Origin of the sequence: uncultured Gimesia sp. (assembly GCF_963972345.1) — a bacterium.
In the GTDB taxonomy this organism is placed as follows: Bacteria; Planctomycetota; Planctomycetia; order Planctomycetales; family Planctomycetaceae; genus Gimesia.
Genome location: NZ_CAXAVM010000024.1, coordinates 1 through 51,137 on the forward strand (window position 1 = coordinate 1; position 51,137 = coordinate 51,137).

The 51,137-nt window shown below is 51.4% G+C and carries 38 protein-coding genes; 16 read left to right on the forward strand and 22 right to left on the reverse strand.

Features of this window, described 5'->3' with window-relative positions:
- The coding region (locus tag AACZ40_RS06200) for a response regulator (RefSeq protein ID WP_339673629.1) at nucleotides 1–825 on the forward strand (825 nt) is incomplete at its 5' end.
- Nucleotides 826–940: 115 nt separating this feature from the next.
- Here AACZ40_RS06200 and AACZ40_RS06205 read toward each other — a convergent pair.
- The 3 genes from AACZ40_RS06205 to AACZ40_RS06215 form a co-directional block, all read right to left on the reverse strand.
- A complete protein-coding gene (locus tag AACZ40_RS06205; protein WP_291170890.1) occupies nucleotides 941–2,260 on the reverse strand; it encodes an FMN-binding protein in 1,320 nt (439 codons plus the stop codon).
- A 103-nt stretch (nucleotides 2,261–2,363) separates the two neighbouring features.
- Complete coding sequence (locus tag AACZ40_RS06210) at nucleotides 2,364–4,661, reverse strand: FAD-dependent oxidoreductase (protein ID WP_291170891.1); 2,298 nt, start codon at nucleotides 4,659–4,661, stop codon at nucleotides 2,364–2,366.
- A 162-nt stretch (nucleotides 4,662–4,823) separates the two neighbouring features.
- Complete coding sequence (locus AACZ40_RS06215; RefSeq protein WP_291170892.1) at nucleotides 4,824–5,708, reverse strand: hypothetical protein; 885 nt, start codon at nucleotides 5,706–5,708, stop codon at nucleotides 4,824–4,826.
- 265 nt (nucleotides 5,709–5,973) lie between these two features.
- On the opposite strand from AACZ40_RS06215, the gene AACZ40_RS06220 reads away from it, so the two are divergent.
- Entirely contained in the window at nucleotides 5,974–6,594 is a 621-nt protein-coding gene (locus AACZ40_RS06220) for an ECF-type sigma factor (protein WP_291170893.1), read from the forward strand.
- Nucleotides 6,591–9,143, forward strand: coding sequence for a bifunctional serine/threonine-protein kinase/formylglycine-generating enzyme family protein (locus AACZ40_RS06225; protein WP_339673633.1), 2,553 nt, complete (start codon nucleotides 6,591–6,593; stop codon nucleotides 9,141–9,143). Before AACZ40_RS06220 ends, AACZ40_RS06225 begins: the two co-directional genes overlap by 4 nt.
- A gap of 535 nt (nucleotides 9,144–9,678) precedes the next feature.
- Here the strand turns inward: AACZ40_RS06225 and AACZ40_RS06230 are convergent.
- Together AACZ40_RS06230 and AACZ40_RS06235 are read right to left on the reverse strand one after the other, a co-directional pair.
- Nucleotides 9,679–11,376, reverse strand: coding sequence for a glycerol-3-phosphate dehydrogenase/oxidase (locus AACZ40_RS06230; RefSeq protein WP_291170895.1), 1,698 nt, complete (start codon nucleotides 11,374–11,376; stop codon nucleotides 9,679–9,681).
- Nucleotides 11,377–11,395: 19 nt separating this feature from the next.
- A complete protein-coding gene (locus tag AACZ40_RS06235) occupies nucleotides 11,396–11,857 on the reverse strand; it encodes an N-acetyltransferase (protein WP_291170896.1) in 462 nt (153 codons plus the stop codon).
- 198 nt (nucleotides 11,858–12,055) lie between these two features.
- Between AACZ40_RS06235 and AACZ40_RS06240 the strand changes: the two genes are divergently transcribed.
- From AACZ40_RS06240 to AACZ40_RS06265, 6 genes are all read left to right on the forward strand, one after another.
- On the forward strand, nucleotides 12,056–13,213 hold the full coding sequence (locus tag AACZ40_RS06240) for a XylR family transcriptional regulator (RefSeq protein ID WP_291170897.1): 1,158 nt from the start codon (nucleotides 12,056–12,058) through the stop codon (nucleotides 13,211–13,213).
- Between the two features lie 182 nt (nucleotides 13,214–13,395).
- Complete coding sequence (locus AACZ40_RS06245) at nucleotides 13,396–13,959, forward strand: DJ-1/PfpI family protein (RefSeq protein ID WP_291170898.1); 564 nt, start codon at nucleotides 13,396–13,398, stop codon at nucleotides 13,957–13,959.
- A 39-nt stretch (nucleotides 13,960–13,998) separates the two neighbouring features.
- The gene (locus AACZ40_RS06250) at nucleotides 13,999–15,327 is read left to right on the forward strand and encodes a Gfo/Idh/MocA family oxidoreductase (RefSeq protein WP_291170900.1); all 1,329 of its coding nucleotides are present in this window, start codon (nucleotides 13,999–14,001) and stop codon (nucleotides 15,325–15,327) included.
- Nucleotides 15,328–15,387: 60 nt separating this feature from the next.
- Entirely contained in the window at nucleotides 15,388–16,146 is a 759-nt protein-coding gene (locus AACZ40_RS06255) for a phytanoyl-CoA dioxygenase family protein (protein ID WP_339673636.1), read from the forward strand.
- Between the two features lie 39 nt (nucleotides 16,147–16,185).
- Nucleotides 16,186–17,127, forward strand: a complete 942-nt coding sequence (locus AACZ40_RS06260) for a sugar phosphate isomerase/epimerase (RefSeq protein WP_291170904.1) — start codon at nucleotides 16,186–16,188, stop codon at nucleotides 17,125–17,127.
- A gap of 37 nt (nucleotides 17,128–17,164) precedes the next feature.
- Nucleotides 17,165–18,961 carry an arylsulfatase gene (locus AACZ40_RS06265; protein ID WP_291170906.1) on the forward strand — a complete coding sequence of 599 codons (1,797 nt, stop codon included), beginning with the start codon at nucleotides 17,165–17,167 and terminating at the stop codon, nucleotides 18,959–18,961.
- Between the two features lie 26 nt (nucleotides 18,962–18,987).
- Here the strand turns inward: AACZ40_RS06265 and AACZ40_RS06270 are convergent, their stop codons facing one another.
- From AACZ40_RS06270 to AACZ40_RS06285, 4 genes are all read right to left on the reverse strand, one after another.
- Nucleotides 18,988–19,248, reverse strand: a complete 261-nt coding sequence (locus AACZ40_RS06270; protein WP_291170908.1) for a hypothetical protein — start codon at nucleotides 19,246–19,248, stop codon at nucleotides 18,988–18,990.
- 331 nt (nucleotides 19,249–19,579) lie between these two features.
- Complete coding sequence (locus tag AACZ40_RS06275) at nucleotides 19,580–20,257, reverse strand: hypothetical protein (RefSeq protein ID WP_291170909.1); 678 nt, start codon at nucleotides 20,255–20,257, stop codon at nucleotides 19,580–19,582.
- A gap of 63 nt (nucleotides 20,258–20,320) precedes the next feature.
- Nucleotides 20,321–21,118 (reverse strand): TPM domain-containing protein, encoded by a 798-nt coding sequence (locus AACZ40_RS06280; RefSeq protein WP_291170910.1) that lies wholly within the window; start codon nucleotides 21,116–21,118, stop codon nucleotides 20,321–20,323.
- 53 nt (nucleotides 21,119–21,171) lie between these two features.
- Complete coding sequence (locus AACZ40_RS06285) at nucleotides 21,172–25,131, reverse strand: PQQ-binding-like beta-propeller repeat protein (protein WP_291170911.1); 3,960 nt, start codon at nucleotides 25,129–25,131, stop codon at nucleotides 21,172–21,174.
- Nucleotides 25,132–25,472: 341 nt separating this feature from the next.
- Between AACZ40_RS06285 and AACZ40_RS06290 the strand changes: the two genes are divergently transcribed.
- Together AACZ40_RS06290 and AACZ40_RS06295 are read left to right on the forward strand one after the other, a co-directional pair.
- Nucleotides 25,473–26,798: a hypothetical protein gene (locus AACZ40_RS06290; protein ID WP_291170912.1), complete on the forward strand. Its 1,326-nt coding sequence runs from the start codon at nucleotides 25,473–25,475 to the stop codon at nucleotides 26,796–26,798.
- A gap of 18 nt (nucleotides 26,799–26,816) precedes the next feature.
- Complete coding sequence (locus AACZ40_RS06295; protein ID WP_291170913.1) at nucleotides 26,817–27,698, forward strand: uracil-DNA glycosylase; 882 nt, start codon at nucleotides 26,817–26,819, stop codon at nucleotides 27,696–27,698.
- Nucleotides 27,699–27,713: 15 nt separating this feature from the next.
- On the opposite strand, the gene AACZ40_RS06300 is transcribed toward AACZ40_RS06295, so the two are convergent.
- From AACZ40_RS06300 to AACZ40_RS06310, 3 genes are all read right to left on the reverse strand, one after another.
- On the reverse strand, nucleotides 27,714–28,244 hold the full coding sequence (locus tag AACZ40_RS06300; RefSeq protein ID WP_291170914.1) for a CBS domain-containing protein: 531 nt from the start codon (nucleotides 28,242–28,244) through the stop codon (nucleotides 27,714–27,716).
- A 380-nt stretch (nucleotides 28,245–28,624) separates the two neighbouring features.
- Nucleotides 28,625–29,704, reverse strand: coding sequence for a hypothetical protein (locus AACZ40_RS06305; protein ID WP_339673643.1), 1,080 nt, complete (start codon nucleotides 29,702–29,704; stop codon nucleotides 28,625–28,627).
- Between the two features lie 19 nt (nucleotides 29,705–29,723).
- Nucleotides 29,724–30,356, reverse strand: a complete 633-nt coding sequence (locus tag AACZ40_RS06310) for a TlpA disulfide reductase family protein (RefSeq protein ID WP_291170916.1) — start codon at nucleotides 30,354–30,356, stop codon at nucleotides 29,724–29,726.
- Nucleotides 30,357–30,431: 75 nt separating this feature from the next.
- On the opposite strand from AACZ40_RS06310, the gene AACZ40_RS06315 reads away from it, so the two are divergent.
- On the forward strand, nucleotides 30,432–31,748 hold the full coding sequence (locus AACZ40_RS06315; RefSeq protein ID WP_291170917.1) for a c-type cytochrome: 1,317 nt from the start codon (nucleotides 30,432–30,434) through the stop codon (nucleotides 31,746–31,748).
- Between the two features lie 13 nt (nucleotides 31,749–31,761).
- On the opposite strand, the gene cls is transcribed toward AACZ40_RS06315, so the two are convergent.
- Nucleotides 31,762–33,192, reverse strand: coding sequence for a cardiolipin synthase (gene cls, locus AACZ40_RS06320; RefSeq protein WP_291170918.1), 1,431 nt, complete (start codon nucleotides 33,190–33,192; stop codon nucleotides 31,762–31,764).
- Nucleotides 33,193–33,520: 328 nt separating this feature from the next.
- Between cls and AACZ40_RS06325 the strand changes: the two genes are divergently transcribed.
- Both AACZ40_RS06325 and AACZ40_RS06330 read left to right on the forward strand, forming a co-directional pair.
- The gene (locus AACZ40_RS06325) at nucleotides 33,521–34,840 is read left to right on the forward strand and encodes a hypothetical protein (RefSeq protein ID WP_339673647.1); all 1,320 of its coding nucleotides are present in this window, start codon (nucleotides 33,521–33,523) and stop codon (nucleotides 34,838–34,840) included.
- 77 nt (nucleotides 34,841–34,917) lie between these two features.
- Nucleotides 34,918–39,603, forward strand: a complete 4,686-nt coding sequence (locus tag AACZ40_RS06330) for an MG2 domain-containing protein (protein ID WP_339673649.1) — start codon at nucleotides 34,918–34,920, stop codon at nucleotides 39,601–39,603.
- Nucleotides 39,604–39,616: 13 nt separating this feature from the next.
- Here the strand turns inward: AACZ40_RS06330 and AACZ40_RS06335 are convergent, their stop codons facing one another.
- From AACZ40_RS06335 to AACZ40_RS06350, 4 genes are all read right to left on the reverse strand, one after another.
- Nucleotides 39,617–41,509 (reverse strand): glycosyltransferase family 39 protein, encoded by a 1,893-nt coding sequence (locus tag AACZ40_RS06335; RefSeq protein ID WP_291170920.1) that lies wholly within the window; start codon nucleotides 41,507–41,509, stop codon nucleotides 39,617–39,619.
- A 254-nt stretch (nucleotides 41,510–41,763) separates the two neighbouring features.
- Entirely contained in the window at nucleotides 41,764–42,150 is a 387-nt protein-coding gene (locus AACZ40_RS06340) for a hypothetical protein (protein ID WP_291170922.1), read from the reverse strand.
- Between the two features lie 127 nt (nucleotides 42,151–42,277).
- A complete protein-coding gene (gene mutS, locus AACZ40_RS06345) occupies nucleotides 42,278–44,878 on the reverse strand; it encodes a DNA mismatch repair protein MutS (protein ID WP_291170923.1) in 2,601 nt (866 codons plus the stop codon).
- Nucleotides 44,879–44,922: 44 nt separating this feature from the next.
- Complete coding sequence (locus tag AACZ40_RS06350; protein ID WP_291170925.1) at nucleotides 44,923–45,939, reverse strand: ribose-phosphate pyrophosphokinase; 1,017 nt, start codon at nucleotides 45,937–45,939, stop codon at nucleotides 44,923–44,925.
- A gap of 264 nt (nucleotides 45,940–46,203) precedes the next feature.
- Between AACZ40_RS06350 and serC the strand changes: the two genes are divergently transcribed.
- Nucleotides 46,204–47,289: a 3-phosphoserine/phosphohydroxythreonine transaminase gene (serC, locus tag AACZ40_RS06355; protein WP_291170927.1), complete on the forward strand. Its 1,086-nt coding sequence runs from the start codon at nucleotides 46,204–46,206 to the stop codon at nucleotides 47,287–47,289.
- Nucleotides 47,286–48,044 (forward strand): 5'-methylthioadenosine nucleosidase, encoded by a 759-nt coding sequence (locus AACZ40_RS06360; RefSeq protein WP_291170929.1) that lies wholly within the window; start codon nucleotides 47,286–47,288, stop codon nucleotides 48,042–48,044. Before serC ends, AACZ40_RS06360 begins: the two co-directional genes overlap by 4 nt.
- A gap of 22 nt (nucleotides 48,045–48,066) precedes the next feature.
- Here the strand turns inward: AACZ40_RS06360 and AACZ40_RS06365 are convergent, their stop codons facing one another.
- From AACZ40_RS06365 to AACZ40_RS06385, 5 genes are all read right to left on the reverse strand, one after another.
- Nucleotides 48,067–48,969 (reverse strand): DUF1559 domain-containing protein, encoded by a 903-nt coding sequence (locus AACZ40_RS06365; protein ID WP_291170931.1) that lies wholly within the window; start codon nucleotides 48,967–48,969, stop codon nucleotides 48,067–48,069.
- Nucleotides 48,970–49,039: 70 nt separating this feature from the next.
- Nucleotides 49,040–49,789 carry a DUF1559 domain-containing protein gene (locus AACZ40_RS06370; RefSeq protein WP_291170933.1) on the reverse strand — a complete coding sequence of 250 codons (750 nt, stop codon included), beginning with the start codon at nucleotides 49,787–49,789 and terminating at the stop codon, nucleotides 49,040–49,042.
- On the reverse strand, nucleotides 49,789–50,103 hold the full coding sequence (locus AACZ40_RS06375; protein ID WP_291170934.1) for a hypothetical protein: 315 nt from the start codon (nucleotides 50,101–50,103) through the stop codon (nucleotides 49,789–49,791). The genes AACZ40_RS06370 and AACZ40_RS06375 overlap by 1 nt, the downstream gene beginning before the upstream one ends.
- Before the next feature lie 45 nt (nucleotides 50,104–50,148).
- The gene (locus AACZ40_RS06380) at nucleotides 50,149–50,919 is read right to left on the reverse strand and encodes a DUF1559 domain-containing protein (RefSeq protein ID WP_291170936.1); all 771 of its coding nucleotides are present in this window, start codon (nucleotides 50,917–50,919) and stop codon (nucleotides 50,149–50,151) included.
- A partial coding sequence (locus AACZ40_RS06385) for an H-X9-DG-CTERM domain-containing protein (RefSeq protein ID WP_339673654.1) occupies nucleotides 50,909–51,137 on the reverse strand: 229 nt, incomplete at its 5' end. The genes AACZ40_RS06385 and AACZ40_RS06380, both read right to left, overlap by 11 nt.

A 51,137-nucleotide genomic window follows, 5' to 3' on the forward strand; every position in this document is an offset into this window, starting at 1 on the left:
CAGATCGAACAGGTGGTTCTGAATCTGTTGACGAATGCATCGGAAGCGACTCAAAATCAGGCAGAAACTGGTTGCATCAAAATTCGCACCGGGGTCAGCCTGCTGGGGAAGCATGAATTTTCTGATTATTATTTCTGTGAAAATGGCGCTCCGGGAAAGTTTGTGTATTTTGAAGTGGAAGATAACGGGAGCGGTATGAATGAAGACTGCCTGTCAAAAATGTTTGACCCGTTTTTTACCACTAAGTTTACCGGTCGCGGGTTGGGGCTGGCGGGCGTGTCAGGAATTATCCGTGGGCATCATGGAGGCCTGCAGGTCAACTCTGTTCTCAATCAGGGTTCCTGCTTCCGGGTTATCTTGCCTCAGTCACTGGAAACGACTGCTGAGAGCGACGATGAAGGGAGTGGTGAATTGCAGATACCGGTGGACTCTGGTTCGATCCTTGTGATTGATGATGACAAGGCGGTATGCAATGTTGTGGATCGCGTATTGAAACGGTTTGGGTTTTCGGTGCTGACCGCGTATTCAGGGAGTGAAGGCGTTGAAGTTTATGTAAAACACCGTGGCGAGATCAGCGCGGTACTCCTGGACATGACCATGCCGGGATTAAGTGGCGTGGAGACTTTTGAACTGCTCAGGGAGAAGGAAATTGACATTCCGGTGATTCTGACCAGTGGCCTGAGTGAGACGGATATTTCAGAACAGATGCAGGGGTCCGAGATCGTCCATTTCCTGAAAAAACCCTACAAACCTCAAAAACTGGTGAACGTAATCAGTAAAGCACTGATCCGGCAACAGATTCAGGACGATGCCTCCAACCTGTAAGTCGAGTCATATCTTGTCAGACCGGGAATAGCACGTTATCCAAAAATAATCCGTACGCGCGCTGGCGTGCCTGACCTGGATCACCTGTCAATTCAAGATGGATCAGTCCGTACTTTCAGCTGAGCAAGAGCTGCTGTATTTGCTCTGCATAACGGTTGAAGACAAACGCCAGCAGCAGAAACAGCCCCCCGACCAAATCGCTTCTGCCAAAATGATCTGCTCTGCCGTGTGAGCGGACAAATTCGAAGATGGCGCCGGTAGGACAGCCATAGTGACAGTAAGCCTGTGGGACAAACAGGGACGCGACAAGTCCCACGACAGCGATGATGATCGAAGCGATTCCTGCGGATGTGAGCAGATAGGCATCGAAGGCTTCCAGTTCCGCCAGATCGATGGGGATTCTTAAGAAAATAATAGTGAGGATCAGTCCGATCAATAACGGGGGGATCCAGCGAAGCGCGCGTTTGATATCCGGTCTGATTTTCCACTTTGATCGCGGAGAAATCACTTTGCCCAGAAATTCCTGGGCGGTGCCATGCGGGCAGATGCTCTGGCAATAAACATTGCGACGGGTAGTCCAGGGGATCAGCACGGCAACGGCTGCCAGCGCAACCAGGCCGGAGACCGTTCTCCAGGGGACGGCGTAGCGGGCCCAGCCGGCAAACAGTGATTCCGCCAGCAAATCTCCCGTCCAGAAGCCGAGGTAAAGCATGGCGGTGAGCTTGTACAGCTTTCGCAACCAGTGAATCCGCTTGAGGCGCGTAAATGTGATCAGGCACGCGCCGATACAAAAGGCAATGATAGCCGCGTCTTTTGCCCGGATCTGAAAAGGGGGATCTGCCTGCGTTTTCTGTTCTGAGAAACGGATCCGATGCGCGATGGCATGGGCGATCCCCATACTGGTCATGGTGGCGCCGGAAACGCCTTCGATCTCTCCTGACCGAAGATCAACGTCTACGATTTCATGCCAGCCGTAATCTTTCCAGAGATTCATCCAGTACTTATTCTGGCGGATATCGTTCACGTGAGAGGTGGTGTCACCACTGCTGCGAATTGAAATGCCGACAATACGGTCTGTCTGAGGCGTAAAAACGATCAATGTGTCAGAAGGACCACAGTAACCGATAATGTCATCAGAGACAGGGGAAGTGCGGATGGCATAGCCAATGGTCTCCTGGTCCTGGTTCAGAACAAATAGTCCCCTGCGTTCGGAGTGATCGACCTGAAGCGATGCTGCGGAGGGGAGCAGCTTTTGGACTTCCTGCAGTTCGATGGGGGCCTTGCCCTGTACGCGCAGCCGCACAAAGTAGTCCCTGATGAGACAGATGATGAGAACCAGGACGGCGATGCGGTACAGCTTGAGCAAAAGTGACTTGAAGTGACTGGCGCGCCGTTTTGGTCGGGAAGGCTTCACGGTTTGCGGTAAGTCTGTCATCCTGTTCTCATCGACTCAGGCAATCTGCTTTGCCTGAGTCGTTTATTCTCTGGTGTTGATTTCAAGCGATGGTGCAACGTGTGTCTGATCTCAGAGAACGCGCTCAGTCAGCGGGCAGAACCTGGATCGCATCGGCGTGCACATTCCCGTCCACACCCTCATTGGACATGACGACTTCAATCTGTTGACCTTTCTCAAATTCAAAGGTACCGAGAGAAACAAAGCCGTTCTTCAATGGTGGTTTGATTCTCTGATTGATTTTCACCGTCTGTGATTCCTGAGCGGAGCGAATCGTGACGGGGGTATTCGTCGCGCGGTTTTCATGATGTCCATATGCCAGGCGGACTTCATACTTGCCCGTTTTATCAACCTGGAATTTAAAGCGGATCTCTGCTTTTTTACCCCTGCCATGATAGACATAGTGGTTGCCGATAAAGCCTTTCAGGCCTTCTCCTTTAGTCCATGTTCCCACGAACTCGACGTTGTCGTTTTCATCGTCGATGACCAGTCCCGGGAGTGTGGTCGGGTCGATATAGGCATCAATGACAGGAGGCAGTTCTTTAGAGTCTTTCGAGATATAGAACTGGCCATCAATCGTATCGCGGCGTTCGACCCCTTTACGGGCCATCAGTTTTTCGAGGTCCTGATAGTAGTCCGTGTAGACATCGCGGGGGCTGCAGTCTTTTTCCGTGCAGACCGCTGCCGCCTTCCCGACGACTTCGCCCATCATGCCCCCGGTTTTCATGACGCGCACGGTTCCGAGCGCTTCATGGGTCACACTGATACAGCGACCTGCCATAAACAGGTTCGGGATATTGCGTGAGTAAAAACAGCGATAGGGAACCGGGTACCCGAATCTGCGGTCCACGCGACTGTCAAACACAGCCTGTGAAATAAAGGGATCTTCCGGGTACTTCTGCATATATTGTTTTTTGGGATAGTGCAAATCGATAGACCACGTACTGGGAACGCATCCATCGGGAAACTCGATTTTATTCACGATATCTTTCTTGCGGAGAATGACATCGCCGCGGAGCATGCGTGATTCACGTGGCCCGCCGATGAAAGCCATCCAGGTTAATTCCGCGTTGGCATGTTTGTCCTTGCCTCCCTTGTTTTTCATGGCATTCCAGGCGCCATAGACGGCGCGGAAATTCCAGTCTCGCATGGATTCCAGATCTTTGATCGGATCTTTGTCGAATCCGCTTTCCCAGAACCATTCGCCATGAAAACGTTTGGGGTAGGGGAAGTCTTCCATATTCAGGTTAAGTGCCCAGCTGACATCCGGAAAAGACTTTTCCGTTTCTGCTTCTTTCCACGTCCACATGTTACTCATGCCCATGTGGCCTTTTTCATGTGTGTAATAGTCAGCGCCGGCCAGGTAACCGATTTCGCCATGCCCGGTGCAGTCTGCGAAGAGAGAACCGAGAAATTCCGTCCGTTTGCTGGATTTGGTATTGAAGGCGGTTACGCTCTGAATGGCCTGGCCCTCTTTTTTCACAGCATAAGCACGCGTGTTGAGGAACAGGTCAATATTTTTTTCGGCTCGGACCACATCTTCTTTTAATTTGTCGCCGTACTCTTCATATGTGCCGGGAGAGGCAGCAGCGGAATCGGCAAATTCTGCGATGATCTCGCCGATATGAGGATATTTTCCGCGACGCACGAGCCCCTGGGCCCAGACACGGACTTCCGAACTGCCGTTGCCTCCCAGGACCGGGCGGTCCTGAATCAATGCGACCTGGCAGCCCATGCGCGCTGCGGAGATGGCAGCCCCCATGCCTGAATATCCACCGCCGACCACGACCAGATCATAGTTCTTTGTTTTTTCCGGCTGATCCGGCAGACCGAGCATGCCTTTGCGCCACTGATCCATCGGTGACAGATCGTTGGGTGGCTGATAGCTGAGGTCTTTCGTAAACAGAATGGCGTCGCAGCGACCTTCGAAGCCTGTCAGGTCATGCAGTGCCAGTTTTGCTTCCGGTTTTGTAATCTCGACAGTACCTCCGTCATGCCAGAACCATTTGTCGCTTTTGGTACCGAACGTTTCTTCTAACGGTTTCCCATCAAGCAGGAGTTGAAACCGTCCGGGTGCCCCGGTGGCTTTCCAGGGAGCGACCCAGTCTTTGGTACGGACGTGAACACGGTATTTTCCAGTTGAAGGAAACTGGACCGTCGTTTCGGCATCTGCAACCGGTTGCCCCAGTCCATGCGCCAGCAGGTAAGGAGAGCCCATGATGTTGATGAACTGCGTATCCAGTTTCCAGCCACCATGCTGGTCAAAACTTTCTGCTTCCACCAGAACGCCTTCGACAGGCGGAGCAGCAGCCGCGTATTCGACTGTGAACAGGGTGATCGCAAGTACTGCGAATAAAGAGAGAGTTTTAACCGGGTAGCGCATTCTCACAGACTCCTGACATTGATTGGTTGAGTGTTCATCTCACTCATCTCAAAAACTGATTCGATCCGAAATCGACTTCTGGTCCGATTATAAGCCCGTCATCGAATCAATTGCAAACAGGAGGTCGTGGGAAATACGTCAGAGAGCTGTTAAATAATGTTCCTAATTATTGGCATGTTCACCCAGAAACTGTAAAAGCTGGGCATCAGAGACTTCTGCCGGGTTGGAGAGCGATTTTCCCTGTAACGCAGCGGGCAGTGCAGGTCGCTGAAAATGGACATAGTCAAATCCGGCGACCAGGTCCGGGCGACCGTTTCGAATGACCTGTGTATTCTGTTGAGGTGGTTTCAAGCGCGATGCCGTTGAGTAGTCTGTATAAACTGTGAGCCCCACCTGCAACTGTTCGGGCATGTCAGTGCGGCGGTAGCGCTGGTGGATATTCCAGGTTCCCTCGGGTGTTTTTTTCAGCAGGATGAATTCATTTCCAATCCGGGCGATCTGGATCATGGCAGCGGGTGTTCCCGCATCTGTCACTGCGAGGGTTGAGCGACTGTTGACAGTGGTTTTGACTTCAAACTGAAATGAGCCGGGACGATTCGCAGCGCCGAGGGAGAGAAAGATATAGTTCTCACCACCCGGTTTCCATGTTTGAGGAGTGACGTCTCGTGGAGTACGAATCATAAGACCTGCCAGGGAAAAATTACTGCGCGGTGCCCCATCGCCTCCACGACGCGCGACGCGAATGTTCGAAGTGACTACAAAATCTCCCTTGATTTCTTTGTAGACCAGAACTCCCCGATAGTCCATGTACCAGGTACTGCTGTAGGGAACCATCACCATCCATCCCGGTTTCGTTTTGGCGATGTCAAACTGTTCGAGCTGGTCGGCTTTACTCTGCTCCGTCTCAAAAATGCGCGACCACTGTTTCAGGGTTGAGGCATCATCAAATTCATCGCTCAATCCTTTGAGATCGTCCCGCGGATTACCGGTTTGCTGTGCTTCGACAGGAACGGCCATCAGGAAACTGACTGCCAGTGTCGTACACATGAAAAGGCAGTCTCTGAATCGAATTACGGGCATGGGGAACATATTCTCTTTCCTGGAAGAAGTCGGATGATGTACGCAGTTCAATGTTTTTCTGATCTGTTCAGACGGTGATTGCAATAAATTCGTCAGAGAATGTGAAGATGCGACAAAAAATATGCAAATAATATACTTTGAGTGAAAAGTGACCGAAGCTGTTGAATGCCTGGACTCTACGATATAATGATGGGCTGAATTTCAGTCAGCTGTTTCAGGAAAGCATGTCTCAATGTCTGCCATTGAAGAAACCGTCACACAGTGGATCGATCAGCTTAAATCAGGGGACACCCAGGCTGCGCAGAGGTTGTGGGAATCGTATTTCCTGGAGATGGTGGAAGTCGCGCGAAAAAAATTACAGGGTGCCCCGCGGGCAATGGCGGATGAAGAAGATGTGGCACTGAGTGCTTTTAAAAGTTTCTGTCTGGGGGCGCAGAATGGCCGGTTTTCACAGATCACGGATCGACAGAATTTATGGCCGCTCCTGGTGGCGATTACCTCGCATAAGTCAATCGATCTGATTCGACTGGAAAACAGACAGAAACGCGGCGGGAGCGGCAAAAGCGACGGGATCGGGACGACAAAGAAGCAAACGTCCATTCAGGTTGATTTTGAAGAGATCATCCAGCAGCAACCCTCGCCGGAATTTGCGGTTCAGATGGCTGAAGAACTGGAACGGCTGTTGAATTTATTGGATAAAACAGGCGATTCCGCCTTAAGACAGGTTGCATTGGCCAAAATGGAAGGGGAAACTACTACTGAAATTGCGCAGAATCAAGGTTGCGCCCGCCGAACCGTTGAACGAAAAATTCAGTTGATTACCAGACTGTGGCAAGAGGATTGCAATTTGTGAAATCGCGAAATGAAACAGATTTCGAACAGCTTCCTTCAGACCTGATGCTGAGAATCAATCAACTGTGTGATCAATACGAAACAGAGTTGAAGCTCGGGGAACTTCCTTCGATTGACGACTATCTGGAACACGTGGCCTTGGAATACCGCGAAGTCATTCTCAGAGAATTAATTCCTCTGGAAATTGAGCATCGCTGCCAACGGGGTGAAGCACCGCAGTCGGATGATTATCTGGAACTGTTTCCCGGTCTCGATGCGAACTGGCTCTCAAGTGTGCTGGAAACGACGCAGGCAAATCAGTTCATCGCAGCCACTCCACCTGCCTACTCCCGGAATCAAAGCACTCCCGATCCGCTCTCGCTGGAACAATGTCAGCAGCGGATTGTTGAAGAAGGCATTCTTTCGCAAGGAGAACTGACGGAACTGCAGGCCTCAGCAGAGGCAGGGCACTCCTGTCAGACATCGGAAGATCTGACGGCATTGCTTGTGCAGTCCGGAAAAATGACAGCTTACCAGTCTGATGTCTTATTGTCGGGCGAAGAACGACGGTTATTAATTGCCGACTACCTGATCCTGGAGCCGATTGGCTCGAGGGGAATGGGAACTGTTTACAAGGCGATGCACCGCCGGATGAAACGTATTGTCGCATTGAAAGTGATTCGCTCCGACCTGCAGAATATTCCCGATCGCCTGAAACGTTTTGAACGTGAAGTTCAGACCGCGGCCCGCCTTTCACATCCTCATATTGTGACAGCCTACGATGCCGGTGAAGATCAGGGCATCCATTACCTGATCTGTGAATACATCGATGGTGAGAGTCTGTCGCAACTGGTGCGTGATTCCGGACCGCTTGACTTTTCCGATGCATTGAACTGCATTCTGCAGGTAGCACAGGGCTTGGAGTATGCGCATCGCCAGGGAGTCATTCATCGTGACATTAAACCCGCCAATATCCTGGTTGATGACCAGGGGGATCTGAAAATTCTGGATATGGGTCTGGCCCGTCTGCAGCAGCCGACAGAGGATGTGCTGGGAACAGACGCCCCTACCGAATTGACGACCAGTCAGTTCTTTATGGGCACGATCGATTATATGGCTCCCGAGCAGGCACGGAATACGAAGCAGGCAGACCATCGTTCAGACATTTACAGCCTGGGGTGCACCTTCTATTTCCTGCTGACGGCGCAGCCGGTCTACCGGGGAGAAACGACAGTCGAACGCATCCTGGCGCACCGGGAAGAACCGGTTCCCCGCCTGTCGGAACGGCTGAGCCAGGTGCCTCAGGAATTCGATCCCATTTTCGAAAAGATGCTGGCAAAATCCCCCGCTGATCGATATCAGAACGCCAGCGAACTGATTTGCGATCTGGAACGCTTCTCTTCAGACTTTGATGATCAGACGCTGGTGGTGCCGCAAAAGGAAATCTCACTTCCCGAGTCAAACAAAGCCAGCTGGGCGAATGCACCCACCACGGTTCAACCAGCGGTTTCCGAGATGACGATGCTGGCGAGTACCTCTCAGCAGGCAACGGTATCGTCTGGTCACTTTCCCCGTCGCAGTCTGCTCTGGGGAGGGCTGGCTGTCGCTGCTGCGATTCTGATTGGTGCGTTTTCCTGGAAACCGGATGTCACAGATCGTTCGCTTGCCGATTCTGAAAGCGCAGCAGATTCATCGAAGGGAAATTCGTCTGATCCGACTGTGGCTCCCCTGCAGCAGACTTACGCCGCCGACAGGAATCTGCCGGTCCGGCTGGAAGTTCCCCTGGGTAATGGCACCTCAGCAGTTGAACTGGAACTGACGTTGATTCCTCCTGGTGAGTTTCTGATGGGAGATCGCACTGCTGCTTCTGCCGATTCCGATGCACCGGGACACCAGGTGAGACTCACCCGACCTTATTATATGGGTGCAACAGAGGTGACCAATCAGCAGTTTCGGGAATTTGTGAATGCGACCAAATATCAGACCGATGCAGAGCGGAGTGGCGGATATGGAATGACGGGTGGCAGCTGGGTGAAGACCATGGACTACTCCTGGAAAAATCTGGGCGACTTACCAGTCCAGGATTTGGCGCCGGCTGTCAGTATCAGCTGGAATGACGCGACGGCATTCTGTGAGTGGCTTTCCGATCAAACCGGCGATCGATATCGTCTCCCCACAGAAGCCGAGTGGGAATATGCATGCCGGGCCGGATCGGAGACTGCCTGGTTTTTTGGAGATCAATCTGACGAGATGGATCAGTATGCCTGGTTTCTGAATAATTCCGGCGGTCGGGTTTATCCTGTCAAACAGAAACGTCCCAATGCCTTTGGCCTGTATGACATCTATGGGAATGAATGGGAATGGTGTCAGGATTATTACAGCCCGGGTTACTATTCCGTTTCTCCCGTGGAAAACCCTATGGGACCCTCGACTGGGCAGGAACGTGTTCGACGGGGAGGGGGATTTCAGCAGCCGGCGGCTCAGCTGACGTCCTATGTTCGCGGACATGGAGTGCCGGAAACACCTTCGCGCGGGGCATTTCGGGTCGTGCGTGAAGTGCCGCTCGACTGATGACTGGAATGTGAACTGAGCCTGGGGAATGCCTGGTGCGGGATGTTCATCTGCGGGTAATCTGGTGATATCGATTAGAATCGATTGTGCGCAGAATCAGCGTGATCATGAAGCTGGTCGTCGTATGATCTGAGGCAACGTATCATCGAAAATCGTCAAACAGGGATGTCGCTTGATGAATGTGCTGTTAAATAATTCATGCCGGAGAAGTGGATTTTCTTCAGAGGCGCGGGGGCGTCAAGGGGGAGTGAAAAAAATCGTGTGGCGATACGTGATGACATGTGTTGGTGCCGGGACGAACACGTGTTACACCGGGGCGATAGTGAGGCGAAGTGTGTCGATCCACAGAGTGCATTTGAGCAGAGTTTTGATAAATCACTCTGGCACCAGCGGGTTTTATAGTGCAGATGTGCTGACTGATTCCTCTAAAGCAGGTGAAGAAATACTGCATTACGCGCGCGACACGATTTGATGCTTATTTTGTTTCGCGGCATGGCGGTGTCAAGTCGAATTTATTCAGTGAAAAGATGGCTGATTAACTGACGGCTTTCCCGTAATACTTCGCCAGATGCTGTTTGTATTCATCGATTGAAGTGGGGATATCCGCAGCATCCAGTTTGCCTGTCTCCACCAGGCAATCAGCGAGCGCCTGCAGGGTGTAGGCCGGCAGGGTTTCGTCGAAGATCAGCATCAGGCGACGTTCGACGAGGTCGCCGATGGTCTCAACCCATTCGTTCTGAATGGTCCAGAGTACGTACTGGCGAGGAATATTGGTTCCGGGAAGCAACTCGGAAGAAAACTCGGGGATGGATTCCAGGATTTCTTCGATCATGGTGCCCTGCAGATCCCAGAGGATTTGAATGCTTACCAGCGGCAGTTGAAACTTCTCTGCGAGGCGTTCCTGTTCCGCTTTGAGGATATCGGGTGTTAACGGGTAGTGCTCTGCGCCGGGGATCAGACGGGTTTTCGATTCGGAATGATAACTTTTTCCCAGTTTCTTCAAGATGCGATCAGTCACGTTTTCGGCAAAGGCCCGCCACGAGGTGAGTTTGCCTCCCACCAGGGTGACAATCCAGCCAGCAGGGCCTTCAAATTCCTGAATTGAGTGATCGCGCGAAATGGATGCGGCTTTGCCCTCGGGTTGATAAGGCAGGGGACGGACACCGCTGTAATGCAGGTTGATATCATCATGCGTGAGCTTCACCTGCGGGAAAACCATGTTGACCATGCCGACGAGGTAGTCTAATTCTTCGGGACTGGCAGTGACATCGAGCGGGTTGCCTTCCACGCGGACATCGGTCGTGCCAATCAGGGTGCAGTTGCCAAACGGGAGGATGAAGACCAGGCGACCGTCGCTGGCTTCGGAGTAAATGGCCTGTTCGCCTAAAGCGTCCCGGAGACTCTGATTGAAGGTGATGATGTGGCTGCCTTTGGTGCCCCCCATCAGGCGGGGAGAAGTGACGTCAATCTGTTCGAGCGTCAGATCGCCGCAGGCCCCGGAAGCGTTGATGATGACTTTCGGGACAAACAGTTCGTGATGAAGGCTGGGATGCCGCAGCGAATTCAGCTGGGCATTTCTGTTTTTGAGGGAGAGCCGATGATAGGTTAAAAGTTCAAAGTCGAGACCTTTCTGCCGGGCAATATTCTGGCAGTCATGCAGTAATGCGACCACGAAACGTTCGGGAAAACGCATCTGGGCATCAGAATAGCAGGCGAGCCAGCGGAATTTCTGCCTGTTGATATCGGGCAAGCCGGGTTCACCTGCATCGTGAACCGAATGCCGGGGGAGCTTGCCTTTGGAGGCAAACCAGTCGTACATGTTCAGTCCCATGTCGACGAGATACATGCCCCGCTCAGATGAGAAAGAGAACCGGGTGGTGAGCCAGTGCGCGCCGGGAACCCGAAAGCCACTGAGAAATCGGAGACCGGACGACATGACGCCCGTCGCGCGATGCGCCAGCGGGATGGCGAACCTCAGCGGTTTCACGAAGTGCGGCGCCAGATCCAGGAGAATCCCGCGTTCGTGAACGGATTCTTTCACCAGGGAAAAATCACCATATTCCAGGTAGCGCAGGCCGCCATGAACCAGTCGGGAGGATTTGGATGTGGCTCCCTGTGACAGATCCCCCTGGTCAATCATGCAGACCGGAATCCCGTTCAACAGCAGTTCCCGGGCAATCGCGACGCCGTTGATGCCTGCTCCCAGTATGAGTACTCGCTCTGTCTGATTCATAAAAAATCCATGTGTTGAATTACGTGGCAGGCTTGAATTCCATCAACAGCCGATGTTCATGGGGGCGATAATAACCTTCGATTTTCTCTCTGACCTGGAAACCAAAGCTTTCATACAGCTTTACCGCAGGCGTATTTTCGGGGTTTACTGTGAGTAATACCACCTTCGCTGCCTGTTGCAGCGCCTGTTTCATCAAAGCAGAGCCGATTCCCTGTCCCCGGAAATCGGCATGCACCATGATTTTATGCAGAAAGATTTCCTCGGTATTCGTCGGAAACATCAACAATACACCGGCGAGTGTCGGTGAGTTATTTTCAGGGGCAGAAACTGCTATGAGAACAGTTGCATACTCACACCAGAGTCTCCAGGCATGTTCGCCATCGGGAATGTAGGTATCCGGTTCCAGCGGCCAGGCGATCCGATCCAAGGCTGCAATTTCCAGAAAATCATTGGCCTGAGCCTGCTTGATTTGATAGTCCACGAAAACCTTTCAGAGTCAATTCTTATCTGCGATGCTGTCAAAAAAGATCATGAAGAGTATTGTACGAAGTCCCTCTAACTGTTTCGATCATGATTGAACAGAAATCGGACTTGCTGTAAAAGATTACTTTTCTGAATTGAAAAAGTTCCTGGCGCCGCATTCCCCAAACTGATTATATATCGGCTGAATCGACCCCCTATGGCTAAATCTTCTATCCCTCACGTCGCTTTACTGATTGAAACGTCTCGCTCACATGGCCGGGGACTGTTGAACGGCATTCGCCAATATATCACTGAAAAGGAGGAATGGTCAGTCTTCGTAATGCCTCGTTCGTTGGATTCCCAGGTACCGGGATGGATTTCCCGCTGGAAAGGGGACGGGATTTTAAGTCGCACAACCAGCCAGGAGATGGCAGATGCCATTACCGCGTCCGGCATTCCTACGATCGAGCTGCGTTCGACAAAGCTGCAACATTCGTTTCCCTTTCTGGGAATCGATAACCGCGCGATGGGACGCATGGTGGCAGAACATTTTCTGGAACGGGGCATTCGTCACTTTGGAGTTTACGAAATCGGTTGTGAAGTTTACTTCGAAGAACGCCGTGATAACTACATTCAGACCATTCAAAATGCCGGCTACGAAGTGAGCGTGTTTTCGGCTCCCGAAGATTCCGAAGTGCCCCGCGAATGGGAAAAACATCAGGAGCAGATGGTCAAATGGGTTCTCGGTTTGCCCAAGCCGGTCGGGATTATGGCATGTACCGATCAGTTGGGGTTCTGGCTGCTGGATGCCTGTGACCGGGCAGGGATCTCGGTTCCCGATGAAGTGGCCGTCGTCGGTGCCGAGAATGACGACATTCTCTGTATGATGGCCCGACCTCCGCTTTCGAGTGTCGCTTATAATTCGACGCGCATCGGCTATGAGGCAGCAGCGCTGCTGAGTCGCATGATGAAAGGGGAAGCAGCTCCCGAGGAGCCGTATCTGCTCAATCCACTGGGAATTGTCACGCGGCAGTCATCCGATGTGGTCGCCGTGGATGATCCTGAACTGGCGCTGGCGTTACGCTTCATTCGCGAAAATGCCTGCAAGGGGATTCAGGTTTCCGATATCCTGAAAGCGGTTCCCATGTCGCGCACTGCGCTGGAACGTCAGATGAAATCGGCGATTGGCCGGTCTCCCAAAGCGGAGATCATCCGGACTCAGATGGAACGGGCCAAGGAACTGCTGGCTTCGACCGATTTATCTCTCTCGCAGATTACACAGCGGATCGGTTTTCGCCATTCGCAGCACTTTAGTACACTCTTTAAAGAGAAAACAGGTGAGACTCCCGGAGAGTTTCGAGCGAAAATGCATTGATCAGACCTGGAGAGTGGTCGTTCCAGAAAAAGCCTGAAAACAGAAGTATTCTGCGATTTCAGGTCTTATAATGTACGCAAAACCTGAGAATGTTTATGAAATTCCGTAATGACCGGTCTGGATTCCCCTGTAGAATGGATTCCAATTCAATGCTTGAATTTTACGTAGAAGGAATGTTTTGAATGAACAAAGTGCTAATCATCGTTGGTGATGCAACTGAGACTGTCGACACACTTTATCCCTACTATCGCCTGATTGAAGGGGGCTACGAGCCCGTTGTTGCCGCACCTGAAAAACGTCTGTATCAGATGGTGCTCCACGAAGTGAAACCGGGCTGGACGATTACCAAGGAGTGGGAAGGTTATACGATTCAGGCAGATATTGCCTTTAAAGATATCAAAGAGGAAGAGTACCTGGGAATCTTTTTCAGCGGCGGCCGTGCTCCCGAGTACATTCGCGAGGATGAAGACCTGATCCGCATCACTCAGCACTTCTTTGAGAAGAATAAACCCATTGCTTCCGTATGTCATGGCGTAGAAATTCCAGCCCGCGCCGGTTGTGTAAAAGGCCGTCGCATGGCGACCGTTCCCAAATGCCAGTTTGATCTGGAAGTCTGTGGCGGCATTTTCGTGAATGAAGCCTGTGTGATTGACGGAAACATGGTCAGCGGGCGTACCTACCATGATCATGGTCAATACATCGGTCCCTGGATAAAAATGCTGGATGAGGCACGAAATCAATACTGATCAATTTTAAAAATCACTCGATACTCAGAGGAGACTGCGATGACTTCACAAAAACTTTCTCGTCGAACGTTTGTTAAAACAGCGGCTGCGGGGCTGCCCCTGGCTTGTCTGGCGCCGGGAGTTTTTGTGAATACGGCACGTGCCGCAGAGAAAGCCCGCAATCCGAATGAACGTCTGAAAATCGGTTCGATTGGAATGCGGTACCAGGGTTCGGTCATTGCAGACAAAGCTCAGCAGTATGGCGACATCGTAGCGATCGCCGACGTGGACCGGGAAATTGCAGAGAAAGCCCGCAAGCAGTTTGGCGGGAAAGCGACTCTGTTCGAAGATTATCGGGAGATGCTGGATAAGGCAGATATCGATGTCGTCACAATCGGTGCCCCCGATCACTGGCATACCAAAATGCTGATTGATGCCTGTCGAGCCGGCAAAGACGTCTATTGTGAAAAACCATTAACGCTGACTGTCGACGAAGGGAAAATCATCAACAAAGTCGTGGATGAGACCAAAGCCGTCGTTCAGGTTGGCACCTGGCAGAGAAGTGATCACCGTTTTCGCCAGGCGATCGAAATGATCAAGGATGGACGGATTGGTAACCTGCAGAAAATAACGGTCACTCTCAGTAAAAATAAAACGGGAGGGCCTTTCAAACCCGAACCGGTTCCCTCCGTTTTGAACTGGGATTTGTGGCAGGGGCAGACACCCGAAGTTCCCTACATCAAGGAACGCTGCCATTACACGTTCCGCTGGTGGTACGAGTATTCGGGAGGCCAGATGACCGACTGGGGCGCACATCATATCGATATCGCACAGTGGGGCGCCGGCATGCAGGATTCCGGACCTGTTGATATCGAAGGAACGGCAACGTTTCCGAATGTCGAGAACGGTTACAACGTGGCCCTCGATTACCATCTGAAAGCCCGCTATGCCAATGGGGTGGTTCTGGAAGTCAATGATAGCGGACGTACCGGAGTCATGTTTGAAGGGGACGAGGGACGCATCTTTGTGAACCGGGGCACCATTGCCGGAAAACCAGTCGAAGATCTGGCGAAGAATCCTTTGCCGCGGGAATCGTTTAATGTGTATGCCCATGATAATCTTTCGCGCCCCCCTCGTATGGGTAAACTGGATGCGATTGTAAATCACATGGGGAACTTCTTCGACTGTATCGAGACGCGGGCCACTCCGATTTCCAGCGTGCAGAACCAGCACCGTTCGGTCACGGTCTGCCACATCGGTAATATCTCACAGCGTCTGGGCCGTAAACTGACCTGGGATCCCCAACAGGAACAGTTCGTGGGTGACGCCGAAGCCAATGCCTGGCTCAAGCGCGAACAGCGTGCCGGCTATGAGATCAAAGATACTTAAAGTTCGTTGCTCATGTTGATCGTGATTGCTTAACCATTTCTTTTGAACTCAGGAGAAACGATGACTGTCTCGACCGGAATCATTACCGAGGAACATAAAAAACAGTTTCAGGAAGAAGGCTACTTCATTCTGGAACGGGCGATTTGCGAAGAGCATCTGCAGATTGTTCGCGATGCCTGCGATCATCTGATCGATCTGATGCATCAGGAGATGGATCGCCTGGGTACCGATCATATTCATATCAGCCATCGTGGCAAACGCTATCATATCGCGAAGAAATATGACCAGGCACCCCGGCTCGATGAATACGTATTCAGTGACCTGATGGCAGAGATCTGCAAAGCCACGATCGGTGATACAGCGTACCTGTTTTACGATCAGTATGTCGTCAAAGCAGCGGAAAAGGGAATCAAGTTTTCCTGGCATCAGGATTCCGGATACCTTGGTTTTCTGCATCGTCCCTATGTCACCGTGTGGGCTGCCGTGGATGATATGACGCTGGAAAACGGCACGGTTGACGTACTGCCCTATTCCACAGTAGGTATTCGCTCTCTGGTGGAACACATTTGTGACCCGGAAACCGGAGACAAAACGGGTTACTTCGGTAAAGAACCCGGTGTAACCGCAGTCGTCCCCGCAGGCAGTCTGGCCGTGTTCAGCTCGTTGACATTTCATCGCAGTGGCGCTAATACCACAGACAAAATGCGTCGAGCGTACGTGACGCAGTATTCTCCCGAACCGATTATCGATCCCGAGACTCAACAGCCGAAACATCTGGTCGTTCCCTTTCTGAAAGAGGGGGAAAAGGTCGTTTCGTAAACAGCATCCGATTCCACAGCAACAGAAAGATTCAGATTCATGAACGATCAGCTCAGTCGTCGCGATTTTAATAAACAGCTTCTGGGAACGGCCTGCTCGGCGGGTTTGCTCGGTACGGCATTCGGAGCCGGGACCGAAACTTCGCAGCAGCCGTTTCAACTGAACTATATTGTCGCGTCCTGTATGTATGGCACACTGCCTCTGGAAACGATTCTGCAGGAGACTCCGAAAACGGGGGCCGAATATATTGAGATCTGGGCCAAACGTCATGGGAATCAGCGCGAACAGATTGACGAACTGGGAGTGGAAAAAACAAAGCAGCTGTTGGATAAGTACAATGTCAAGCTGGGGAGCTTCACCTGTTTCAAATACGGCCTGTTTAACATGCAGGGCGAAATGGATCTGGTCAGTCAACTCGGCGGGGACATGGTGATCTGCAATAGTGGCGGTCCCAAAGGTTTAAAAGGGGCCGAGTTGAAATCCGCGATCAAAGCGTTTGCCGAAAAACTCAAACCACATATCGCTGCTGCCGAAGAAAAAGGGGTGATGATCGGACTGGAAAATCATGGCGGCGGCCTGATCAACGATCCGGACACACAACGCTGGCTGATGGAAATGCTGCCTGCCAAGAATTTCGGCATGGCGCTTGCACCCTATCATCTGGAGCAGGATCCGGAAATGATGGCGAAGCTGATTACCGACCTGGATGACCGGCTGTTGCACTTCCAGGCATGGCAGCATGGCATGGGCTGTATCAAGAAACTCCCGAAAGAACAGGAACTGCTGCAATTACCCGGACGCGGGGATTTGAACTTCGTTCCCCTGATGGCGGCACTCAAGAAGATCAACTACCAGGGACGGACCGAGATCTTCATGCATCCGGTACCGCGAGGCATTCCGATTCTACCCACGGCAGAGCAGGTAACCGCTGAGATTAACCGCTCGCGGGAATATCTGGAGCAGTGTCTGAAACAGGCGTGAAGTCACGGATGTCAAAGAGAGAAAAAGAACTCACCTTATGAATGTACAACGTCTTTGTCTGACTTCTCTATTGTTCATTATCTGTTGCCTGTTCTCTGATCGGGCGCAGTCTCTGCAGGCGAAAGAAAAATCCCGGCAGCCGAATATCATTCTGGTCATGACCGACGATCAGGGTTACTGGGATACGGAGATCGCCGGTAATCCAGACATCGAAACCCCGACGATCAAGCGGCTGGCAAGCCAGGGGGTTACCTTCACGCGTTTCTATGCGAATATGGTTTGCGCACCGACCCGGGCCGGGTTGATGACAGGGCGGCATTATCTGCGAACGGGTCTGTACAATACCCGCTTTGGGGGAGACACACTCGGACAGAGCGAAACGACGATTGCGCAAGTCCTGCAGAAAGCCGGTTACAAGACGGGACTGTTTGGGAAATGGCACCTGGGTCGGTATGCGCAGTATCAGCCGCATCGTCGAGGCTTCGATCATTTCTTCGGGCATTATCATGGGCACATTGAACGCTATACCAACCCCGATCAGGTAGTCGTTAACGGAGAGCCGGTCGAAACCCGAGGCTATGTGACCGATCTGTTTACCGATGCAGCCATCGATTTCATTCAGCGAAATCAGGAGCAGCCTTTCTTCTGTTACCTGGCGTACAATGCACCGCATTCTCCGTTCCTGCTCGATACATCTCATTTCGGACAGCCCGAAGGAGACAAGCTGATTGAAAAATATCTGGCGAAAGACCTGCCACTGCGGGAAGCACGAATCTACGCCATGATCGAACGCATCGATCAGAATCTGAATCGCTTACTGCAGACAGTACACGATTTGAAACTGGATGAGCAAACGGTAGTCATCTTCACCAGCGATAATGGGGGCGTGAGTCGGGGCTTCAAGGCCGGTCTGAAAGGGAGCAAAGCGAGTGCCTACGAAGGAGGGACCCGCGTTCCGTTTGTCGTTCGCTGGACAGACCATTTTCCGGCAGGCAAGACTACCGATGCCATGGTGGCGCAGACAGATCTGTTTCCCACGTTCTGTCAGCTGGCGGGAGTGCCAGTGCCCGGCGATCTCAAACTGGATGGGAAATCGGTCCTGTCCTTAATGGAGCAGGGGGAAGGCAAATCGCCACATCAATATCTGTATCACACCTGGGATCGCTACACGCCTAACCCGTTTCACCGCTGGTCAATTCATGGACCCCGTTTCAAACTGGTGGGTCATGACCCGCAGGGAAAAAAGAAAAAGGAGGGTGAACCCCAGGGGCAGCTTTATGATTTACAGGCGGATCCGGGTGAAACAAATAATGTGGCCAAACAGTATCCGGAGAAAGTCAGTGAATTACGTGGTGAGTTCCTCCGCTGGTTTCAGGATGTGACAGCCGGCCAGGTATATCAGCCGGCAGCGATTCCGGTCGGAGATGAGCAGGAACTGGAAGTGGAACTGCAGCCCAGTTGGGCTGTATTAAAGGGAGACGATCTGGAGTATTCCTTCGACGGCTATGACTGGGATACGATCGACAACTGGAAGTCGAATTCGGATACAGCGACCTGGCAGCTGGAAGTACAGAAACCAGGTCGTTACGCAGTGGAACTGAGCTATGGCTATCGAGCCGAACCCGAAGTGCCAGGCAAGCTGCAGATTGCAGTCGGGGATCAGAAACTTGAATGTGAACTGCCGATGAGTACGAGTCAGAATGTGTTTCTGAAAACAGACGTGGGGACACTGGACCTCAAACAGGGGAGGCAACTGTTGACGGTACGGGCAGTTCAACCTGAAGGAATCCAAGGTCTGCGTCTGAATTCCCTCTGGTTGAAATCATTGGAGTAGTGAAAGCAACAGTCCCGGTACCCGGTTCACAGTGATTTGCGAATTCGCTGAAAGCTTTCCTGGATTTCTTTTCCCACATTGAACAGGGCATCGGTCACACTGCCTGCGGATTCTTTCATCGCATCTTTGACTGGTTTGTAATCATCTTTCAGTTTATCCAGTCGGTCTGTTACCTGTCTCCATTCGTCTTTCGCTTCCTGTTTACCCAGATGGATTTTCAAAGCAAGTTCATCTCTCTGCTGCTCCAGGGCTCCGATCAGCTCTTCCATTCGATTGCGGTTGGTCATGGGGATGGTCCTTATTGTTGATTCAAATATTATGGTCACCGGAATAGTTATTTGCAGACGGTCAGTATTTACCATTTCATGCAGGAGAAAGCCGACGTCTGGCGCCTTCGCTCAAACCCAAAGTCTCACATTTACCATAGCGTCTCTCAATCAATAAATACTCGGTCCAAATGATCCTGGAGACGCTTTAGTCAGGCTGGGCTCAAACTATTATACCATTTCTCAATAGCTATCAACAGCTGTCAACTTGTAAGAATACTGTCGATTAACAGCAAACGTGGATTCGCGACTCCAGACCAGGCGACCGTGGCAAAGAGGTTTCGTGCAAGGCTCAGTCAATCAGGATCAATACATCCTGCAGTTCATTCTGGTCGTCTGTGGCGCGGGGCAGTGAAGTCGATGCCTGGTTGCCAATTTCCCGAATTGTTTCACAAAGCGAGGTGGTCGGATTTCCGGCATGCAGTCCTGATGTGAGCTTCTGACAGATCTGATCCAGGAACGGTTGTCCGAGTTTGTCAATCACCGACTGGTCGGCCAGTGCGACCGCCATATGCTCGAACAGGGAGATATAGATCAGGATCCCTGTTCCTCCTTCGGTATGATGGATGCGTTTGTCAAAAAAGACTTCCCGGGCGCGGGCCGCAACTTCGTCCTGCATCTGGATACGGGGTGTGAAAAGTCGTCTGAGCCAGCCTATCCGACTTCCGGCGATTGCTCCCAATATGAAGGCGATGGCCAGTAAGATCGCAGCCAGTATCATCTCGATCATCACAGGCAGGCCACCCCAGTCTCCTGGCTGTCCGCTGTTGCGAGGAAAGAAATACCAGAGGCAGAGTGCTGTAATGATAGTTACCCAGAGCCCCACAACATCTTCCGGTCGATCGTATCGCCCTGAGGAGGTCGCGATGACAGGCACGATTTCACAGGAGGTCTGCTTTTCAGCATCAATGACAGCCTGTTCTACCTGTTGCTGCTGCTCTTCGTTGAGATAGTTAAATGCGCTTTGCATGGATTTAGTCTTTTCGTAATTCGTAAGGCGGCGAGGAACTGCGAAGGAGAAAGAACGCGAACATTACCAGGAGCCGGTAGCACCGCCCCCACCGGAGAAACCACCGCCGAAGGAACCGCCACCAAAGCCTCCACCTCCACCACGATTATTGAGCATCTGATATAACAGGGTGCCAATGACTGCAAACAGGACTCCCCAGAACAACCAGGCCCAGCCACTGGATCCCCGGCGGATGAGCGAGACGACAGTGAAAATCACAAGGCCCACAGCAACAGCAATAATGACATAAGTCCAGGGAGAAACCGGTTTGGTCGGGAGTTCGAGTTTTCGGGCCATTTTATCGAGGGCTTCTACACCCGCGAGAATTCCCTGGTCAAACTGCCCCTGCTTGAAGTGGGGGATAATATATTCATCCATGATCTGACGGCATTGCTCGTCTTCGCGACGTCCCCAGCCAGCTCCCAGTTCGATGCGGGCCTTGCGATCATTTTTGGAAACGAGCAGCAGAATGCCGGTATTCCAGTCCTGGTCTCCCAGCTTGGCATGTCCGATCTGCCATTGATTAAACAGGATCGTGGCGAATGTCTCGATCCGCATGTCCGCACCGCCGTACTGGGCCATCGAGTCAATCGTGACCACGATGATGGGGGTTGCTTTGTCGGTGAGCAGCTTATCGCAGAGCTCTTTGATCTTTTTCGTGGTCGGCTCATCCAGCATCCCGGCGAGATCGCGTACAAATTCCCGATCTCCCGGCGGTTCCAGAGTCAGTTCCAGCGCGTGGGCTGAGGACAGCCTGCTGAAACCGACTAGAATAAGGACCAGACAGAAAACCGCTGATTTGCTGTTAAGGTGATGTATCACATTATCTCACTTGAAGTATAGACCGGGCAGAAGAGACAAATCTAAAGGCCAGTCTATGAATCTGAGCGGATAATTTCAATTCCACTTAAAGCCGCGGGCGCCTGTCTGGCGGATTCGTTTTCCGGGATCAGTTCGAGTCGCAGGTTGTCTTTGACTGAAATACCATCGAATTTCAGTGTCTGGGTGGGCTGTGTTGCCTGCGGATTGAAATCTTTCTGCACCACCTGTCCCTGCAGTTTGATCTCAAACAGAGGGGCTTCCTGCTGATTGTTGAAGGAAACCGGTTCCAGACCTGAGAACGAGAGTTCCACCGAATAGCTGGCAGGAGCATCCTTTTTGCCCAGCAAAGGAATCGTGCATTCTTTCAGTCCACGGGCCCAGGAAGTATAGACCCAGCCCGGCTCGGCATTTTTGACAGGGTGTGTGATTTCATTCAGGCTGTCGTAGCCTCCGCCTGCGTTGAATTCCGGTTGGATATCGAATTTGAAATCGAGTCCGGTTTCCCGACTCGGTTTCGGGCGGGGATAGGCCATCCAGACCGTACCATGGGCATCGCGTCGGTCACCGGGAGCTCCCATGTTTAATGCCATATGCTGGACAGGAGTCTTGGGGCCTACCGAACTGAAGATCGTCCAGTGGGTCCGTTCTTCGCGCGGTTCCAGCACAATGGTTGAAGAGATCGAAAACAGACAGACACAACCGGCACTGGATTCGGGGATCATCACCAGGCCGTTGGCGGGAATCGCATTGATCCAGCAGCCGGTCCGATGGCCGGCGAAGTGGCGGGTCCCGGCGTCTTTCTCCAGATCATAAAAACCCGTGTATCCGGAGCGGAACATCAACAGGTTTTCCGATGCCGATAACATGCCGCAGTGATGGCCTTCCCGCATGATGCTCCAGGGGACTTCCTGTCCGGTCAGCGGGTGTTTGCGCGTATGTTGAATGCCGGTGTAGAGATCGTAGGACCAGGGCTCTGCAATAATCTTGTCTCCGACGACAATCGGGCGATGTCGATAGTTGGCATCTTTCTTCCAGAGCAGAGATCCATCGCCGGCATTGAGGGCCACCAGTCGGCGGCGGGAAAAGTCACCGGCAATAAACTGTTTCCAGTAATGGCCGTTCGCGTTGGCGCCACAGAGCAGCAACACATTATTCTGATACAGCAGTGTCAGTTTGCCACCGCCGATGCCAATCTCACTGCAGTCGGTGACATCTACGGGCTGAGACCAGAGTTCTTTGCCGGTTTTGATGTCCAATGCAACAGCCAGCCGCAGGTCCTGTTTTTTGAGTCGATCTTCGGCGATTTCACGTTCTTTGCCCGTCAGTTCTTTCAGCTGTGACTTGTCCTGACGCAGAATCTCGGCGCGTTGTTCGCTTGTGATGGAACTGTCGATGAAGTAGGCCGCTTCCGGGCCGATGGCGATCGTGTGGTGGGCGATGTTTTTGCCTTGGTAGCTCCAGGCCGGTTTTCCGGTTTTGACATCGATGGCAAACAATGCATCTGTGGAGTCTTCCGTTTTGCGACCTCTGCGAACCTGCCGGGCTTCGAGTTCTTTTCGCGTGGTCGCCGTTCCGAAGATCAGACCATTCTGATAGGCAAGATAGCCCCATTCGTGTTTGCCGTCGTTAAGCTTTTCAGGCAGGGGGATTTTTGCCACTGTTTTTCCCGTAGCGGCATCGAGCTGATAGCAGCTTTCTTTCATCATGAAGAACAGACTGTCATCGCTGGCGACCAGGTTACCCGGGTTCTGGTTCTGGAATACACCGGTACGAATTGCCTGTGGATTTTCCCGTTCCCAGAGGAACAGACCATTATAGGCATCAAATGCCATGATCGTGCTTTCGCCCTGGATAAACAGTCTGCCGTTAATCGCAAGCGGGCCGACTGCACCTTCATGGCGATTGACCATTTTCTTTTCACCGGGATCCCCAAACCAGAGGACACCCAGTCCGCCGCGAACCCGCTGGTCTTTACTGCTGGCGGTGTTGCCAGGGTCACCGTATTGATGGGACCAGCTGCCCGCTCCGGGCAGAGCGCCCCGCACCAGCGTGGCGTAGCCTTGTCGATCGTTGATTTGGGAAGTCTCAGCCAGGCCGGTCTGCTTCAGCCAGTCCATGAGTTGGTTGTTCTCAACTTTATCAGCCTGAGATTGAGCAGGCCCGCCCAGGCAGATGGTACCACCCAGTGGTTTGACGTGCGAGGCAATATCTTTGGGGATACCCGGGATCTGGCCTGTTTTGAGTAATGTATCTGAGACAATCAGGTTTGCGAAGTAGCGAGAATAGGGGAGTGGAGAGAGTTCGGTCTGATGCACGGTCACGCGATGACCATAATAGCCAGTCTGGGCCAGCTTCTGCCGTGACTGTTTTACTTTTTCTGAGTCTGGTTCGATGCAGTAGATTTTGAGATTACTCTGACGGGCCAGCTCATACGCGAGACGGCCTTCTTCGCTGCCCAGCACCAGGCAGAATCCTTCCTTGACGTCGGTGCGTGCCAGAATATCCCGGGCTGCCTGCTGATAGACGGCGGTCATTTCATCTTCAGAGTAAGGAGAAGTTGTTGTGATAGTGTTGATTTGTGATGCTGGTTGATCCGACTTTGAACTCCCATAGCCGATGACTTCACCAGCTGAGGTGCTGACGACCAGTTGTCCGTCGGAAACAGCCAGTCCCCGTGCCTGTCCTTTGACTTTTAATGTTTCCAGAAGTTTTCCGGTGGCTTCATCAAGAATCAATACCTGGTCTTCACCCCCGGCGATGACTTTATCCCCGGCAACAATCAGCGAATCGCGGGCTGGAGCAGCGATTTCCCAGAGAACGCCAGCTTTTGCCAATGCTTTATTTTCTTCCTGCAGCGTTTTGATTTCCGCGCGTGCCTGTTCTGCTTTTTTCCCTTTCAGGCTGCGGAGTTTTTTAAACAGATCGTTAATCGTCATTTCATTTTTGTGCGCTTTCTGCGAACCCGCAGCGTGCTCTCCCCGATTGACTTTCAGGATAGACGATCCGGTGGCGAGGTAGGCAAACTCTCCCTGGACGGCCATTTGCTGCCCGGTGATCCAGGCAAAACCGACATCACCTTCAGCCTGAGTTAACGCCAGAATATGGTGTGCGCCCATGGAATAAATCTGGCCATCCGCAAGCAGGGCCTGGGTGCCTCCTACCACTCCACCAGCGGTGCTGCGCCAGCTGTAAGACCGTTTGTGTTCTTCCTCGCCGGTTTTCTTGTTGATCGCAGCAGGCAGGGATCGTCCTGAAGGGAAGAACAGGAATTCGTCATTGGCCAGAATATAACCCTGGGGAGAAAGTTCATTACGACCTGCTGAGGTCTGACTGAGATTATCAATCTTCCAGATGACTTTTCCGGTGGTGGCATCGACGGCGTAGAGATAAATATTTTCATGCGGGAAGATGCCGGCACCAAAGTAAGCGATGCCCTCATCGATCAGAACATTCGTCCGGACAGGCCAGCGTGAGACCATTTCGCCGCGGGCAATAATCATTTCTTCGTTCAGTCCGGCACGTAGCTTCCAGATTTCTTTTCCCGTTTTTGCGTCCAGGCAATACACGAAGCCATCATCGGAACCAAAATAGACTCGCGATTGACTGACGGTGGGGGAGAGTCGGATCGGGCCGCCTGTAAAATAAGACCAGAGCACTTTACCCGATTTCAGATCAACACAACGCATCTGGTGATCGACAGAAGACCCGAAGTAAGCTTGCCCGCCTGCGATGGCGACCTGTAAGGCGTCATCAAAATCAACGCGGGCTTCCAGATCGTGACCTTCCATCACCCGCTCACCCGGATCGGTCTGGCCCGTTTTTGGCGGACTGGGGGCGACATACTTCCAGGCAGGAGTCAATGGCAGTGAAATCGTATCTGTCGTAGAACCTGCCCGTTCCCGGTCTGCGAGATAAGTATTCCAGTCTTTCGCCTGGATCTCCCGGGACACAGATGTGAAAAGAACAGTCAGGCAGAAAAACAGCAGGGCGGGAAAAGCGAGGCGATGTTTCACTGAAATATCCTTGATTGGCTGGCGGTGATCGAACTTACCGAGTGGGTAAACGGGTCAAAATCTCAATAAAACATATAGAAGTCTGTTTATGCTATTGAGTATAGCCGGTTTGGTCTCGGAATCGCAAGTAGTTACAGAAAACAGAGTCATTGAATTGCAATGTTTCGGTCTGGGCTCTATTTTGGGGATCATTGTTAGCATCATAAGAGGGTTCTGTGAATCTTTGATGACTGACAGAATATCGTCAGGAATTCTGGTCGGCATTCAGAGCCCATGAACATAGAATGCGCGCGGAACACCAGCAGATCTGAGCCAGATTGAGCATTACAAAGGATATCAGGATGAAGACAAGAGTATTTCTTTCGCTGGCAGCAATCTGCCTGCTGACTGGATGTCCCGGTACAAGTACTCCTCCCGCAGATCCGGAGAAAACGGTCAGTTCAGAGACCAGTCAGCAGGCTCCCGCAGCGGAAAAACAACAGCCTGCAGCTGAGCCAGATTCACCGGAAGCAGTCAAGGCATTCAAAGAACTGGATGCCAAGCTGGGCCTGTCGGATGATGGTCGCATTTTGATACTGGATTTGAAAGGGACCAATGCGAAGGATGAGGATCTAAAACATCTGTCAGGTCTGCCTTCCCTGGAACGCCTGATACTCTGGGGCCCTAACTTTACTGATCTGGCGACAGAAGAAATTGGCAAGAAAAAGGGCCTGTGGTTTTTGAGCCTGGAAAGCACGACTGTGGGAGATGAGGGTGTCAAGAATCTGTCAGGCTTGAAAGACCTGCAGGTACTTTCACTCCGCGCCACGAATATTACCAATGACGCCTTGAAAGTGGTGGCTGAGTTCCCTGAACTGAAAGATCTGGATCTGCGATTCAATAAAGCGATCAACGATGAGGGAATGGCTCACATTAAAGACATGCAGAACCTGAAAGTGCTCAAAGTCCAGGCGACACAGGTGACAGACGATGGAATGCAGGATATTGCTGCTCTGCCGAATCTGCAGCGGTTGAATACGTGGGGCAGAAATATATCTGATAAGACTCTGGCGCTTCTGAAAGATAAAAATCTGGTTTCACTGGAACTGGATGATACGGAAATATCAGATGAAGGGATGAAGTATCTTAAAGACATGACGAACATGGAAGCCCTGCACCTGCGACGTGATTTTGTCGGCAACCCCGGGATTGAAAATATTCAGAACATGAAAAAGCTGCAGACACTTCACCTGCGGGATACGGTTGTTACCGACGAAGGCATGAAGTACCTTTCCGGCTTGACCGACCTGACGTACCTGGATCTGGATGAATCCATGATTGGTGATAAAGGACTGGAACAGATCAGGGATTTGAAGAAACTGACCCGGCTTGGTTTATGGGGCACGGAAACGACAGATGAAGGCTTGAAAGTCATCTCGGGGTTCACTGAACTGAATCGTTTGAACCTGGAGGGAACTCCGATTACCGACGAGGGTCTGAAGCATTTACTGCCTCTCAAAAAACTGGAATATCTGAATTTGAATAAGACGGAAATTACCGATGATGGTTTAAAGGAACTGGCGGCATTAAAAAACCTGAAAGAACTTCAATTGAGCTTCACCCAGGTTACGGATGACGGAGTCAAAGAGTTCGAAGCTGCCGTACCTGGCTGTCAGGTGAAGCGTTAAAAGGACTGGTAAAGGCTGATGAATCAGGATGCAAACAGACGCTCGCAGCGCGCGGTCCGGCAATTACTGGAAAGCTGGCAACGGTCGGGAGTCACGTATTTGAAGCAGTTTGAGCCTGTTGCTCAAAACTCTGACAGTCCAACTCCCCTTGTGGAACCACCGCATCACCTACCGGTTCAGGCAGATATCACTTCCACTCCCGAGCCGTCCATTCAACAACAGCCTCAAACAAGTGAAATGACTGAGGAGCCGATCCGGGAGTCGGATCAGGCTCGAAAGGAAATAAGTGTGCCTCGAACGACAAAATCGAAATTGAATAAAGGTGATCGCCAGGCGGAACTGGATATCATCGCTTCCCAGGTATCCAAGTGCACCCGATGTCCGGAACTGGCGGAGACGCGGACGCAAACGGTGTTTGGGGTAGGTAACCCTCGGGCAAAGATCATGTTCATCGGGGAAGCTCCCGGAGCAGATGAAGATAAACAGGGGGAACCCTTTGTCGGCCGCGCGGGGAAGTTGCTGGATAAGATTATCGAAGCATGTCAGATGAAACGCAGCGATATCTATATCGCGAATATTCTGCGGTGCCGTCCGCCGGGAAATCGGAATCCGACGGATCTCGAAGCATCGAACTGCCGCGGCTATCTGGATGCGCAGATTGAAATTGTAGACCCCGATTATATCGTCTGCTGGGGTTCTGTGGCGGCGAAGAATTTACTGCACTCGGATCTACCCATTGGCAAAATGCGGGGCGATTTTTACGAATATGGTCGTGCCAAAGTGGTGTGTACCTATCATCCTTCCTACCTGCTGCGGAATCCGTCAGCGAAGAAGAATGTCTGGGAGGATATGATCTACCTGTTTGCCGACATGGGCATTGATTTGAAAGCCCAGGACTGAGCTGCTTGTGTACCGTTATTTTCCGGAACTGGTGTTCAACTGCAGTCTATTAATCGAGGTTCCATACCGCGACAGATGCGGCGGGTTGATCGTCGATGCGGGGGAGTGAGCGACCTCGTTTTTCATCATGCCTGGTTCCGATGGCTGCTCAGGTTCTGCAATGGCATCGAGTGTCAGCATCACGCGAAACAGGTCGCGGCAGCTTAGTTTTCCTACCAGCTGACCATTTTCGGTGACGGCCATGCAGCTGTTCCGCCGATCTCGAAACAGGGGAGCAAGCTGGAGTGCGTCATCGTCTGGTGAGAGGGATTCAATCTGAACATACATGAGAGAATCGATGGGCGCTGCGAGGTGATTATGTGTCAGGTGGTATTTGAGAAGATCATATTCTGGCACAACTCCGATCAATCTTCGAAGCTCGTCTACCACATAGATTTCAGAAGCTTCCGCCTGAACCATCTGTTCTGCCGCTGCCTGAAGTGTTGTTCCCAGGCAAACGCTGACCGGATTAGCGGTCATCAAATCGCGAACTCGTACCTGCATCATGACTCCCCTGATTTATTTTCGTTTTGTTCGGTCAGGAACAGCAACGAATCACCAAAGAGACGGATGAACCACTTTTACCCAGATCGCTTCCCATTTGACCATAGTGTCTCTCAATCGATTATACTCGGCTCAAATGGCCTTGGAGACGCTACAGTAAAACTGGACACGGTCTAACAGAAAGATAAAAGAACTGGCCCGCTTGAGATCTCAACATTGGATAAGGTAATAACGTAATCCACTCTTGAGTCTATACTGAAAGAATAAGTTGCCCGCAGACAACATGATGCCTTTTTTCAACAGAAACTTCTGAAAATGTGACGATTCAATTTGCAGGAATACAGGTCATACAGATTGTAACGGTTGCTTTTTCTCTGCAGTTATTACGTATTACTGGCAGTCGAAGCAGCAATGGAATCTGTCGGAATCTTCCAGAAATGAAGAATTTCTTCTGCGACCTGCGCGACAACCTTCGGGCCCGTTGTGGCTTCAATGTGTCCCAGCGGATGGTGAACCAGTTTTGTATTCCATTGCCCGGCCAGCGCCTCAATTCGGAAAGAGGGAACAAACCGGTCGTAGTCGGCTACATGCAGATAGATGGCTGAACCCGGGAGTTTCGGTTTCCACTGGGGAATTCGCAGGGGCTGACAAATCTGTTCGAGTTGTTCTTCGCTGAGATCAGACTCCCGGATACCGCGTCGGATGGCGTTGACCACCGTGCCTCCCTCATCAAGTATGCGGAAGAGATCTACGGGCGGCGTGATCGCCATGACGAACTGGAGCTGTTCTATTAAGAGTGACGCCGTCAATGTCAGCCAGGCACCATGGCTGATCCCCACCAGGCCGACCTGATGCCCCTCTGATTGCAAATGCAGAATCAGGCTCCAGAGATCAAGAATGCCCTGCCGCGCCACCAAAAGTTGATGATCCAGATTTCCACCGGCGATTAATTGGCCGGGTCGGTAACCCGGGGGAGTTCGTCTATAGTTGAAGGGGCTGTCGAGCATGATCACATCAATGCCGTAAGGAGTGAGTCGCTTCGCCAGCCTGTTAAAGCTGCGCACCCCCAATTGCACAATGCCGTCGATCGCAACCACTGTGAATCGGGAATCTGAATTTGCAGCAGGCTGGGAGACTGTTGATTTCCAGTGCCGCCCTTTCACCAGATCATTCCCGGGGAAGCCGGTCTGGACTGGACTTGGGAACTGAAAGTCTTTCACTTCTGCCGCTGGAAAGATTGCCTGCGAAGCGGGTTCAAGATCTGGCTGGTATTCTAAACTTGCCGGTCCGGGAACCGGTGAAAAAAACGAAAGCAGTTCACCGCTGAGGAGACCGGGCGTCTCTTTGCCGGCATCCGAGATGATCAGGGAGCGCTTTTTATAATAGAAAAACCGGTGCAGCAGGTAGAAGCCTATGATTTCATCCAGGCAGATCGACCAGAGTTTACGTAACATCGACTTCACTTGATCTGTTGATCCTGGGTTATTCCGGTTTCTGTTTCAGCGCTTCCTGCAAGGCGGTTTCAATATCAGCTTGGGTAAATTGCTTGTCCGGATCTGCGAAGGAAAACTTTTTGATCAGCTTGCCGGTTCGATCGTAAATCCGATAATGAGGCAGGGCGCCGCCATCAATGTCAAACGTGTCCATGGGATCCTGATCGTCGGCTGCCGTGGCAAGAATATTGGTGAACTGGGCGTCTTCTTTTTCCAGAAACTTCAGGACTGCTTTTTGAGTCTCTGCGTCCGATTCATCCATGGAAACGGAAATGACACTGAGCCCCTGGTCGGCATACTTCTGATTCCATTCCACTGTGTGATGAAAATTTTTGACACAGGGAATACACCAGGTGGCCCAGAAATCGACCAGCACAACTTTGCCATTTTGCTTTGCCAGGATCTCCTTAAAGCCTTCGACATCGCTTAAGGTGAGCGTGATTTCTACCGTTTTTTCAGGCTTGATCTCAGCAGGATGAGATTCCGGTTGTGCCGGGGGCGTGGCAGTTTCTGTGGTCTCGCTGGGAGCACAGCTCCAGCAGGTCAGCATTAGTATCAAAACACCTGATGCGTGAAAACCGATCTTGGAGAAAGGAATATGATTGGGCATGTGGTCTGACATGATTCGTCCCTGAAACTGAATAGAGTGTTGTATTACCTGACATGATTTTAAACAATTATCTGATATGAATATAGTGTGAAGCCTGTTATCTTCAGTAAGATTATCATTCCGTTACGATTTATCAAATTCAAACGAAAGTGGGCATTTCTGATGGACAGCCTGAAGAAGATGGTGCTGATTCGGTCGCTGGTGCTGATGCTGGTATGCACTGCAGTGGGGAATCTCTGCCTGGGCAAAACACCGGCAATCTCGATGAAGATTGATCGCCTGGAAGATACAATGCTCCAGGAAGTCGCAGAGGGGGACTTCCGGATTATGGTCGCGGGGGAACCCCTGGATCGACTGACGGGCGCCGAATTTACAGCGCTGCGTGAACAGGAACTGAAACTTCAGAATCAGAAACAAAAGGATGCCGAGTCGGAACGTAAGCTGAATGCCTTGTTAATCGCCATGGCACGTATCGCGGATGAGCCCACTTTGATTTATCTGCATGAGCTGTTTGAATCCTATCCGGAACGGCGCAATGATGTCGCAGAGGCTATCAGCTGGTATGCAGCAGAAAATCAGAGGCGCGACGCCGACTGGCGGATTCTGGTTCGCTCGCTGAATGTTGTCGAGGGAGATCAGGCGAAAGCGGTGATGCGTGCCCTGGTTCGTTTTCGTCGCCGTTCTAACAAAGCCCAATGGATCCGGCAGGTGATCCTGATTGGCTTAGAACAGGACCCTGAGGGACAGCAGATCGCAGCCAGACTGTTAACTCATTGGACCGGCCAGCAGCTCCATAACGAAGGCGAATCAGCAAACCGGATCATGCAGCAGTGGCAGGAATGGTTTGCAGCAAAATACCCGGAAGAACTTCCCGCTGTTCTGCCTGTGGAACCTGCTGACAGTCGCTGGAAGTATCAAGACCTGCTGGCAGAACTTCAGCAGCAGAAAAAGTCCACGCTTGATTTGAAACTGGGAGCACAGGCATATGAAAAAGCGACCTGTATCAAATGTCATCGTTTCGGGAAGAAGGGAGAAGAAATCGGTCCCGATCTGACCTATGTCAGTCGACGGTTCCAGCAGAAAGAGGTTCTACTGAGTACCTTGTTTCCTTCCCATTTCGTTTCGGAGGAATATCCGACTTATACGATTGTGACTGCTGACGGTAAGACGTTTACAGGGATGATGGGGGCAGCGGGCCCGGATGAGATCATGTTGCTGACACCAGAAGGTAAGAAGCAGATGATCAAAAAACAGGAAGTGGAAGAGATTGTGCCCGTCAAAAAATCCGCGATGCCGGATGGCTTGTTGAATCTGCTGACCAAAGCAGAAGTGATTCAGTTAATCAGATATCTGGGAACTTTGCCTGAAGGCGCCTCAGACAAGTATCGACACAAGTTGCCTTAAACTGTCTGTGTTTTTACATGACCGGTGCAAATAATCGACACAGATTCTGCTTCAAGATCTCGAATTTGCTGCGACTGTTCCATTCGATGTGGGTGATCTTAATTGCGTTCAGGAAATCCTGCTCGACGGACTCCCGCAGGCGTTGTGCAAATTTTCGATCATAAAGTGCCATCCCGACTTCAAAGTTCAAAATCAGACTTCGGTAGTCAAAGTTGGGAGTGCCTACCAGGGACCAGCAGTCGTCAATGGTCAGGGTTTTCGAATGCAGAATTCCTTTGGTGTATTCAAAGATTTCGACACCCGAATCCAGCAGCGAATCGTAGTAAGAACGCCCTGCATGAATCGTTGCCGGATTGGCTGACTTACTTGAAAGCAACAGACGCACATGCACGCCCCGTCGCGCCGCTGATTCCAGTGCGGTTGTCAGTGATTCAGGGGGGACGAAGTAAGAAGTCGTCAGAACAATACTGTGGCGTGCTTCGTTGATGGCAGCGAACATCAGGGTCAAAAAGACATCGGCGTTCTTTTCCGGTCCGGAAAGCAGCGTCTGCGCAGTGACCGTTCCCGTGGGATTCGGAGAGGGATAATACTCCTGCTGGGTCAGTGCCTCGCCGGTAGCGAAGAACCAGTCTTCCGCGAAGACCTGCTGTAATTGTAAGGTTTCGGGACCTTCGACCTTGAGATGTGTGTCCCGCCAGAAGCCCAGGTCCTGGTTCAGCCCCAGGTATTCATCACCGATATTCATCCCGCCGGTAAATGCCATTTTACCATCCACGATGACAATTTTACGATGGTTGCGCAAGTTAATGGACCAGCGTTCGCGGATGGAAGCGCCTGGTAGAAACGGTGCGATTTGAATTCCGGCTTCCCGCATAGGCTTAAAAAAATTCTTACCTAAGCCGAAGGAACCCAGTCCATCGTACAGAAATCGAACTTCCACGCCGGCCCGCGCTTTTTCAATCAGCAGGTCACGGAGTAATGTTCCTGACTGATCGGGCTGCCAGATGTAATATTCCAGGTGCAATGAATGCTCGGCATTTAAAATGGCCTGTTTGATTAAACCAAGAGTCCGGTTGGTATCTGTCAGAAGTTCAACATGATTTCCAAAAGTAGGAACGGTATGACCGATATTCTGAGCCAACCGCATCAGATTCTGGTTGATGGGCAGATAGTCTTCACTGGAGAGCAACTGGTTTTGCACAATCTGAGGCAGTTTGGGGGCCAGTGACTGGTTTGCTTTCTCTTTGGAGAGCGATCTCCTCTGGACACGATTAATGCCAAAGAACAGGTATACAATTCCCCCGAGGCCGGGCAGAAGAATAATGGTGAGAATCCACGAGACCGTAGAGATCGTGTGGCGGTTCTTCTTTAAAAGTATGCTCGGAATCAAAGCCAGGGTAATCAGGTAGCCACAGAGCGATAAGGCTGCTGTAATCCAATCCATTGATCTGTCTCTTCGGCGCTTTCAATCTTGAGTCAGTGTGAAACAAATGCGGTTGCTGTCGGATTATGCAGGAAACTGATTATTTCTCATACCTCGGTCTCGCGCGGATCGTTTAAAATTATGAGAATTCCGGGAACTGGACTCAATTCTATTTCGTCAAACAGGCGTAACGTATTATGATCCCGTCTGAAATTCAAAAAGAATCCCATCTCAATATACAGGTTTTAACATGTTTTCGTTCAAAATCCTTCGCAGCACTTCAGCGACCGTCTGCTTGCTACTGTTAGCTACCCTGAGCGTTTATCTTTTTGCTGATGAGAAAAGTATCATGGAATCCCGTTCTCTGGCTCAAACTTACCAAAAACAGGGGAATTACCGGGATGCCTGGCAAATCTATCAGAAACTGGCTGTCCAGGCCAATAATCCTGATGCAGGTGTGGTCCATGATTTGCAACAGGGGATTGCCTGTCTGCAACAACTGAATCGAATCAGTGAAATGGATGAATTTCGTGAATCGGTCCTGAAAGTGCACGCGAATCAACCGCTGGTATTATGGAAGCTGGCTGAAAGTTATATTCAGGGGCCACACTACGGATACATTATTGATGGGGAATTCATTCGAGGACATCAGAGAGGCGGAAACCGTTTTATTAATACTCATGAACAGGACCGGTTGATTGCTCTGAAACTGATGAATCAGGCAATCGAAAAACTTAAAAATGGCGATGATGCGGAATTAGCATCAAATATTTACTTCGATACTGCTGAGTATTATCTGTCTGGCCGTGAGGGGCAAAATGCCTGGAAACTGCAGATTCTGACGGATCTGAATGAAACTCCTGATTTCGCAAGTGTTGGCGCTGAGCCCGGCAGTTTCTTTCGTGGAGGACCGAGTGGGGGACCCGAGGGAGCGCCCGTTGATGATGCCGGTGATCCCGTCTATTACCGGGTTCCCGCATCATTTGAGACCGCAAAAAATGATGGGGAACGATGGCGCTGGATGCTCGATCAATGCGTGAAGCAGAACCATGAGCGCCAGGCGGAAGTGATTCTGCAGGTGGCAGATTTCAACCGCAGTCAGTTTGGCGTTCAGACACTCCAGAATTTTATGCCCTATTTCTTTAGCCAGAGGAATGAGCCGGACCCGCAGGATGAAGAGCAGGTGAATCCTTATTCGCTGGAGAGCCTCAAGGAAACCGAAACATTAACCCGCCTGGCGACAGGCATTCAACGGATCAACCTGCCGGACGATCTGAATTATATCCGCCTGTATCAGCAGGTCGTTGAACTGGGGAAAAGCAACTGGGGTGAAAACGCCCTGGGGCAGTTAGTCAGTATTTTCGAGAATCGACGACAGTATCCCACGGCAGCCAAATATCTACGACAGAGTATTGCGGAATACGGAGACCCTCATCAGAACAAACAGCAGCAGTTGAATCAGATCGTGGGGAACTGGGGACAATTCGACCCGAACCCGTCCCAGGTTGCCGGGCAGGGAGCGGAGGTTGATTATCGCTTTCGCAATGGGCAGCATGTGGAGTTTGAGGCATATCAGATCCACGTGGAAAAACTGTTGACGGATGTCAAAACTATCTCAAAACCCACCCGGAAAAACTGGAATGGGACCAGGTCAATATTTCGAACATAGGTTATCGACTGGTTCATGAGCAGCAGAAAAAATACCAGGGGCCGCTGGTTTCACGCTGGGGGCTGGATCTCAAGCCTTTGTCCGGACATCGTGATCAGCGTGTCACGGTAACGACACCGCTGCAAAATGCGGGAGCTTATCTGCTGGTTGCCAGAATGCAGGACGGAAATACCAGTCGAATTGTCGTCTGGCTGGATGATACCGCCATCATTCGCAAAAAGATGTCAGACAAGACATATTATTTCGTCTCCGATGCCCGAACCGGTAAACCGGTGGCAGGTGCGAATCTGGAATTTTTCGGCTATCAGCAAATCCAGAGGGGACGGAACCAGCAACAGACGCAGACTGTTAATTTTGCGGAACGGACTGATGAAAACGGACAGGCGTTTCCCGCGGAATCCCAGTTGGAGAAACACTATCAGTGGATTACGATCGCCCGCACCGCGGATGGACGGTTTGCTTATACCGGCTTTGATCGCTTCTGGTATTCACATCCTTCTGACCAGAGATTGAATACGGTCAAGATCTACGGGATCACGGATCGTCCCGTGTATCGTCCCGAACAGAAAGTCGACTTTAAATTCTGGGTGCGCAATGTGGGTTATGATCTGTCGAAAGCCGAAGACTCCGAGTTTGCAAATCAGAATGTGGCTTTAAAACTGATCGGAAAAAATAATAAAACAGTCTTTGAGAAAACATTGAAAACAGACGAATATGGTGGCTGCCAGGGAGACTGGCAGATCCCTGCCGATGCGGACCTGGGCGTTTATTACTTAGAGGTTACCGTTAAACCGCGTGGCAAGGCAGCAGGGAAGCGAAGTCGCAATATCTCTTCTCGTATTTCTTTCCGCGTGGAAGAATACAAAAAACCGGAATTTGAAGTACTGGTGGAAGCTCCGGAAGAACCAGTGGCGTTGGGAGATGTCGTCACTGCGAAAATTAAAGCGAAATACTATTTCGGCAGTCCGGTCGTCAATGGTGAGGTCAAATATAAAGTGACGCGTACCGCGTACGATCAACGCTGGTATCCCGCGGATCGCTGGGACTGGTTATATGGTTCGGGTTACTGGTGGTTCAGCGGGGATTACACCTGGTATCCAGGCTGGGGCAGATGGGGTTGTGTTGCGCCGGGACCCTGGTGGATTCATCGTCCCTCACCACCGCCGGAAGTCGTGCTCTCCAATACTGTGGAAATCGGTTCTGACGGGGAAGTCGAAATCAAAATCGATACTGCGCTGGCAAAAGCGATACACGGCGACCAGGATCATAAGTACGAAATCACAGCCGAAGTGGTCGATGAATCGCGGAGAACCATCGTCGGTCAGGGATCGGTGCTGGTGTCTCGTAAGCCATTCAAGGTCTTTTCCTGGATGAATCGCGGTTACTACCAGGTCGGCGATACCATGACCGCTTCGTTTAAATCCCAGACACTTGATTCCAAACCAGTCAGTGGTAAAGGCAAAGTCGTTCTATACCGCATCTCGTATAACGATCAGGGAGAACCGAAAGAGACTGCCGTTCAGGAGTGGGATCTGAATCCATCGGAAGAGGGCACCGCCAGTCAGAAAATGGCAGCGACTCAAGCAGGGCAGTACCGCGTTTCCTATACGGTGACTGACAAAAAAGGGAACCAGATCGAAGGGGGCAGCCTGTTTTCGATCCGCGGAGAAGGATTTGATGGTCAGGAATACCGTTTCAACGATCTGGAACTCGTTGTTGAGAAAAAACATTATCAACCGGGTGAAAAAGTACGACTGTTAATCAATACCAATCAACCGGGTAGTACGGTTCTGCTGTTTGTTCGACCGTTGAACGGGATTTATTCCAGGCCGGAAGTACTCAAACTGGCGGGAAAAAGTACGGTTTATGAACTGGATATTGCGAAGAACGATATGCCCAACTTCTTTGTCGAAGCCGTCACAGTTCACCAGGGAACCGTGCATACGGTTGCGAAAGAAATCGCGGTACCACCGGAACAGCGGGTCGTCAATCTGGAAGTTGAGCCTTCTGAAACCGAGTATAAACCTGGTGAAGAAGCCACCGTCAAACTGAAAGTAACTGACATCGAGGGCAAACCTGTGCCTGGTTCTCTGGTGGTCAGCGTCTATGACAAGAGTGTCGAATATATCAGCGGCGGTTCCAATGTGAGTGATATCAAATCGTTTTTCTGGAAGTGGAAACGCTCTCATCATCCCTCTACAGCCGACAACCTGAGTCGTTATTTCCATAATCTGTTACGCCCCCAGGAAGTCGGGATGCAGTTGATTGGTGCCTTTGGGCATCTGGTGCTGGAATCAGAGTCGCAGTACCCGAATTATGCAGCAGTAGGGGGAAATGGCCCTGGTCCGGGGGTATTACCTGTAACGGAAGAAATGCGAAAGTCCAGTGTGATGGAAGGATTGGCCATGCCGATGGCAGCCCGGGCGGTGATGGCGGATGCAGCAGCGCCCGCCGATTCCTCCGCAGTGGTCGAGCCTGTCGTGCGCCAGAACTTCGCAGATACTGCCTACTGGAACGCCGCAATCACAGCGGATGCAGAAGGTCTGGCGGAAGTTTCGTTCAAAATGCCCGAAAACCTGACCAGCTGGAAAATCCGCAGTTGGGCGATGGGGCAGGGGGCACGCGTGGGTGAAGGAGAGCAACTGGTTGTCACGCGGAAAAATCTGATTCTGCGATTGCAGGCACCGCGCTTCTTTACAGAGACTGACGAAGTGGTATTGAGCGCCAACGTGCATAATTACCTGAAGACTTCCAAGGACGTGAAAGTCGTACTGGAACTGGACGGCGATACCCTGGAACCGTTGGGCGATGTTTCACAGACAGTCACGATAGATGCTGACGGTGAACAACGGATCGACTGGCGCGTGAAAGCGGTCCGTCCCGGCTTTGCCGTGATTCGCATGAAAGCCTTAACGGATGAAGAGTCAGATGCGATGCAGATGACCTTTCCTGTCAAAGTGCATGGCATTCTGAAGACCGAGTCCTTTACGGGCATGATTCGCGGTGATGCAGATCAGGCACAGATCAGTTTTCAGGTTCCCGATCAACGCAAAGCGGAACTGAGTCGTCTGGAACTTCGTTACTCACCCTCACTGGCAGGAGCCATGGTCGATGCACTGCCCTACCTGGTCTATTCACCCCATAAAACGACCGACTGCACGCTGTATCGATTTCTGCCGACCGTGATGACTCAGAATATTCTTAAACGGATGGGCCTTAATCTGAAAGAGATTGAGGAGAAACGGACCAATCTGAATGCACAGGAGATTGGTGACGATCAGAAGCGTGCCGAACAGTGGAAACGCTATGATCAGAATCCGGTCTTCAGTCAGGAGAAAGTAGAGCAGCTCGTCAAGCAGGGAGTCGCAGATTTAACCAGTATGCAGTTGGCTGATGGAGGCTGGGGCTGGTTTTCCGGATGGCAGGAACAGTCTTCCCCCTACTTCACCGCGCGAATCGTCCAGGGACTGGCTCTGGCGAAACAGAATGACGTGGCGCTCGTGCCTGGCACTCTGGAACGGGGAGTGGAATGGTTGAAAAACTATCAGCAGAAAGAACTGCAGAAACTGTTGAATGCTGATTCGAAGAAAAAACCATATAAAATGACGGCTTCCAATCTGGATGCTTACGTCTTTCTGGTCCTGGTCAACCAGGGAATTGCTGATCAGAAAATGTACGATTTCCTGTATCGGGATCGGACGAAACTGTCGGTGTATGCTCTGGGGATGCTGGGGCTGGCATCGCATGAACTGAAAAATCAGGATCGCTTGGCGATGATCATGAGCAATATGGATCAATACCTGGTTCAGGATGCGGAAAACCAGACCGCTTATCTCAATCTGCCTGAGAGTAATTACTGGTGGCACTGGTACGGCAGTGAAGTGGAAGCCAATGCCTATTATCTAAAGCTGCTTTCAAAAGCCGATCCTCAGAATCCCAAGGCAACTCAACTCGTCAAGTATCTGTTGAACAATCGTAAACATGCGACTTACTGGAGTTCTGTTTCTGATACGGCGATTGCCATTGAAGCATTAGCAGAATACTGGTCAGCCAGTGGCGAAGATCAGCCTGACCTGACGTTGGACATCTTTCTGGATGGAAAGAAACAGAAAACAGTGCAGATCAACGCGGAGAATCTCTTTACGTTCGATAATAAACTGGTGATAGAAGGCGCAGCACTGACGTCAGGCGCACATCGACTGGAGATTCGCAAGCAGGGGAACGGACCGTTGTACTATAACGCGTACGTGACGAACTTTACGAAGGAAGATTTCATCACGGCGACGGGGCTGGAAATCAAAGTGCAGCGAAAATATTACCGGCTGATTCCGGAAGAGGCTGCCATAAAAACCTCTGGTTCGAAAGGGCAGGCCGTTGATCAGCGTGTGGAAAAATACCGTCGTGAGGCCATTGACCATGAAACAGAACTGACCAGCGGAGATCTGATCGAGGTCGAGCTGATTTTCGAGAGCAAAAATGATTACGAATACCTGGTGTTTGAAGATTTCCGGCCAGCGGGACTGGAAGCAGTCGACCTGCGCAGTGGATATTCCCGCAACGGGCTGGGAGCTTATCAGGAATTTCGTGATGACCGGGTGGTAAATTACCTGCGTCAGTTACCGCGTGGAACGCATAGCCTGAGCTATCGGCTGCGGGCTGAAATCCCAGGTCGATTCAGTGGACTGCCCACACAAGGGTATGGCATGTATGCTCCGGAACTGAAAACGAACTCGGATGAAATCAAACTCAAAATCAAAGATTAGATCGTGAGTGTTGTCAGAGGGGTTCCCAGGAACTTCCGTTCCAGCGACTGAGACGATTCCCGGCAGCGTCGAACAGGTAGAGCGTTCGATCCGGGAAAAGGGTCTGCAGTTGAGCCGGGTTATGTTGATCGGGTCGATAACGACCTGTCAGAATCGGAGCATTTAACGGGGGATCATTGATTACATAGTCAATGTGCCGATCAGAGGGATCATGGGTGATCAGGATCAACGCAGGCTGTCTGATTTGAGGATGATGCTGAATCATCTGTTGAAACTGAAAATGTTTCAGTCTGGAAAACGCCACATTATTGATCACGATTTCCAGTTTGGAGACAGTCCAGAGTGGGGGGATGGCGATCAGGTTGGTTGCGCTGGCAGTTAAAATCATGGCGGACCAGAGCCAGCTCATCAGGGGGCGTTCGAGTTCACTCCAGATGCGAAACAGGGTCTGTGTCACCCTCGCGAAGAGGAGTGCCCACAGCGGTCCCGTTTCGAATACGTAATGCCAGTGCATGATGCCATCATACCAGTAAGGAATGTGAACCACATGCAGAGTGATGATCGAAGCAAAGATCAGCCACCAGCGGCTCCCGCGTCTGCATTCGGTGATCACGAACAGCAGGCCGGCTAAGGTGAGTGGAACCAGCCCCAATGTCCACTGCAGACTGGCCAGCAGTCGGTTCTGAACATTCCGGGCAGCCAGAGCTGGCGTGAGGTTCTCGGCCCATTTGTCATAGTTTTTCAGTACTTTCGGGCCCAGCTTCTGTTCTCCCCGCACGACATTATCAAAGCCGTAGACGTGTCTCGGGGTATAAATGTCGGTATAAAGCTGGTAGGGCATTTTCCAGCCACTGCCGGTAATGGATTGATTATAAAAGAACAGCCCGATCAGACCGCAGGCCAGGGGGATTGCCAGCCCTGTGATCAGGGGGACGACTGATTTCTCTGTCGAAGAGCCTGACGGTTGATGGTTCTTTTTCCGCAGGGCCCGGCGGGCGCATTCCACTCCCAGCCAGATGCCAAAGGGTAAGGCAAAGCCGGCGGCGGTCATGGGACGACAGAGCATGCCGAATGTCAGGCCTGCTCCCGCCAGCAACGCATCACGAAACGAGCGGGTTCTCTGCATGCGGAGAAAGAAATACAGGAAAAACGATAACCCCACCAGTGTCGGGTGATGTGCCAACAGCAGGTTGCTGAAGATCGCCATCCCCGGGGAGAGGGCTACAATCAGGCCGGCCAGTACCCCGACGCCATTTCCGGACAGTTCTCTGCCTGACCAGAAAATAAAAAACGTAATGACCGCTCCCGCCAGCCAGTGCGCCAGGTAAGGATATCCCCATGTCACAAACGGGGCCAGCCAGAGGCCTGTGCCCGGGAAATAGCGGCTGGCCATCTTCCCTTCATTGAGGACATGAACCTGGTCAAACAGTTCCGGAGCTTCAGGCTGGCTGGGAAACCAGGTCTGACCCTGCAGGAAGGTTCTGGCCTGGAACAGATAGCTGTATTCATCGTGATAAGCGGGAGGCAGATCGCCGAGCGTCAGGTGTAATTCCTGATTCACAGTATGTGCAGCGGTCCAGAAACTCATGGCAAACGAAGTCGCAGCAAGCAGCAGACTGAGTGCGATCGCAAAAAGGTCAATTCGTTTATCGGTCTGTCTGCCGCGTACCCACTCCTGCGATAAACGGGGACGGATCATTCTCGAGAAAAAACGAAAGTGAATCGAAGGGCGGATCCACCAGCAGAAAGGGCTGAGCAACAGCAGCAGGAAATAAGGCGTCGTGTCGATATTGACGTACAGAAAAAAACGTGTCAGTAACGGCAGGTCCTGATTGTCAGTTTCGATCCGTTGCCACTCAAAGTAGCCCAGAAAGCAGAACAGGCTGAGCACGATCAGCAAATGCATCAGGGGGAGCCAGGGGGAAGGTCCTGGTCGCTTTTGTTCGCTCCTGTGAGGCTGGTGTGCTGATGGGGGCTGCTTGGAATCCATTAGTGAGTTGTTTTCAGAAAGGGAAACTTCAGTAGAGGCGGTGTGATGCTGGTCGTTTCAAGAAAAGTATAGCTGGAAGGCTCAGCAAAAAGAAAGGGCGTGATCCGGTTCCGATCACGCCCTGCGGTGGTTTTATTATTGATTCTCAGGATGGTTGAGATTCAGTGGTTTTATTTATTCGCTGTTTTTTTACTGGCTAGTTCCGCAAGAATCTTGTCCAGAATGGATTTCTGAGAAGGTTCCAGAACCGAGACGATTTCGGCGTCCTGCTTTTTGTTCAATTCTGCCAGTTGCTTTTTCAGACTGTCAATTTCTGACTTGTAGTCGGCCTGAATCTTATAAATTTTATCGCGTTGGGTATCGGAGAGATTCAGTTTACCGTAATGATTGGGCAGGCGCCCTTTGAACTTTTTGGCAGCGGGTTTGGTCTCTTTGGCTGAAGCTTCAGTTTTACCCGATTCCTTCTGTTGAGCAGACAGGGAATCACCTGAGCAAATGGCTAAGGAAACAGTAGTAAACAAAACGACAAAAAATTTCAGTATGTTTTTTTCCAGCATTACATCCTCCTGTTATTTGAATAGGAACACTGTTGAAAGGCACCCTTGTACCTCCACTGTGTATATTGTGAACAGGTGATATGGCTGGGTTCAACTGTCAGAGAGTGTAAATTTGAAAATATGTTATTTAGTTCAGTTGTTCGCGAATGCGGTATAATTCTTCCAGCGCGGCCAGTGGAGTCATCTCATCCACGTTTAAATCCCTGATTTCATCCAGAACCGGATGCGTTGTATTTCCGAACAGGGAGAGTTGCTGATGTGATGATTTTTTATCGACGCGGGGAGGAATCGTGGTTTGACCACTCTCATCGATATGGTCTTTTTCCAGTGTCGAGAGGATTTGATTGGCACGTTGAATGACCTGGTCAGGAATACCCGCCAGCCGTGCGACATGAATTCCATAACTTTTATTCGCGGACCCTTCGACGATTTTATGCAGGAACACAATTTCCCCGTCCTGCTCGTGTACGGCGACATTCCAGTTACTCGCCTGTTTGAGCGTCTGGGTTAATTCGGTCAGCTCATGGTAATGGGTTGCGAACAGCGTGCGTGCTTTGATCTGGTCATGCAGGAATTCGGTCATGGACCAGGCGAGGGAAATACCATCGTAGGTACTCGTCCCGCGGCCGATCTCGTCCAGGATGACCAGGCTCCGTTCCGATGCGGAGTTCAAAATACGGGCTGCTTCCGTCATTTCGACCATGAACGTACTCTGACCTTTACTCAGTTCATCGCTGGCACCCACGCGCGCGAAGATTCGATCGGCAATGCCAATCCGCGCTTCACTGGCAGGAATGAAAGAGCCCATCTGCGCCATCAGGGTCAACAGTGCGGCCTGGCGGATATAAGTACTCTTACCCGCCATGTTGGGGCCGGTAATAATCTGCACGCGACCATAGGGTTCTCCCAGCAGAACATCATTGGGAACAAATTCCCCCGAGGGTTGCAGACGGTCCAGAACCGGATGCCGACTCTCCCGGATGTCGAGCACCGGTTCTTCCGTCATTTCGGGTCGCGTGTAACCGGCATGTGTTGCCAGATGCGCCAGGCCAAACAGGACATCAATCTGGGCCAGGATCTCTGCTGTCTTTTGTGTGCGGGGGGCCTCTTTAGCGACCCGTTCCCGCAATTCGTCGAACATCGACTGTTCGAGTTCGACTGCCCGGTCTTCCGCTTTGAGCACTTTTTCTTCGTACTCTTTCAGTTCGGGGGTAATATAACGTTCCTGGTTCTTCAAAGTCTGCTTGCGAATATAGTGATCGGGAACTTTCGCAGCATGGGCGGCAGAGACTTCCAGGTAATAGCCGAAAACTTTGTTGTAGCCGACTTTGAGATTGGGGATACCGATCCGTTCCGATTCTTCGTTCCGATACCCGGCGATCCATTCTTTGCCCCCTTTAGAAAGGGAACGGAGTTCGTCCAGTTCTTCGCTGAACCCCGGGCGAATGACGCCTCCTTCATTCAATGTTAACGGAGGATCTTCGATGATCATCGTTTCGATATCCGAGCGGACTTCGGCACACAGATCGATGCCTGCTTCCAGGGTCTGCAGCAAGGCCGCTTTGCGACCCGCCAGTTTCGCTTTGAGTTTCGGGAGCAATGCGAGTGTCTGTGCCAGAAAACTCAGGTCGCGGGCACTGGCTCTACCGGTTGCGATGCGAGCGGTGAGCCGCTGCAGGTCGTAGGTTTTGGCCAGTTGCTCGCGCACTTCAGAGCAGAGAACCGGGTTCTGAGAGAGTTCTTCGACGGCATCCAGGCGGCTCTCAATTTGAGAGAGGCTGGTTAAAGGATTCGCAATCCAGTCCGTCAGCAGTCGGGCTCCCATCGAGGTGACGGTTTCATCCAGAACCGAGATCAGGCTGCCTTCCCGTTTGCCTTCCCGAATGGTGCGGGTCAGTTCCAGGCTGCGGCGGGTCGCTTCATCGATCAGCAGTCGATCCCCCCGCTCATACGGTTCGATCTGGTTGATGTGGGGAATCGAGCTTTTCTGGGTTTCCTGGACATACTCCAGCAGGGCCCCGGCGGCTGTAATCGCGGGGGTGCCTGTCTGCAGGTTGAACCCTTCCAGCGTTTTTGTGCCAAAGTGATCCAGCAGGCGTTTTTCTGATTCGCCTTCCGCAAACGACCAGGGAGGCCGTTCGGTCAGCATTGTGTCCAGGTGGCCCACCGCATTCTGCAAAGCAGTATTTCCTTCGGCGAAAATACACTCTGACGGATGGATGCGCGCCAGTTCGTCTACCAGATGTTCGGCTGTGGTATTGGAGGTCACAAAGCGACCGGTGGAAAGTTCCAGCCAGGCCAGACCGATATTGGTTTTGCCAAAATAGATACTCGCCAGGAAGTTGTTTTCATGCGGGTCCAGCAGGGCATCATCGGTCAGGGTTCCGGGAGTGACCACTCGCGTGACTTCCCGTTTGACCATGCCTTTGGCTTTTTTGGGATCTTCTACCTGGTCACAGATGGAAGCCCGGTAGCCGGCATGAATCAGCTTATACAGGTAGTTATCCAGAGAATGATGCGGAAAGCCGGCCATCGGAACCGGGTTACTGGAGGTTTTATCGCGACTGGTGAGCGTGATCCCCAGAATGCGGGCTGCGATCTCAGCGTCTTCGTGGAAGAGTTCGTAGAAATCACCCATGCGAAACAATAAGAGTGTTCCCGGATTCTGGCGTTTGACTTCCAGATACCGCTCCATCATCGGGGTCAGCTTCTTGCCTGATTTCGTCATACGTCCTGATTTTCTCTGACTTTAAGCGACTATAAAATACGTGATTATTTCTTTGACCGTTTTTCCGGAAACAGCGTGCTGACACTCGTCCGGTCGTGGATCGAACGGATGGCAGCAGCGAAGGAATGCGCGACTGACAGTACCTCAATGTTGTCCGGCAGCGGATCGACCTGGGTTTCCAGGGTATTGGTCATAAACATCTTTTTCAAAGGGCTTTTTCCGATTCGCTCGGCTGCGCCTTTCGACAGAACGCCGTGTGTCACAGCGGCGTAGATGTCTTTCGCACCTTTTTTCTTCAGAACTTCAGCCATGCTGACCAGAGTGCGTCCCGTGATAGTGAAGTCGTCCACCAGAATCACATTTTTGCCTTCGACTTCGCCGATGACTTCCAGAACCTCCACAGTTTCTGAATGGTCTTTGCGAAGTTTGTTACCGATCACGACGGGAGTTCCCAGCAGCTTCGCGAAATCAGAAGCTTCTTTGGCAAAGCCGACGTCGGGACTGCAGACCACCAGATCCTTGATATTCAACTTGCGAATATGATCGCTGATCACGTGCCGACCGTAAAGATGGTCCACGGGAACGCTGAAAAAACCCTGAATCTGCGGGCTGTGCAGGTCCATGGTCAGTACGCGGTCGGCACCGGCAACTTCGATCGCGTCGGCACAGACGCGGGCCCGGATGGAGACGCGCGGCTCATCTTTTTTGTCCCCTTTGGCATAGCTGAAAAAGGGGATGACCGCGGTGATCTGTTGGGCGCTGGCCCGTTTCAGGGCATCAATCCAGAACAGAAGTTCAACAAAGTTGTCGTTTACCGGGTAATGGACGCCCTGGATGATGTAGACGTCGCGGCCCCGTACATTTTCCAGAATGCGGACAAAGATATTGCCTTCACTGAACTGGTGCGCCTCACAGGGTGTCAGACGGATGCCAAGTTCATCGGCAATGGCCTGTGCCAGAATGGGGTTGGCTGAGCCGGCCATGATGGTCAGATCGCCCTGGGGAGGTTGAAAGGACTGGACGCGGGGTCCTCTGGAAAGTGGATTGGGAGAGCTGGACATTAAATAACAGATCAATCAAACAGGGCAATGATTCGCCGGAAAACGTGACTATTCTTGGGAATTCTGGATAATTTGGCTCTGCTCCATTTATGAAGAAAACCAGACTCCATAATATCGATGCTGTATAGCAAAACAAGCGAACGCTTGCCAATATCCTCAAGGATGGTTCCAAGAGGTACGGTAACGTCCGTATTATTGACACATAACTGGTGACACAGGACTGAACCCATCAATCAGTCCGCAACTGATGCTGAGATATCTAAAATGACAGAAAGAATTTATAACTTTTCTGCGGGACCCGCGGCTCTTCCCTTACCAGTACTGGAACAGGCTCAGAAAGATCTGATCTCACTGGGCGATACCGGGATCGGGGTACTGGAACACTCGCATCGAAGTAAAGCGTTCCTCGCCGTTTATGAAGAGGCAGAAGCGCTGGTTCGGGAGCTGGCTTCCGTTCCCGATAACTACAAGGTGCTGTTCCTGCAGGGCGGGGCATCGAGCCAGTTTTTCATGATTCCCATGAACCTGCTGAAGAAAGACCAGACGGCCGATTACCTGGTGACCGGTTCCTGGTCAAAAAAAGCAGTCAAAGAGGCGAAGAGCTTCGGGAACGTGAATGTCGCCTGCAGCAGCGAAGACAAAAATTTTTCTTATATCCCTGAGGAAGTTTCGCTCAGCGACAATCCGGCTTACGTGCATTTCACTTCCAACAATACCATTTACGGAACCGAGTTCGCGACTGAGCCGACTGTGCCGGCTGGCGTTCCTCTGATCTGCGATGCGAGCAGCGACATTTTCTCGCGACCCCTCGATATCTCCAAATACGGAATCGTTTATGCCGGTGCCCAGAAAAATCTGGGTCCCAGTGGTCTGACGCTGGTGATCATTCGCGATGACCTGATTGAACAGGGACCCACAGACATTCCGACGATGCTGCAGTACCGCACCCATTCCGAAGCGGAGTCGATGTACAACACGCCTCCGACCTTCGGGATTTATGTGCTGGGGCGAGTTCTGAAATGGTTGAAAGACCAGGGCGGGTTATCTGCAATCCAGGAGAAAAATCAGGCCAAAGCGGGTAAACTGTATGATTACCTGGAACAGAGCAAACTGTTTAATGCGACCGCTGCGAAACAGGATCGTTCGTTGATGAACGTGACCTTCGTGACGGGCGACGCCGACCTGGACGCCCAGTTCATCTCCAAAGCGACTGCAGCCGGGCTGGATGGCCTGAAAGGGCATCGCAGTGTTGGCGGGATGCGTGCCAGTATCTACAATGCATTCCCCGAAGCGGGTGTGGATAAGTTAATTGAAATGATGAGTCAGTTCGAACAGGAACACGCCTCTTGAATCAACCTGAAATCGATAAAGCGCATGCGGATATAGGGCTGGTTTGTGCTCTACCGATGGAGATCCAGCCTTTTCTGGATCGCTGTGAGCACGTCAAAAAATATACCGGCGGTTCGTATGTGTTTCGGGGTGGGTTTCTGGATCGAATCAAAGTGGCGGTCGTGCAGACGGGAGTGGGTTTTGCCCGCGCCCGTGCTGCCACGCAGGCATTGATCGACGCGCATTCGCCCCCCTGGATTTTATCAGTGGGGTTTTCCGGCGCTTTGAAACCCGAAATGAAAAATGGCGACATTGTCGTAGCGACTTCCGTGTGCGACCTGCATGGACAGGAGCTTAAGAACGATGTGCATTTCCCGGAAGATCGGGAAAACGGTTTATATGTCGGGCGAATTATCAATACGGACGAGATCGTTCGCACCGTCGACGAAAAATTAAAACTGGCAAAACAGTTTGATGCGCTGGCCGTTGACCTGGAAAGTCTGGCGGTGGCGCAGGTCTGTCAGGCAGCGCAGAAAGGCTTCATGGCGATCCGGGCGATCAGCGATGATTGTTCTGTCGACCTGCCTCCTGAAATCATGTCAATCCTGGGGGAAACCGGGGCTGTCAGAGCAGGGGCCGCGTTAGGGGCCGTCTTCAAACGACCGGAGAGCATCAAGGAAATGTGGAAGATGCGCGGCGATGCCTCGCGGGCCGCAACGCGACTGGCCAGTTTTCTGGATGGTGTTGTCGTCCAACTCTACGAAGCCCGGCATTAACTTAAGCTGAGTGAGACTTGGTCTAATACTCACCAATCTCTTCGCCGCCCGCCGGGGTGCTAAGGGCTTTCAATATCTCAGGATCAATGTCCTCGGAGATATATCGTACGTTCCCATCTGCCAGTAAAATAAGAGTTCCCCCGGTGGAAGGAGATTTTCTGTTGGGGCCGATCACTTTATCAGGCACGGTCAATGAAGTCGGATCGCCCCAGGGCTTGAACTTTTCGCCGATTTCCACAGCCAGGATGGTATTTGACATCCCATCGAGAATCTCATTGAAGGGCATGCCGACATTTGGTTTCAGGACCAGTTCATTTCCTGCGTAATGCGAAAGGGCATAACCATCGGACGAGCGGCTGGCTTCGTTTTTCGGATTGAGATATTCGGGGACTTCCTGCTGAAACGGTTTCATATTGGCCCGGTAATTCCAGGGCTTGCTGAAATCGATCTGATTGTAATAAAACTGCTGATCCAGATAGGGCAGAATCAATGCCTGCCAGCTATGTAGAGGCTTTCCTTGTATCGAGGTAATCGCTCCCGGTGGAAGTGTTTCAGAAGAATCGGAAGTGTTATCACTGTAGTTATGGAGCGCCAGACCGATCTGTTTCATGTTATTTTTAGTGACAGAGCGTCGAGAACCTCTTTTTGGCTGGAAGGCGGGCAACGAAAATCCAATCACAAGAATGAGGAACAGTACAAATAGCAGTGCCTGGACTCTGCTACGGGGGAGTTCATCGGCCTGTATCGGGTCATTTATTTCAATGAACAGACCGGGCAGTAGAGAAGCCGGAAAGAACTCTCGGCTTTCTTCCTGCCTGATCAGGTCTGATTCGATGACCTCACCCGCTGCCACGAACTCTTCCAGCTGTTCTCTGGAGAAGGGACCGGTGACTTGATCATCTCTTTTGATGTACCAGCCTGACATGAAGCTGTCTCCTGACTTCAACTGTTTACTTGAGGGATCAGGGCCTGATATTATTGTATCTGTCTGGTAATTAAAAATCGCCTACTTTTTCGCCGCCCGCAGGTGTACTCAAGGCCTTCAGGATAGCGGGATCGGTCTTTTCTGAAAGAAAACGAATACTGCCATCTCCGAACAGGACGTGTTTACCTCCCACATAGGGGGTGTTTTTGCCGGGGGCAAACATCTGGGAGGGGTTAGTCAGGTTTTCGGGATCACCCCAGGGTTTAAAATCTTCGCCCACTTCGACTGCAAAAATGGTGTTCGACACCCCGTCGCTGATTTCACTGATGCGGATTCCCCGGTTCGGTTGCAAAACCCGTTCATTTCCCTGGTAGTGGCTCAAAGCATAACCATCGGCAGAGACCGTTTCCTGAATATTCGGGTTACGATAAACTGGCACCAGTTGATGAAACGGACGCTGATTGGCGGGGTCATCCCAGGCTTTGTCAAAATCTATCTGTTGATGCAGATTCCATTGATCGAGGTACGGTAGCATAACAGTCAACCAACTGTGGCCGGGTTGACCTTCCGCTGTTTCAATGGAGCCGGGAGGAAATAGATCATACTGATGATGATATTGATGGAACGCGAGCCCCAACTGTTTCAATGCATGTTTTGACTGACTTCGCCGGGCAGCATCTCGCGACTGCTCAACCGGACGGAGTAAGGCGGGCAAAATGATCAGTCCCAGGACGAGTATTCCGCCTGCGAGAGCCGTGTAATACAGGAAGGAACTCTGTTCGGTATTGTGGTTGTCCGGTTTGTCTGGTCCGAAGTTCATCAGTCACTCCCGGGCGCAGACTGATCTTGCAGGGGCTCATTGGATTGAATGTGCTGTTTCTGCTCTGCCTCTTGAGCATGGTAATTCTGTAACGCGATTCCAATTTGTTTCAGATTTTGTTTTATATTTTCACGTTGAGTAGCATTGCGCGCTTCACCGATTCCAGTCCTGATGAAGATGGTGAGAACAACGAGGCTATACAAGGCAATCACGACAATCAACATGATGATCACGAAACGGGGGACGCTCATTTTCTGTCGTGCTGGTTGAGAGCGATTGTATTCTTCTTCAGATATATGATCGCCGTTGGGCATGGATTTTGTCTTTTGTTCGTGCGGAAATTCAGATTCGTAGAATTATTAATCGCATTTTGTTTCTCCCCCATCGGGGGTGCTGAGGTCTTTCAGGATTTGTGAGTCGATTTTATTTGAAACGAATTGTACGCGACCATCGCTGAAGAGGATGAGATTGCCGCCGGGTAACAGTGTTTTCTGATCGGGACCAATCACATCAGCGGGCCGGGCAAGATTGGCGGGATCTCCCCAGGCCTTGAAGTCATCGCCTCGCTCAACCGCCGAAATCGTGTTTGAGACTCCATCGGTAATCTGACTGAGCGACATCCCCTGATTCATTTTGAGCAGAAGTTCATTTCCTACATAATGAGACAGCGCATAACCGTCTGATGAGAAAATTTCATCACTCCAGGGAACGACATAACCCCGAACTATTCGTTGAAAGTGCTGTTGATTTGCCGGATCGTTCCAGGGTTTTTCTAAATCGATCTGCTCAAACAGCCCAGATTGATCCATGAAGGGGAGAATAGAGGATTGCCAGCTATGCAGAGGAGTTCCTTCTGCGGTAAATGTCGCACCCGGAGGGAACGTCTGGTGCTCTTCCTGATAGTTCCACAAAGCCAGTCCCAGTTGTTTCATGTTGTTCTTTGAAACCGATTGACGGGCGAGATTGCGTTTCTGAATTTCCATCTTTTCGAAAACGGGAGTGAACAGGAAAATCATTAAGCCAACTGCAAACAGGCAGCCAGCCAGGATCATAAAAAACGTTCTGGCAGAAGGAGTGAAGTTGTCGGGCTCCGTTGGATGGACCAGGGGCTGTTCAGAATTAGAATTCATCGATTCGTTCGCCTCCGTCAGGTGTACTCAACGCTTTGAGCACGGCGGGATCAATATTTTCGGAGAGAAATCGCACACTGCCGTCACCCAGCAACACATGACTGCCCCCTCTGAACGCAGTTTTGTTGCCGGAGTTCATTCGCTCTGCCGGTACCGCGGTATTGGTTGGATCTCCCCAGGGTTTGAAATTATCTCCCACTTCAAATGCGAGGATGGTA

Excerpts from the sequence above, each read along its gene's own strand:
- AACZ40_RS06220 (WP_291170893.1), top strand. The coding sequence starts at position 5,974 with ATGTCTGCCATTGAAGAAACCGTCACACAGTGGATCGATCAGCTTAAA.
- mutS (WP_291170923.1), bottom strand. The coding sequence starts at position 44,878 with ATGACGAAATCAGGCAAGAAGCTGACCCCGATGATGGAGCGGTATCTG.
- AACZ40_RS06265 (WP_291170906.1), top strand. The coding sequence starts at position 17,165 with ATGAATGTACAACGTCTTTGTCTGACTTCTCTATTGTTCATTATCTGT.
- AACZ40_RS06310 (WP_291170916.1), bottom strand. The coding sequence starts at position 30,356 with ATGTCAGACCACATGCCCAATCATATTCCTTTCTCCAAGATCGGTTTT.
- AACZ40_RS06350 (WP_291170925.1), bottom strand. The coding sequence starts at position 45,939 with ATGTCCAGCTCTCCCAATCCACTTTCCAGAGGACCCCGCGTCCAGTCC.
- AACZ40_RS06240 (WP_291170897.1), top strand. The coding sequence starts at position 12,056 with ATGGCTAAATCTTCTATCCCTCACGTCGCTTTACTGATTGAAACGTCT.
- AACZ40_RS06215 (WP_291170892.1), bottom strand. The coding sequence starts at position 5,708 with ATGTGTACGACACTGGCAGTCAGTTTCCTGATGGCCGTTCCTGTCGAA.
- AACZ40_RS06290 (WP_291170912.1), top strand. The coding sequence starts at position 25,473 with ATGAAGACAAGAGTATTTCTTTCGCTGGCAGCAATCTGCCTGCTGACT.
- AACZ40_RS06370 (WP_291170933.1), bottom strand. The coding sequence starts at position 49,789 with ATGAACTTCGGACCAGACAAACCGGACAACCACAATACCGAACAGAGT.
- AACZ40_RS06300 (WP_291170914.1), bottom strand. The coding sequence starts at position 28,244 with ATGATGCAGGTACGAGTTCGCGATTTGATGACCGCTAATCCGGTCAGC.
- AACZ40_RS06275 (WP_291170909.1), bottom strand. The coding sequence starts at position 20,257 with ATGCAAAGCGCATTTAACTATCTCAACGAAGAGCAGCAGCAACAGGTA.
- AACZ40_RS06365 (WP_291170931.1), bottom strand. The coding sequence starts at position 48,969 with ATGTCAGGCTGGTACATCAAAAGAGATGATCAAGTCACCGGTCCCTTC.
- AACZ40_RS06270 (WP_291170908.1), bottom strand. The coding sequence starts at position 19,248 with ATGACCAACCGCAATCGAATGGAAGAGCTGATCGGAGCCCTGGAGCAG.
- AACZ40_RS06380 (WP_291170936.1), bottom strand. The coding sequence starts at position 50,919 with ATGAATTCTAATTCTGAACAGCCCCTGGTCCATCCAACGGAGCCCGAC.
- AACZ40_RS06340 (WP_291170922.1), bottom strand. The coding sequence starts at position 42,150 with ATGCTGGAAAAAAACATACTGAAATTTTTTGTCGTTTTGTTTACTACT.
- cls (WP_291170918.1), bottom strand. The coding sequence starts at position 33,192 with ATGGATTGGATTACAGCAGCCTTATCGCTCTGTGGCTACCTGATTACC.
- AACZ40_RS06295 (WP_291170913.1), top strand. The coding sequence starts at position 26,817 with ATGAATCAGGATGCAAACAGACGCTCGCAGCGCGCGGTCCGGCAATTA.
- AACZ40_RS06375 (WP_291170934.1), bottom strand. The coding sequence starts at position 50,103 with ATGCCCAACGGCGATCATATATCTGAAGAAGAATACAATCGCTCTCAA.
- AACZ40_RS06210 (WP_291170891.1), bottom strand. The coding sequence starts at position 4,661 with ATGCGCTACCCGGTTAAAACTCTCTCTTTATTCGCAGTACTTGCGATC.
- AACZ40_RS06250 (WP_291170900.1), top strand. The coding sequence starts at position 13,999 with ATGACTTCACAAAAACTTTCTCGTCGAACGTTTGTTAAAACAGCGGCT.
- AACZ40_RS06205 (WP_291170890.1), bottom strand. The coding sequence starts at position 2,260 with ATGACAGACTTACCGCAAACCGTGAAGCCTTCCCGACCAAAACGGCGC.
- AACZ40_RS06230 (WP_291170895.1), bottom strand. The coding sequence starts at position 11,376 with ATGAATCAGACAGAGCGAGTACTCATACTGGGAGCAGGCATCAACGGC.
- AACZ40_RS06245 (WP_291170898.1), top strand. The coding sequence starts at position 13,396 with ATGAACAAAGTGCTAATCATCGTTGGTGATGCAACTGAGACTGTCGAC.
- AACZ40_RS06325 (WP_339673647.1), top strand. The coding sequence starts at position 33,521 with ATGGAATCCCGTTCTCTGGCTCAAACTTACCAAAAACAGGGGAATTAC.
- AACZ40_RS06335 (WP_291170920.1), bottom strand. The coding sequence starts at position 41,509 with ATGCATTTGCTGATCGTGCTCAGCCTGTTCTGCTTTCTGGGCTACTTT.
- AACZ40_RS06255 (WP_339673636.1), top strand. The coding sequence starts at position 15,388 with ATGACTGTCTCGACCGGAATCATTACCGAGGAACATAAAAAACAGTTT.
- AACZ40_RS06260 (WP_291170904.1), top strand. The coding sequence starts at position 16,186 with ATGAACGATCAGCTCAGTCGTCGCGATTTTAATAAACAGCTTCTGGGA.
- serC (WP_291170927.1), top strand. The coding sequence starts at position 46,204 with ATGACAGAAAGAATTTATAACTTTTCTGCGGGACCCGCGGCTCTTCCC.